Raw genomic sequence first — 57,671 nt, 5'->3', positions numbered from 1 at the left:
CCAGGCGGGCAGCGTACTGCAGGCCTTGCTTATCGGTGGCGCGGAGCGTGTAAAGGCCCGGCGCCAGGCCCAGTACCGATACCTGGGCAGCGGCCGAAACCGTGGTTTCGTGGGCTATCCGGCCCAGCGCGTCGAGCAGCTGCACGCGGGTGCCGGTGGGCAAGCCAGGCAGGCGTACCTGGTCGGTGGCGGGGTTGGGGTACATGCCCTGCGGCAAGGGACGGGCAGGCTGGGTAGGTAGGGCAGCCAACGCAGTAATTCCTATTTCGGCCATAAAGCCTACATAATCTCCCTGGATGGGGTCAAAATCCGGCCCGAACGAGAGGTAATAACAAGCTTGGCCGAACACGCGCAGGCGGCCCTGCGCCGATGCACTCACCCGCATGCCCCAGTCCTGCCCGGGGCCGCCGGCCTGCTGCACCCAGCGCAGCTGCCCCTGCGGAGAGTAGGCTGCTACCAATACATCCTTGTTGCCGGCGGAGGTAAGCGTAGCCGACCCCACGCGGGCCTGGCTGCTGAAGGCACCAGTGACGTACGAATTGCCGCCCGCATCAACGTATAAGCCATAAAGCATGTCGTCTTCGGGGCTGACGACGGTCTGCACCCACTGCTCAGTGCCCTGGGGCGAGTACTTGACCAGGAAGCCGTCGTTGTCGCCGCCGCCCGTGACGTTGGTGGAGGCAAAGTGCAGCGACTCTCTGAATGTGCCGTTAATGTACAGGTTGCCGGCCGCGTCGGTAGCAGCCTGCCCCAGGAAACTATAGTCGGCGCCGCCAAACGTGCGGGCCCATTCCAGCTGGCCAGCGGCATTGTACCTGGCCACCAGTACCTGAACGCTCTTAGGTGCTGGCAGCGACTTGCCCGTTTCGAACGACGGGGCCATCAGGTAGTTGGTGACTATATACTGGCCTCCATTGGGGGCATTCAGCAGCTGGGGGAAATAGATGACGCCGGCGCCGGTAGCGCGGTCGGAGTAAAAGACGTTCCGCAGGGTCTGCACGGCACCCGTGGCGGCGGAGAGGCGAACTGAAAACGTGACGTAGGGCGTCGTAAGATTCGAGATGGGGGCCAACTGCTGGCCCCCGAAGCTGATGCCATCAGGCGAGATGTACCCGCCGGTTACAACCACGTTGCCCTCCGCATCCAGACTCACGGATTCGCCCATACTGCCGGGCGGGCAGTTGATAGGGTACGAGGGGGGCGTGTCGCTCTGCCGGGCCCAGCTAAGGGTGCCCTGCGCGTCGTAGCGGGCCACGAAGGTTTTTTCGCCGGGGTAGGAGCCCGCGTCCAGCGTCTGGCCCTTGTCCAGCTCGATGGCGTGCTGAAAGGAGCCCGTCACGTAGACGTTGCCCGCGGCATCCACGGCCACGCCATTGGCACGGTCGGTGCCGGCCGAGCCAAACTGGTGCACCCAGGCCAGGGTGCCCGTAGGCGTATACTTGGCCAGGTAGCCATCCCAGCCACCCTTGGTGCTGAGCGTGGTGGAACTGCCCGTGGAGGAATAGCCTAAGGAAACCTGGCTGCCGAAGAGGCCGACCTCATACACATTGCCGTCGGCGTCCATTATGCGCGTGTCGGTGGCGCCCATCGGTACGCCGGTTGCGTAGGCACTGGTCCAGGCGGGCGCGGTTTGAGCCGCGGCGCCGTGGCCGGCCAACAGCCCGGTCAGCAGCCCTAGGGTGGTCCGTAAGCGAGGAGTAGCGGGTCTGGGCATAGGGTTGGCGGTTTGGGTTAGGCAGAAGAAATAGGCAGAAGAAGTTGGCTACAAGCTGTAAGCCCCGTCGGCCGTTTGCCGCACAAGGCTCAGGGCGGCCAGGGTAGCCAGCAGGGGCTGCACCTTCTCGGCTTTGAGGCGCCTGAAGCGGGCGGCTACCTGGGCCGTAGTCAGCGGCTGGCCTGCCTGCTGCAGGGTGTCGAGCAGGGCCTGCATCTGCTGGGCCAGCTCGGGGGGCCAGGATTGGGGGCGTTTCCCTCCGGTGAAGTGGCTGACCGGGCTGGGTTGGGATTGGTTGCATTTGGCAATGAAAGTTTTGTCTGCCCAATACCCGGGGCCTTGTAGGCGGGAAGGAGGTAGCGGATATGGCCGGCGGCTCTGCCAACGGACGAAGAAGTCGGGGTAAGCCATTTTTTAATTAGTAATTAGGAATGGGGGTGGAAAATAGGGGAATGGGCCGGGTGGCCGCACCCCCGGCCCCTCTCCCGTGGAGAGGGGAGCCTGACAAAACAAGACCTCGGCTTACCAGCCGAGGTCTTGTCGTATTAATGCATAGATGCACTACCATCAGTTGGTAGCGGCTTCGCAGGCGCGAGCCGAAGAAGCTGCGCAGGGCAGCGCGTCAGGCTCCCCTCTCCACGGGAGAGGGGCCGGGGGTGAGGCTACTCGCATACGTACCAAACAGCCGGTCCCAGAGGGAGGTATAGAAGCCGAAGTTGTAGGTGTCGTGCTGGTGGTGCTGGAAGTGGAAGCCGGAGGAGCCCAGGTGCTTGAGCAGGGGGTGGCGGGCCCAGGAAGCCGGAAACGGCTCGACGCCGCAGTGGCCCAGTACCCCAAACAGGACGTTCACGGTGAGGTAGGCCACAATGGCCGCAAAGCTGGCCGGGTACACGTACATCAGCAGCAGCCAGAGCCCGCCGAAGCCCACCGTTTCGATGGGGTGGAGCACAAACAGGTCGATGGGCTGGGGGCTGGTGTAGTGGTGGTGCAGGCCGTGCACCCAGCGGTAGAGCACCGAGTGGTGAATAAGGTAGTGGAACACGTACATGGCTAGGTCCATGCCCAGAAACAAAACCAGGAAATCGAGGATAAAGCGGTAGGAAACGTCCGTCCGGATCAGGATAAGGCCCTGCTGCCACAGCCAGAAGCCCGCGTAGGTGATGCAGGTGTTGAGGAGCAGGGTGCAGGCAGCCAGCCACATTTCCTGGCGGCTGACCGGGTGATAGAGCGGCCCCAACGCCTGGCCCTTGCCAAACAGCCATTGGAGCAGGTACCCGAAGCCCACGGCCAGCAGCAGCACCAGCAGGTTCTCAACCAGAAACAGGGGCAGCGCCGTCTGCCAGGACAGTGCTTTCAGGGAATCGAGCAGGGGCATAGGGTAGAGCCGGCAGTAGGTTGCGCAACGGCGAAAGATAACCGTTCTGGCGGCTTGGGGCTGAGCGCAACTGCGCTTCAGGCAAAGCCTTTGATGGCGGAGTAGTAGACCGTCATGCTGAAGACCGTCATGCTGAGCAGAGCCGAAGCAGTTCTCCCGCTTCGTTGCAGTGCAATAATTAGCCAGAGGGAGAGATGCTTCGACTTTGCTCAGCATGATGGTCTATCTGCCGATGTGCTACTACATCGGCACCCGCTGGCTATGCTTCCGCAGGCTAGGCCAGGTCGATGAAGAAGGTGGTGCCTTCCTGCTCCTTGCTTTCCAGCCAGATCTTGCCCTCGTGCAGCTCCACAATCTGCTTGGTGATGAACAACCCTAGTCCGGTGGTGGTGTCGCCGTAGAGGCCCGAGCGGGAAGCCGTGCTGAACTTGTCGAATACCCGGGCCTGCAGCTCCTCAGGAATGCCTAGGCCGGTATCCTTTACCACCAGCCGGATGCGGCCCTCGTGCTGCTGCAGGCGCACGCAGATGTTGCCGCCGGGCGGGGTAAAGTTCATGGCGTTGGTGAGCAGGTTGTCGAGGATGCGGCCAAACTTATCGGCGTGGATGTTGGCCGTCAGAGGCTTATCCGGCAGGTCCAGCTCCAGCTCAATGCCCTTGTCCTGGGCCACCACCCGAAACACCTGCAGCCGCTCGGAAAGGAAAGCGCCCAGGTCGGTTTGGTGCTTTTCCAGCTTGGTGGCTTCCAGCTGGCCCAGGTAGAGCACGTCTTTCAGCAGCACCCCTGCCTCGGTGCACGACTGCTCAATCAACGACAGGAGCTTTTGCACGTGCTGTTGCGTATCGGCGGGCTGCAGCTCCTGCAGGGCATCTTCCCGCTTGAGCAGGTCTACCAGCAGCTGGATGTTGCTGATGGGGCTTTTCAGGTCGTGGGCGGCCAGGTGCAGGATGGTTTCCTGGGCATCGTAGAGGCGTTTGTGGCTTATGGACAGCTTCTTGCGCTCCGAAATATCTTCCAGCGTGGTGTAGCCCAGCTCGCCGCCGCCGTCGGGAAACAGCACCGACGTTACCTGACACCAAAAGGAGGTTCCATCGGGCCGCACCAGGCAGGTTTCCAGCATAAAGGAAGGTTTCTTGTGGGCCCAGAGGCTTTCCTGCAGCTTGCTCCAGTCGGCCAGGTGGTCGGGGTGGGCAAAGTCGAGGATGCGCTTGCCCACCAGCTCCTCGGCCTTCCCAAAACCCAGCATATCGGCCAGGGCCTGATTGGCCTGGAGAATATTCAGGTCGGGGTCGATGATTTTCTGCCCCAGAGGCGTATTCTCGAACACCGTCCGGAAGCGCACCTGGCTTTGCTCGTAGGCCGCGTTGGGCACGGACGCAGAAGCCGCGCGCAGGCGTTCATTCTCGGCCCGCAGGCGCTGGAGTTCGGCTTCGGGAGAGTTGGCGGCGGGCGCGGGAGTAGCAGAATCGGGCATACAGGTCGGAAAGCAATAACCAACCCGCAATCTGCCGGCCGCTACTACAAGCGAGGCAGTAAGGTAGCGCTTTCTGGCTGGAAGGGCGGGCCGCGAGCAAGCGGTGCCCACCCCGCGGCCCGGTTGGCTGGGTGCCTGGGGACGCGCGGGAGCCCAGCAGCGCGGGCCGGAAGGGCAGGTGTAACAGCCCCGAGGACAAGCAAACCGCCGGTCGGCGGCAACTGGCCGGCCCTTAGTGCCGTTGAGCCTTACCTGCTACCAACCCGCTACCCGTTCATGATTATTTACGGAACCAACAGCTCGCCCGTGCGCACCCAGCTGCAGCCCGGGCTGGCTTGCCCGGCTTGCGCTAATGCTGAGAAAATGCAGCTGAGCGTGTTTAGCCGCTACGCTCACATCTACTGGGTGCCGTTGGTGCCCTTTGCCAAACCCGCCGTAGCTCAGTGCCTGCATTGCAAGGGCACCTGGGCCCTGGGCGAGCTACCCGCCGAGGCCACCGACCTGCGCCAGGCCCTCCAAGCCCTGAAAAAGCAGACGCTGGCGCCCTGGTGGCAATGGTCGGGGCTGCTGGTACTGCTGCTGCTGGCCGCCTGGGGGCTCTGGGCTAGTGGTCAGAATAAAAAGGACAATGCCGCCTACCTGGCCGCCCCGCGCGTCGGCGACGTTTACACCGTGCGCAAAAACGATTCGACCAGCGAGTACAGCCTGCTGAAAGTGGTGAGCACCCAGGGCAACACGATAGAGCTGGTAGCCAACGAGTACGCCATCGACAACGCGCATCCGCTGCGGAAGCTCAATGACCCGGCCAAGTACAGTAAGGAGCCGTTTTCGCTTTCGCGACTGGACCTGCAGGTGATGCAGCAGAAAGGGCAGCTAACGGACGTCGACCGGCCGGGGAAGTAAGGCGGCCGGCCACGGAAAACCAGGCCGCCGAAACAATGCCGTCGGCCGCTGGTCTGCATAGTCCAAGCAACCTGTTCTGCCCCTATGCTGCACCTTACCGCTGCCGATATCCACGCCGCTGAGCGAATCTACCGCCTGAATCTGGTGAATGGCCTGCCCGGGTTCAAGCCGGCCAACCTGGTGGGCACGGCGGCAGCCGATGGGGCTACGAACCTGGCCATCTTCAGCTCAGCCCTCCACCTGGGCTCCGACCCACCCCTGCTGGGCCTGGTCACGCGGCCCACCTCCGTGCCCCGGCACACCTACCAGAACCTGCGCAGCAGCGGCTGCTACACCCTCAACCACGTGCCCGAAGCCCTGGCCGCCGCTGCCCACTACACCTCCGCCGACTTTGCTTCCGGGGTATCGGAGTTTGAAGCCTGCGGATTTACCCCCGTCTACCGCGACGGGTTTGCGGCGCCCTACGTGGCCGAAAGCGCCGTTTGCATTGGGCTGCGGCTGCAGCAGGAGCTGGCCATTTCCAACGGCACGGTGCTGCTGGTAGGAGCGGTAGAGCACGTGTACCTGCGCGAGGAGTGCCTGCGCCCGGATGGCACCCTGGACCTGGCCGCTATGGGCACCGCCTGCATTTCGGGCCTCGACGGCTACCATACCGTAGCGCCGCCGGTGCGCTTTGGCTATGCCCGGGTGGGGCAGCCACCCGGGCCTCTCCGGTAACTGCCGGCACGCCTGGAGGTGGCTCACTGACAGGTTGGGAGGCGGATGGCCGGAAAGGTAGTGGTCGGCTCACGGTTCTCCTGTACCTTCGCCGCGCGAAAACAAGCACTTGCAATGAACAAAGCCGCGTGCGCAGTGGGCCTCCTGGGGGCCTTGTTGGGAGGAATCAGCCAGGCCCGGGCCCAGACGCCGGGCACCTGGGGCACCTGGTTTATTGGCACGGTGCAGCTGCCCGGCACGCCCGAGAACAAGTGGGGGGGCTACGCCGAAGTGCAGGCCCGCACCAACGGCTTGTTCAGCCAGTACTTCTACAATGAGCTGAAGGGAGGCCTGAGCTACGACCTAGACAAGAACTTCACGGTGATGCTGGCCGGGGGGCGCTACGCTACCTACAAGCCCCGGGAAGTAGGTGAGGGCCCCCTGAATACAGAGGCCCGCCTGTGGCTGCAGATTACCCTCAACCAGTACATGGAGCGTCTGCGGGTAGAACACCGCTACCGCCTGGAGCAGCGCTGGTTTAACTATAGTGGCGACAGTACCGGTACCCGCAACCGCCTGCGCTACCGCCTGAACACGTTTCTGCCCCTCAACAAAAGCGCCATCGGGCCCGGCACGGTCTTTCTTTCGGTGTACGACGAAATCTTTCTGAACCCGAAAGGGCCGGTATTTGAGCGCAACCGTGTGTACGCCGGAGCCGGCTACCAGTTCAACAAGCACCTTACTGCCCAGGCTGGCTGGGTGCATCAGGCCAACTACAACCTGCCCGCGTACAAGCAGGGGCAGTTTATTCCGCAGAATACCTCGGCCAAAAACAACGTGGTCCTGGCTTTCACCTACCGTCTGGGTCGCCGGGCTGCCACAACCGCGCCCGAGCACCTGCCCTCGCAGCAGGATTAGGCAGGGTTATCCTTTCGTAGTGAGCCGCTGCGAGGAAGTCCGGATCAGTAGATCGGGCTGCAGCACGATGCGCCGCGGGGAAAATATACTGCCGCGCTCTTCCAGCATTTCCAGAAACAGCCGCACCGCCGACTGGCCCATCTGCTCGCAGCGCTGGTCCACCGACGTGAGCATGGGCTCGGTGAGGGAGGTGAAGGTTTCGTTGCTGAACCCGGCCAGGGCAATATCCTGGGGTGAGCGGAACCCCTGCCGTTTCAACTCCTGCAGGGCACCCACCACCGAGAAGTCACTGGCAGAAAAGATGGCATCCGGAGGATGGGGCAAGGCCAGCATCTGCTGCATGCCGGCTATGCCGTCTTCTAGCGTCATGTCGCAGTAGAAAAATAGCTCTTCCTCGATGGGCATGCCGGCCTCCAGCAAAGCATCTACGTAGCCCTGGCGCCGGTTTTTGTAAATGTTCAGGTGCTGCGGACCGCCAAAGTGCGCAATGCGGCGGCAGCCCTGGGCAATCAGGTGCTTGGTGGACTGATAGCCGCCTTCCCGGTCGTCGAGCACCACGGCATTCACGTCCAGCCCGTCCAGCACCCGGTCAAAAAACACCAGCGGAATTTCCTGCTTCCGCACCTTCTCGAAGTGCTTGAAGTCCCGGGTAGTACGCGACATCGACACCAGAATTCCTTCTACTTGCGCACTGAGCAGGGTTTCGATGTTCTTGCGCTCGTGCGTCACGTCCTCGTTCGACTGGCAGATCATGATGTTGTAGCCGGCCTTGGAGGCAATGGTTTCGATGCCTTTCACGACCAGCGTAAAGAAGTGCCCGTCGATGTGGGGCACCAGCACACCCAGCAAATTGCTACGGCCCTTGCGCAAGCCGGCCGCCAGGTGGTTGGGCTGGTAGTGCAGCTCCTTGGCCAGTTTCCACACCCGCTTCTTGGTAGAGTCGCTGATGCCTGGATGGTCGCTCAGGGCCCGGGAAACCGTGGAAACCGATACACCCAGCTGTTGGGCCAGGTCGGTGATGGATGCTCTTGTACGTGCCAAAATGCTGCTGCTTACGGAGGGCGGTCTGTGCAAAGAGGCGATGCAAACCCTGTGCAACTATTTGTGCAAACGTACGCAAAGAAGCCGGCATTTGTGCGGCCGGCTCTTTACAGTGAGAAACGGTCGTTACGTGGCTTAAGGCAAAGGCCGGGGGGTATACGTTGGCCCCTGGCAGCGCGGGCCCTGGGCAGTCCAGGTCAGTGGATCAATGCAAAGCTGCCGCTCCGTCATTTCCTTGTTCCAGGCATGATACACCAGGTACTCGGTTTTGCCATCGGGGCTGAGCACGTGGGAGTGGTGGCCCGGCCCGCGCACGTGGCCCGCCACGGCCGCCAGTACCCGCGGCCCTTGCCCGCCCCCGGCCTCCGAGTAGGGCCCCATAATGGAGTCGGCCACGCAGAAGTCCACGCCGTAGCGGGGCGTGAGGAAGTTGGCGCCGCTGTAGAAGCAATAGTATTTGCCCTCATGCTTGCGCATGAAAGGCCCCTCCAGCGTGTGCCACTCGGCAAACGTCTGGCCACCATACAGCGGCATGGTGCGGTTTTTCTCGAACACTGTCCAATCGTGACGGGCCCGCATCACGGTGCGGCTTTCCCCGGCCAGGCGCGTCATGTCCAGCAGCCGGTCAACCACCAACCCGGTGCCGGGGCGGTACCCGTTTTCCGTATCGATAAAGTCGCGGGCGTAGAACAGGTACCATTGCCCGTCGGTATCCTGGAAGGCGTGGGCGTCGATGGTAAACTTGCTGGCAGGCACATCCAGCAGCGCCACCTGGGTGTAGGGTCCCTGCGGTGTTTTACTGGTGGCTACGTGCAGGCGGTGGCCCACGCTGGCGCCAATGGCTCCGCCGCCCATGGAGTAGTACATGTAAAACGTGCCGTCGTGAAACACAACTTCTGGTGCCCAGAAGTCGGCACCTTCGGCCCCAGCAGGTGGCGTAAGGGCACCGCCGGCCGGTTTCCAGTCAACCAGGTTATCGGAGGTGAGCAGGGTGAAGATACGCCCATCCGAGGTGCGGCCCTGCCCGGTGGTACCAAAGGCGTAGTAGCGACCCTCGTGGCGCAGCACGAAGGGGTCGGGGAACTGGCCGGCGTACACGGGGTTGGTGTAGGTGCGGGCCGCCGCAGAGCAGGCGGCGTTGTTCAGCAGGGCCAGAGAAGCCAGGCCAGCAGAGGCCTGTTGGAGGAAGTTGCGACGGGAAGGCATAAATCAGGGGAAGGTCGAATGAAGGAAAGCGGGGCTTAGTATAAGGAAAGCGCGGTGGGAAAGGACGGAGGCAAGATGCATATAAATGTGCAAACGTTTGCATAATTTAATCGACGGAATTAGCTTGCGGCGTCTGGTTACTGCTACTGCCCGCTTTAAGCCCCTCTGTAGTAGCATAATGCCAAGCCCGGTCTTATTTTACTTCCCTACCTATTGTCTCTTATAGCTCCAGCTAAACCAATGGCTTCCTGCTGTTTATGAAGCCCTGTATAGGTTGCTGACCAGCTGAACCCTACCAGGAAATTCTTGGGGGTAAGCTCTGCAAGACGGGCTGCGCTCCTGGTTTAGCTATTTATTTATCTGATAATCATGCTATCCTGATTGCCTGGCCTCTGGGCTGTGGTTTCGTGCGCTTCCGTTCCAGTGCTTACTTAATCCCACCACAACCATGAAACCACTTCTACTCTTTCTCGCGCTGTGCCTCGGCACGTTTGGGCTGCACCGGCCCGCCCAGGCCCAGACCAGCGGCAACCCCATTCTCCCCGGCTACCATGCCGACCCGGAAATGAACTACTTCAACGGGCGCTACTACATTTACCCAACTACCAACGAAGGCACTGGTGGCCAGGGCTTTCACGCATTTTCCTCAACCGACCTCACCAACTGGCGCGACGACGGCGTGATTTTCGACGTGGGCCCGCAGTGCACCTGGGCCGACTACAACGGGTGGGCGCCCTCAGTAGTGGCCCGCAACGGCAAGTACTACTTCTATTACTCGGCGGAAGTGAAGATTGGGGTGGCCGTAGGCAATTCCCCCACCGGGCCGTTCACCGACCTGGGCCGCCCGCTCATCGGCTCCGACCCCTACACGGTGGATATTATCGACCCGCACGTGTTCGTGGATGATAACGGGCAGGCCTACATCTACTACGGCGGCTCCAATGGCAGCCGGCTGGTGGCCCGCAAGCTCAACGCCGACATGGTGAGTTTAACGGCCGATGCCCCCGTGAACATCACGCCCCAAAACTACACGGAAGGGCCCTACGTGGTGAAGCGCAATGGCACGTACTACATGACTTACTCCAACGGCTCCTGGACCAACGCCAGCTACAACGTGCAGTACGCTACTAGTACTTCTCCGCTGGGCCCCTGGACCTACCGCGGCTCGGTCCTGTCATCGGATGCTCAGAACCAGGGCGCCGGCCACCATTCTATTACCAAAATTCCCGGCTGCGATGAGTACTATATTACTTACCACCGCTACCAGAACAACAATTTCTCCACCCGCTACGTGGCCATCGACCGGCTGTATTTCACGGGGGATGGAGCCATTCAGAAGGTGAACATGACCAACTACGGCGTGGCCCCGCGCGTGCCCGGTGGAGCGTGCCCCGTAAATAATCTGGTTTCGGGTGGCACCTACAAGCTCACGCACAAGGGCACCAACCAATGCTTGGACGTGGCCGGCAACAGCAGCGCCCCCAACACCAACGTGCAGCAGTATACCGACAATGGCAATGACGCCCAGCGCTGGATTGTGACGCTGCAGGCCGACGGGCACTACAAGCTCACGCATAAGGGTACTAATCAGTGCTTGGACGTGGACGGTAATAGCGGCGCCCCGAATGCCAACGTGCAGCAGTACACCGATAACGGCAACGATGCCCAGCGCTGGCGGATCGAAGCCATGGATGGGGGATATTACAAGCTTACCCACAAGGGCACGAATCAGTGCCTGGACGTAGCCAACAACAGCAATACCCCCAACACCAATGTAGCCCAGTACACCGATAACAGCAGCGATGCTGAGCGCTGGCAGTTCACGCTCATCAACCAGAACATTGTTTCGGGCGGCACCTACCGGCTTACGCATAAGGGCACCAACCAGTGCCTCGATGTGCCCGATAACTCGGCCACGCCGGGCCAAATTTTGCACCAGTACACCGATAACGGCAGTGATGCCCAGCGCTGGGTAATCACCCTGGAAGCCGACGGCTACTACAAAATCCGCCACCGCAACACCAACCTGTGCCTGGAGGTGGCCGGCAACAGTGTCAGCGCTGGCGCCGTGGTGCAGCAGTGGACCGACAATGGCAACAATGCCCAACGCTGGCAGATTGTACCCGCGGGCGACGGGTACGTGAAGCTCGTGCACAAGGGCACCAACCAGTGCCTCGACGTGGACAATAATCTTTCCAACCCCGGCACCGGCGTGCATCAGTACACCGACAACGGCAACGACGCCCAGCGCTGGAAGCTCGACCTGATGCCCCTGCCCCTGAACAGCGGCCGCACCGCCCTGGCCGCCCGCGACGAAGCCCCCGCGGGCAGTCTGACGGCCTACCCAAATCCGGCTAGCTCGGCCCTCACCCTGTCGTTTGTGCCCCAGCAATCGGGCGCGGCCCGCCTGGACGTGTACAGCAGCACTGGCCAGCTGGTGCGCCACCTGGCCTTGCGGGCCGCGGCGGGCGTAGCCAACACCACTTCGCTGGCAACCGAAAGCCTGCCCGCCGGCCTGTACCGGGTTCAGCTGACAGGTGCGGGCCCCAGCCAGCGCTGCTCAGTAGTCGTCGCGCACTAATGGGCGGGCAACTACCCACCGTGCTTTCCTGTCTGAAGGCGTAAATCAGCTTTGGTCTTTCTATGATGAGTCTTTGTTTCCCCCGCGTTGCGATGCCTGGCTTGCTGTTGCTGTTGGGAGCCGGCTCAAGCCCAGCGGCTTGGGCCCAACAGCAGCCGGCCACCACCTTTCGCAACCCCTTGCGGGCTGAAGGTCCGGACCCGTGGGTAGCGCGGCACGGGGACTATTACTACTACACCAACACCACGGGTGAGAACATCACGCTCTGGAAAAGCAAGACGCTGAGCGGGGTGAAGGAAGCCCCGGCGGCGGTGGTATGGACTCCCCCGGCTACCGGCCCCAATTCTACCCAGCTATGGGCACCCGAGCTGCACCTCCTAGATGGCAAGTGGTACCTCTACTACACCGCCACCGACAAAGCCAACCCCGGCGACAACAGCCGCTTTGTTTTTGTGCTGGAAAATACGGCCGCCGACCCCACCACGGGCCAATGGGTAGATAAGGGGAAAGTGAATACCCAGCATTCCGGCCTCGACGGGTCGGTGTTTGAGCTTGGCGGAAAGCGGTACTTTCTGTATTCCGCTTACGTAGGGCCCCAGAGCGTGCTGGCTATTGCGCCTATGCAAACCCCCTGGACGCTGCTGCCCGGCAAAGAAGTCATTATCGCCCGGCCTACGTTTGACTGGGAAAAAGGCGGGGGCCGCCAGATTCTGGAAGGCCCGGAGTTTCTGACCGGCCGGCAAGGGCAGCTGCTGGTGGTGTACTCGGCCAGCGCCTGCTGGGACGACAACTACTCTTTGGGCATGCTTTCGGCCCGGAAATGCGCTGACCCGCTCAAGCCTGAGTCGTGGACCAAAGCGCCGCAGCCGGTGTTCAAGCCATCGTCTGAAAATGGCGTGTGGGGCACGGGCCACAACTGCTTTACCAAGTCACCGGACGGGCGGGAGGACTGGCTGGTGTACCACGCCAAAGTCGCCGCTGATGGCAAGTGTGAGGGCCGTAGCTCCCGCATGCAGAAGTTCACCTGGAACCCCGATGGCACGCCCAACTTCGGCGCGCCCGTCTCCCTCACGCAGCCCCAGCCTAAACCCTCAGGCGAGTAATCAATGAACGTGCAACTCTAAAAACGTCATGCTGAGCTTGTCGAAGCATCTCTGCCGCTTCGTTGTAGTGCTGTTTGATTAGCCAGGAGTAGAGATGCTTCGACAAGCGGACGCCAGATGAAGCATGATGTTCCATAGGCAAGGGACTATTTCTTTCGATTTACCTTCTTCTTACCATTTCCCCTTTCATGAAAAAGCTGCTGCTCTTTCTTCTGCTGCTGACTTCCACCACCAGCACGTTTGCCCAGAAAACCAAGATCAAAACCAAAGGCGCGGCGGCTACGGCGGCCGCCATGCAGAACCAGCGCTGGTCGGCGGAGCGGGCCAATGCCTGGTACCGTCAGCATCCCTGGATGTCAGGCGCCAACTTCACGCCCAGCACGGCCATCAACCAGCTGGAAATGTGGCAAGCTGAAACCTTCGACCCCGCCACCATTGATAAGGAGCTGGGCTGGGCCGAGGGCATTGGCTTCAATACTATGCGCGTGTTCCTGCATAGCTTGGCCTGGCAGCAAGACCCCCAGGGCTTCAAAAAGCGCGTGAACGACTACCTGGCCATTGCCGACAAGCACCACATCCAGACCATTCTGGTGTTTTTCGATGACTGCTGGAACAAAGACGCGAAAGTCGGCACCCAGCCCGCGCCCAAGCCCGGTATCCACAACTCCGGCTGGGTACAGGACCCCGGCGACCCGGCCTCCCGCGACTCGGCCACGTTCGTGAAGCTGAAACCCTACGTGCAGGACGTGCTGCGCAGCTTCGCCACCGACAAGCGCGTGCTGCTCTGGGATTTGTACAACGAGCCCGGCAACAGCAACAAAGGAATTTCGTCGATGCCGCTGCTACGCAACGTCTTTGCCTGGGCCCGCGAGGTAAACCCCAGCCAGCCCCTGAGCGTGGGCCTCTGGAACTGGGGTTTCAAGGAGCTCAACACTTTTCAGGCGCTGAACTCCGACGTACTGACTTATCACAACTACGACGAAGTGCCGGCCCACGAGCGGGTGATTGAGCTGCTCAAGACCCACGGCCGCCCCATGATCTGCACCGAGTACATGGCCCGCCCCCGCAACTCGCGTTTCGTCAACATCATGCCCCTGCTGAAGAAGTACAACATTGGCGCCATCAACTGGGGCCTCGTGGACGGCAAAACCAACACCAAGTACCAGTGGGACGTGCCGGTAGCCGATGGTGGGGAGCCCGGCGAGTGGTTCCACGAGGTATTCCGCAAAGATGGCACGCCCTACCACCCGGACGAAACCGACCTCATTCGCAAAACCAACGGCAAGTAAACGGCCCGGCAAAAGTCGTTGAACGACCTCCGCACAACCTTCTGCGTCCTCTGCGGGAACCGCCGTCAGCAAGCGCGGTAACTACCGTCTGAAAAAATGCTCCTATGAAATCATCGTCCCTGCTGCTACTCCTGGGGCTACTGGCGGGCAGCTGCACCCGCGCCCCGCAGCAACCCGCTGCCACAGCCGCAACCGCAGCAGAAGCCACCTTCACCAACCCGCTGCTACCCGCCGGCGCCGACCCGTGGAGCATCTACCACAACGGCTACTACTACTACACGCACACCACCGGCCGCAACATTACCCTTTGGAAAACGCCTTCGCTGAGCCAGTTGAAAACCGCCCCCAGCAAAGTGGTGTGGACGCCGCCGTCCACCGGCCCTAACTCCCGCGAAATCTGGGCGCCGGAGCTGCACCGCCTCAACGGCAAGTGGTACCTCTACTACGCCGCCGATGCCGGCCGCAACCCCGACCACCGGCTGTTCGTGCTCGAAAACAGCGCTGCCGACCCGCTGGAAGGCACTTGGGAAGATAAAGGCCAGATAACCGACGCCACCAACAAGTGGGCCATCGACGGCTCGGTGTTCGAGCACCGCGGGCAGCTATACTTTGTGTGGTCGGGGTGGGAAGGCGACGTGAACGGCCGCCAGGACATCTACCTGGCCCGCATGAAGAACCCCTGGACCATTGAGGGCCCACGGGTGCGTGTCTCGACCCCGGAGTACTCCTGGGAGCGGAACGGCGACTTGAACAACCCCAATGACCCGCCGCACGTGGACGTGAACGAAGGCCCTGAGGTGCTCAGCCACGCGGGCAAGCTCTACCTCATCTACTCCGCCAGTGGGTGCTGGACCGATACCTACGCCCTAGGCATGCTCACCGCCTCCGCCAGCGCCGACCTACTGCAGCCCGCATCCTGGACCAAGTCGCCAACGCCGGTTTTTCAGCAGAACGCAGCCAACAAGGTGTATGCACCCGGCCACAACTCCTTCTTTAAGTCACCCGACGGCAAGGAGGATTGGATTCTGTACCACGCCAACGATGAGCCCGGCCAGGGCTGCGGCCGGTTCCGCACGCCCCGCGCTCAGCCCTTCACCTGGAACCCCGACGGCTCGCCCAACTTTGGCAACCCCGTGCCAATAGGCCAGCCGCTGGCCCGGCCTTCGGGGGAACGGTAACGACAATAAAAAGGCCCGCTGCATTGAGTAGAGGGCCTTTTTGCTTTAAAAAATTCACTTGATTAATTAGATGTGAGTAGGTGTTGCCGCTTGCTTGTAGTGCACCCCGGGTAGCTCGCGAAGGCGCTGAGCCGCGGCTTCGGGGGTGATGTCGCGCTGCGGGTCGCCGAGCATTTCGTAGCCGACCATGAACTTGCGCACCGTAGCCGAGCGCAGCAGGGGCGGATAGAAGTGCATGTGCAAATGCCACTCCGGGTGCTCCTGCCCATCGGTAGGGCGCTGGTGCAGCCCGGCCGAGTAGGGGAAGGAAATCTGAAACAGGTTGTCGTAGCGAATTGTGAGCTGCTGCAAAATGCTGGCAAAAGCGTCTTTTTCTTCGCCCGACAGCTGGGTGATGTCCGTGACGTGCCGACGCGGCAGTACCAGTGTCTCGAAGGGCCACACGGCCCAATAAGGTACCAGAGCCACCCAATGCGCGTTTTCCAGCACCACCCGCTGCTGCTCTTTCAGCTCCAGCGCCAGGTAGTCGGTGAGCAGGCTGCGGCCGTGCTCCTGGAAATAAGCGGCTTGCTGCACCGTCTCCTTAGCCGGCTCACCGGGCACGGTGCGCTGGGCCCAGATCTGCCCGTGCGGGTGCGGGTTCGAGCAGCCCATTACCTGCCCCTTGTTCTCGAAAATCTGCACATAGTTGATATTGGGACGGGAGCCCAATTCCTGAAACTGCTCCACCCATACGTCCACCACGCCCCGGATGGCGGCTACGTCCATTTCGGGCAAAGTCAGGTCGTGGCGGGGTGAAAAGCAGATGACGCGCCCTACGCCCGACTCGGCTTCGGCTCGCAACAGTCCGCCTACGTTCACCGAGCCCACGGGTGCATCGGCGGTGAGAGCGGCAAAGTCGTTGTCGAACACGAACGTGCCCGTGTAAGGCGGGTTCACGGCACCGCCGGCGCGGGTGTTGCCGGGGCAGAGGTAGCAGGTGGGGTCGTAGGCGGGGCGCTGCTCCGCCTCGGTGGTTTCCTGCTGCCCCTGCCAGGGACGCTTGGAGCGGTGCGGCGACACCAGCAGCCACTCCCCCGTGAGGGCGTTGTATCGGCGGTGGGGGTGTTCAGTAATATCAAACTCAGCCATAAAGGAAGGAGTGGTGAAACTTAGGAAACAGCAACTGGGGCCAGCATGCCTACACCGTCAACAATTGTTGTCTGGTACGTTTCCAGGGCAATACCCGTTTGCTTTTCGTAGGCCCGCTTCATGGCCGTCACAAAGCTCTCCACCGCACTGGCTTCCACCAGGTTGATGGTGCAGCCGCCGAAGCCGCCGCCCATCATGCGGGCGCCCACTACCCCGGGCAGGGGGCGGGCCAGCTCTACCAGGATATCCAGCTCCGGACAGCTCACTTCATACTGGTCGCGCAGGCCGGCGTGGGAACCATACATATCCTGGCCGAAAGCTGGCAGGTCGTGCGCCAGCAGGTGCTGGCAAGCTTGCTCTACGCGCAGGTTTTCCTCCACCACGTAGCGGCAGCGTCGGTATACTACCTCACCCAACTCCGCTTGATGCTTTTCGAGTTGTTCCAACGTGGCGTCGCGCAGGGAGGCTACCTCCGGATAATATTGCTGCAGTACGGCCACGCCTCGCTCGCACTCCTGGCGGCGCGTGTTGTACTCGGAGCTGGCCAACGAGTGCTTCACGCCGGAGTTGCAGAGCACCAGATGGTAGGCGTTGGCATCGAAGGGAAAGTAGGCATACTCCAGGGAGCGGCAGTCGAGGCGTACTACGTGACCGGCCTGGCCAAACAGGCTGGCAAACTGGTCCATGATACCGCACTGCACACCGGCATACTCGTGCTCGGCTTTCTGGCTGATGCGGGCCAGCTCCATTCGGTCGAGGCGGGTATGTAGCAGGGTATCGAGGGCAAACGCCAGCCCGCACTCCACCGCCGCCGACGACGACATGCCCGCGCCCATGGGTATGGTGCCGCCGAACACGCAGTCGAAGCCCTGCACCGGCAGCTCGCGCTTCTGGAACTGGGCCACCACGCCCAGCAGGTAGTTGGCCCACAGCGTGCTGCTCGGGGCTACGTCGGCCAGGGCCACTTCGTGGTCCTCACCCAGGTCGAAGGAATGCAGCCGGATGGTGCTGGTGCCGTTGAGGGCAACCGCAAAGTAGATTTCCTTGTCGATGGCGGCGGGCAGCACAAAGCCCGCGTTATAGTCGGTATGCTCGCCGATCAGGTTGACGCGGCCCGGCGCCCGTACCAGCAGCGGGGTGGCAGCAAACCGCTGCTGAAAAAAAGATGCTATAGCAGAAGACAGCATATGGGAGGTGGCAAAAGGCAGGAAAGGGCGGCAGGCAAAAGCACCGGCGCCGGAATACTGATACGAAGGAACTCAAAACTATATCTATGCGCAAACGTTTGCTATATTACTTTTTCCATAAGCAGCGTTTTCGCTCCCTCTGGCCGGCCGAAAACCATTTCGGTGCGTTGCCTGCTGGTAGGCTCAAAAGCACCTGTTTGTCAGCCTTTGGGAAAATAATCTAACTTTTTACTTGACATTCCTATCGGCTCTCCTTATTCTTACATCCTGAAACGAAAATTCAGACTTTTTTTAAGGTTTATTTGTCAACACCTCCCGTTAGCTCATTCTGGTGCCTAGCACAAAAAGAGTGAGTCTTTTTTTGCCACCCACGTGCAAACGTTTGCACGGCCTGCGTTTCCACGGTCCCTTCCATCAATTCCCCCTTTTATGAAAAACGCTGTACTCAGGGTACCACGGCTTACTGTTCCGGCGCTCCTGTGCTGTTTGCCTCTGGCCCTGCCCAACCCGGCTGCGGCCGCCTCTTTTGCTGCCTATAGCAGCGCTCCTGCCAGCACTTCGCCCGTGGCGGTGGCCGTGAGCGGGCGCGTGCTCGACGACAAAGGGCAGCCCCTGCCCGGGGTGACGGTGCTGGAAAAGGGCACTACCAACGGCACACAGACGGACACCGACGGCAACTACTCGCTGAGCGTGGCCGACAACGCCACGCTGATTTTCTCCTTTGTGGGCTACACCACCCAGGAAGCGGCCGTAAGCGGCCGTACCTCCGTCAACATCACGCTGGCGCAGGACACCAAGCTGCTGAACGACGTGGTAGTAGTGGGGTATCTTCGCTTGCCTGCTGAGCAGGTAACGGGCTCCGTCACGCAGGTAAGCCAGGAGCAGATCCGGCGGGCCCCCGTAGCATCCGTGACGGAAGCTTTGCAGGGCCGCGTAGCCGGCGTACAAGTAGTTAACTCCGGTGCGCCGGGACAGAACCCCGTGGTGAATATTCGCGGTATAGGCAGTATCCAGGCGGGCAGCTCGCCCCTCTATATCGTAGATGGGGTGTGGACGAATGATATCCGCGACATCAGCCCCAGCGACATTGAGTCGTCTACTATTTTGAAGGATGCGGCTTCGCTGGCTCCTTATGGCTCCCGCGGGGCCAACGGGGTTATCATCGTGAGTACCCGCCGCGGCAAGCTGGGCAAGCCCGCCTTCAACTTCAATAGCTACTACGGGGTGCAGAATATCACGCGTACCTATGAGTTGGCCGGTACTGAGCAGTGGGCTGATATCACGCGTCAGATGTACATTAATGCGGGCAAGCAGGGTGAAATATATAGCGGGGCAGCCAACCCGCCGGCCATCAATACCAACTGGCAGGATTCTCTGATTCAGCGTGGCCGGGTACAGAGCTACAACGTAGGCTTAAGCGGAGCCAGCGAATCGGCCAACTACAACGTATCGGTGGGCTATTTCGACCAGCAAGGCACCATTATCGGCCCCAAGTTTGAGCGCTACAACGTGCGGGTAAACACCGGGGCCAACCGGGGGCGCTTCCGCATTGAGCAGTCGGCGCAACTCTCGCGGGCCATGACGACACGGGTGAACGGCATTCCTTTCATCGATGTATTGCGGATGTTGCCGATCATTCCGGTACATGACCGTACCACCGTAAGCGGCTACGGTTTTGGCAACCCGAACCAAGTTACCTTCGGTACCAACCCGGTGGGCCTGCAGGATGTGTATAATAATACCAACCTGGAGAACCGCCTGATTGGCTCGCTGGCGCCGGAAATCAAGCTATTTGACTTTCTGACGTATCGCCTGAACCTGGGCATGGAGTATGTAGGATTCTTGGACCGTACAGAAAGTAAAAACGGCCAGGCAGCGGGCCTTCGCATGAATGAGCCTACGCGTCCCTCGCAACTCTTTGAAAGCCGGGGCGAGCGGGTATTTCTGCTAGCAGAAAATACGCTGAACTTTCAACGCACCTTTGGTAAGCATAATGTGAATGCCGTAGCCGGCTACACGGAACAGAAAAATACGATTCGTAATACTGTTGCTGATGCGCAGGGCTTCGGTGTGGGTCCTACCTACTATTGGGCTTTCGGGGCAGCTACTGGCGCTGCCAGCGTAGGGGGAGAAACCCGCAAGTGGGCGAAGCGCTCCTACCTGGGCCAACTGGCCTACGATTTTGATGACCGTTACTTAGTAACGGCAGCTGTGCGCCGTGATGGTTCATCGTTGGTAGACCCGGTAAACAAGTGGGGTACCTTCTCGGCTTTTTCGCTGGGCTGGCGCATCAGCAAAGAAGCTTTCTTTGAAAGCATTCCCTTGCTCAGCGACCTGAAATTGCGAGCCAGCTACGGCCAGCTAGGCAACGACAACCTGCAGGAATACTTGTACCAGCGTATTCTGAACCCGAACGTAAACTATCCGCTTGGGGGAGGTGGTACGCAGCCGGTGCAGAACGGATCTATCCAGAATCAGCTTTCCAGCAACAATCTGCGGTGGGAAAAGCGCAACACCCTCAATGTCGGTTTTGATGCGGGCTTCCTGGATAACCGCCTGACCCTCGGGGCTGACTACTACATTTCACGCACGACGGACGCCCTCGTAAACCCCGCTATTCCCCTCTACGAAGGCAACGTGGGTGGCACGCCATTCACAAACCTGGGGGAGCTGGAAAACCGCGGCTTCGAGTTTCAGGCCGGTTTCCAGAATACCACTGGCGACTTCACCTACGGCGTAAATGCCAACCTGACAACGCTGCGCAACCGCGTGACCAAACTGGCTTTCGAGGGTCAGAATTACACGTCTGGCCCGGGCGGCGTTACCCGCACTGAGGTAGGCCACAGCGTGGGCGCTTTCTACCTGCGACACATGGTGGGCATCTTCCAGACCCAGGAAGAAATTGATGCCTACGGCAAGCAGCCTGATGCCAAGCCCGGCGACGTGAAATACGAGGACCTGAACAACGACGGAATTATTTCCGACCTCGATCGGCGCTTCATCGACACGGCTTTCCCTAAAATTCAGTATGGCTTAAACCTTAATGTGGGCTACAAGGGCTTCGACCTGTCGGCACTGTTCCAGGGGGTATCAGGCAACGATATCTTCAACGTGACCCGCTTCTGGACCGACCGTATGGACGACAACGGCAACTTCCGCGCGGATATCCGTCCCTGGACGCCTACCAACCCATCTACCACTACGCCGCGTCCGCTGCTGGCCAGCCCTACTAATACTAATGCGCTGATGACCTCAGACCGCTGGCTGGAAAACGGCGCATACCTGCGTTTGAAAAACCTGCAAGTGGGCTACTCCCTGCCGAAGACTATCACCGAAAAGCTGGCGGGCGTTGGCAGCGTACGGTTTACCATTACCGCCGCCAACCTGTTCACCGTCACCGACTACACGGGCTATGACCCCGAAATTGTAGGAGCTGGTGGATTGGCGCGCGGCGTTGATGATGGCAACTACCCCAACGTGCGTACCATCACGGGCGGCCTGCAGGTTGGCTTCTAATTTCCCACCCACTTCTTGCTGATTCTCCATATGAACATCTATAAAAAACGGCTGCTGACACTCTTGTCTGGCTCCTTGCTGCTCACCACGGGCTGCGAAAAAGACCTGCTCAACCAGCCTAACCCTAACCTACCCACGGCCGAAACCTTTTGGCAAAACAGTCAGGATGCCAACAAAGGCGTCTTGGCGGCTTACAGCGGCCTGCAGCTGCTGGGTACCTACCGCCGCTGGCTGTACTTCGACTACGATCTGCGCTCCGACGAAGGCTTTTCCAGCAGCCCCTGGCCTGAGCTGCAGAGCTTTACCAAGTTTGGCCTTACCGACTACAACTTCGAGGTAAATGCCGTTACCTGGGGTAACCATTACGTGGGTATCAACCGCTGCAACCAGGTGCTGGCTTACGTGCCCAGCATCAATATGGACGCCAACCTGAAAACGCAGATGCTGGCCGAAGCCCGCTTTCTGCGGGCCCTGCATTACTTCAACCTGGTGTCGCTGTACGGGCGGCCCGTGCTGGCCACCGAGCCCTCTACGGCCGAGTACCGGCCCCCGCAGGCTGCCTCGGAGCAGGAAGTATGGGACTTTATCGTGCAGGACCTACAGGCTGCCAAGGCCGGATTGCCTGATACCTACCCTGGTAACGACCTGGGACGGGCTACGAAAGGAGCTGCTACGGCCTTGCTAGGTAAAGCTTTCATGCAACAGCTTAAGTGGGCTGAGGCCAGCACGCAGTTCGCGGAAGTAATCAGCTCGGGCAAGTACTCGTTAACCAGCGACTATCGGGACAACTTCCGCCACGACCGGGAAAACAACTCGGAATCGGTGTTTGAGGTGCAGTTTACGGCCGAATACAGCGCCGACCGCGACGACGACTACGCCGGCGCTTCGGAGGCCAGCCAACGGGCGCAGTTCTTTGGCCTGCCCGGTAAAGGCTGGACCGACGGCGAAGCCCGTGCCTGGCTGATTGATGAATTCCTGAAAGAGAAAACTACGGCCGGCAAGAAAGACCCCCGGCTGTCCGCTACACTCTTCTTCAGCCGTAACCGCGCCGGTTACCCCAACGACGCTACCGACCCGGTAGACCAGGACAACAAAGCCTACGACAACATCACGCTCGACCAGCGTTTCGCAGGCGACGCCTTCAACCGCAACCGCGTGTACTGGCGCAAGTACGAAAATGACTATTGGAAAAACGTGGAGGGTTATTATTCGCCCATCAACCACCGGGTTATCCGCTATTCGGATGTGCTGCTTTCCCAAGCTGAGTGCCTGAACGAGCAAGGCAAATCGGGCGAAGCCATTCCGCTCATCAACCAAGTTCGCCGCCGCGTTGGCTTGGCCGATCTGGGTAGCCTGGACCAAGGCACCCTGCGTACTCAGCTTATGCATGAGCGAGTGACGGAATTGGCCGGTGAAACCTGGCGCTGGCACGATCTGCGCCGTTGGGGGTTGCTCGACAACCAAGCGGGCATCGACCAGCTGAAAGGGCGTGACCCTGACTTCAACAACTTTGAGCTAGGGAAGTCCAAGTACCTGCCCATTCCACGCAACGATGTGGATATTGCCAATCTGACCCAAAACCCAGGCTGGAATTAAGCAAACAACCAGCTGCCGTAGGCGTCTACGGCAGCTGGTTGTTTGCTTACCCTTTTCCAGATGTACTCTTGTCTCATTTCTATGACTTCGTATCGACACTCATTTCTCATAACCCTGCTGGCCTCCTCGCTGGCGCTGACCGCGTGTAAGGACGACAAACCGGCACCTTACGTTCCTAACGCCCCTACTAACAGCACCACCTTCAAAAACCCGCTACTGCCGGCTGGTCCCGACCCGTGGGTGTACCGCAAGGACAACACCTACTACTACATGAGCACCACCGGCGGCGACATTACTATCCGCAAAACGGCGAAGATGTCGGAGTTGGCCTCGGGCGTGAGTACCGTGGTTTGGACGCCTCAGCAAGCAGGCATCAATCAGCGCGACCTGTGGGCGCCGGAGCTGTATTCCTTTGATGGCAAGTGGTATATCTACTACTCAGCCGACCCCTTCTGCTGCGCGGGCCACCGCGTGCACGTGCTGGAAAACGCCTCAGCCGACCCCACCACGGGCACCTGGGTGTATAAAGGCCGCATTGCCAGTCCCAACCAGGATTTATGGGCCATCGACGGTACCGTGCTGGAGCAGAATGGTAAGCGCTACCTTATCTGGTCGGGCCACGAAATTGAGGCTACCTCGGAGCAGCGCCTCTATATTTCGGAGATGAGCAACCCCTGGACGCTGGTAGGGCCCCGCGTGCAGCTTTCCAAGCCCGATTTCAGCTGGGAAACCATTGGCGACCCGGACGTGAACGAAGGCCCCGAAATCCTGAAGCACGGCGACAAAACCTTTCTGGTGTACTCGGCCAGTCATTGCAGCACCGACGACTACGCCCTGGGTATGCTGACGGCCTCCGCTACTGCCGATCCTATGCTGCCTTCTTCCTGGACGAAAACGCCTACGCCGGTTTTCACGAAAAACCCGGCCAACCAAGCCTACGGACCGGGCCACAACGGCTTCTTCCAGTCAAAAGACGGTACCGAGGACTGGATTATCTACCACGCCAACCCGCAAACCGGGCAGGGCTGCGGTAATCAGCGTAGCCCCCGCATCCAGAAGTTCACCTGGAATGCCGATGGCACGCCCAATTTTGGTACGCCCGTAGCTCTGGGCACAGAGCTGAAGAAGCCCTCCGGTGAGTAAGGCCGCGCTGTTTCAACTCTACATTATCTGCCATGGCGCAACCGACTTCTTCCTGCTTTACGCCGCGTCGTTTCGGTAGCTCACTGCTGCTCGTTCTGGGCTTGCTGGCGTCCTGCCAGCGGCCGGCCGCAACCAGCACTGGCACTGCGAGCAGTAGCGCCAGTCCGGCTGCCGTGGCCGCTACCGCTGCCCCATTGCCCAATCCGGTGCTGCCTGGCGACTTTCCCGACCCCTCCGTAACAAAGATAGGCGACACGTACTGGGCCACAGCTACCTCCTCCAACTGGGGCCCGGCATTTCCGCTGCTGAAATCGAAGAACCTCACGGACTGGGAGCTGGTAGGTCACGTATTTCCGAACCAGCTGCCTGCCTGGGCCGACTATTACTTCTGGGCCCCCGAAATCAGCCAGGAAGGAAGCAAAACCTACATCTACTACACTGCCCACCAACGGGGCGGTACCCTGGCCGTGGGCGTGGCCAGCGCCGACAACCCAGCCGGCCCGTACCGCGACCATGGCCCCCTGGTAAGTCAGCCTGCCGGCTCCATCGACGGCTTTCCGATGCGGGATGAAAACAACCAGCTCTACCTGATCTGGAAGGAAGACGGCAATAGCCGCAACGAGCCCACGCCCATCTGGGCCCAGCGCCTGAACGAGGAGCGCACGGCTTTGGTAGGGGAGAAGGTGGAGCTGTTCCGCAACTCGGCGCCCTGGGAAGGCAACCTGGTGGAGGGCGTGTCGATGGTGCTCCACGACGGCTATTACTACGCCTTCTATGCCGCCAACGGCTGCTGTGGCCCCGGCTGCACCTACGCCACCGGCGTGGCCCGCGCCCGCAAGCTCACCGGCCCCTGGGAAAAATACGACCGCAACCCGGTGCTGCTGAACAACAATACCTGGAAATGCCCCGGCCACGGCACCGTGGTAGAGCGCAACAACCGCTGGTACCTGCTGCACCACGCCTACGACGCTCAAAGTCAGCAGTACGTGGGCCGGCAGGGCGTGCTAAGCGAATTCAAGTGGACAGCCGCAGGCTGGCCCGAGTTCCAGGGCAATAGCACGCCGGTGGCGGCCACCTTGCCTGCGCCGCGCCCCGTAAACGAGGAATTTCAGGGCAGCACGCTGGCACCCGACTGGCAGTGGCCCGTGGAGCAGAAGCCTACCTTCAGCCTGCGCAGCGGCCAGCTGCAGCTCACCGGCCGCCCCGAGCCCAGTGGGGCGGTGCTGGGCCACCATACCTATGCCGCCACCTACACCGCAACCACCACGCTGCTGCAGCCAGGCCAGATACCAGCCGGCTCGGTAGCGGGCATTGCGGCCCTCGGCGACCCGCAAAATGAAATTGCACTCACGGCCGGGGGCGGACAGCTGCAGCTCTGGCAGCTGGAAAAAGGCCAGACCAAAGTATTGAGCGCCGCCCCGCTGCCCGCTGCCACCAGGCTCACGCTCCGGCTGCGGGCGCAGGCCGGTACTGCTTATCAGTTCGACTGGAGCTCCGATGGGGGCAAAACCTGGCAACTTCTACCCAACTCCGCCGCTGTAAACGGCGCTTATCTGCCACCCTGGGACCGTGGCGTAAGAGCCGGAGTTGTGGTGCGCGGGCCGGCAACGGCCGCGTTCGAAGATTTCAGACTGGTGGTAGGGGAAAAATAACCCAGTCTGAAGCCAGGCGGGAGGCCCGGCGTTTCGGCGCGGGGCCTCCATTTTCCGGCGGGCCATTCGTTGAATGGGCGCCTTCACGTGTACAACCTTTTCTACTGCTTATGCTGCCTTCTTTTTCCCGGCTCACCGCTGGCTTGCTGACGGGTGGAGTGCTGCTGACGGGCGCCGTTGGCTGCAACCGCTCCACCGACGATACCACGGCAGCCACTGCCACCGGCGCGGCCGCGGCCGATTCCACTGCTCGTATGACTCCAACCGCTACTTCTTTCGGCCACCTGCCCGATGGCACCGAGGCCAAGCTCTACACGCTCACCAACGCCCACGGCCTGAAAGCCACTATCACCAACTACGGCGGCACGCTTACCAGCCTGCTGGTGCCCGACAAGGACGGCAAGCTCGGCGACGTGGTGCTGGGTTTCGATAACGTAGGTGGCTACACCAGTGCCCAGTACCTGCAGGAAGGTCCGTACTTCGGGGCGCTGATTGGGCGCTACGGCAACCGCATCAAAGCCGGCAAGTTCACCCTTGATGGCAAAGAGTACACGCTGGCGCTGAACAACGCGCCCAACACCCTGCACGGCGGTAAGCGCGGGTTTGATAAGGTCGTTTGGGAAGCTGAGCCCGGTTCTTCGGCCGAGGGGCAGACGCTCAAGCTCACGTATCTGAGCAAGGACGGCGAGGAAGGCTACCCCGGCAACCTGCAGGTGACGGTCGTTTACACGCTCACGAACGATGACGCGCTGAAAATCGACTACTCGGCCACGACCGACAAGGCCACGCCCATCAACCTCACCAACCACGCCTACTTCAACCTCAACCACGGTCAGGCGAAAAATGCTTTGGACCACGAGCTGACGCTGAACGCAGACCGCTACACGGTGGTAGATGGCACCCTGATTCCGACCGGGGAGCTGCGGCAGGTGCAGGGCACCCCCATGGACTTCCGCCAGGCCCACACCATCGGGGAGCGAATCAAGCAGGTGACTGGCCCCGGCCCCGGCGGCTACGACCACAACTGGGTGCTGGCCGATGCGCCCCGCGCCACGCCTCAGCCGGCCGCTACGGTGTACGAGCCCACCACGGGCCGCACCATGACGGTGACGACCACTGAGCCCGGCATTCAGTTCTACTCCGGCAACTTCCTGAAGGGCAACCTCACGGGCAAAGGCAACACGGCTTACGTGCAGAACTACGGCTTCTGCCTGGAAACCCAGCACTTCCCCGACTCGCCCAACCAGCCCAAATTCCCGAGCACCATCCTGAAGCCCGGCCAGACGCTGAAGTCTTCTACCAGCTACCAGTTTGGCGTGCGCAAGTAGCACCGCTTTTTCCCGCTTCCCCTTACCCGATTTCCTTCCCGTTTCATGGGCAAAAGTTTCAATATTCTGGATCTGAGCGTGTTTCTGCTGTATATCGTGGGCGTATCGGCCTACGGGTACTACGTGTACCGCAGCAAGCAAAAGGCTCAGATGGACACCAAGGATTATTTCCTGGCCGAAGGCTCGCTGACGTGGTGGGCCATTGGGGCTTCCATGATTGCCTCCAACATTTCGGCCGAGCAGTTTATTGGCATGTCGGGCTCCGGCTTTTCGCTGGGCGTGGCCATTGCCGCCTACGAGTGGGTGGCCGCTATTGTGCTCATTCTGGTGGCCGTGTTCTTCATGCCGATTTACCTGAAGCAGAAGATTTACACGATGCCCCAGTTTCTGGAGCAGCGCTACAACTCCACGCTCAGCTTGATCATGAGCATTTTCTGGCTGTTTCTGTACGTGCTGGTTAACCTGACGGCCATTCTGTACCTGGGGGCGCTGGCCATCAACAACCTTACCGGCGGCGAGCATTTTCACCTGATTCTGGTGGGGCTGGCGGCCTTCGCGCTCATCCTGACCCTGGGCGGCATGAAGGTGGTAGGCTACACCGACGTGGTGCAGGTGCTGGTGCTGGTGATTGGCGGCCTCGCCACGTCTTACATTGCTCTGAGTCTGGTAAGTGAGCGGTTCGGGCTGGGTAACAACATCCTGGCCGGCTTCCAGGCCATGATGCACGATGCCGACGACCACTTCCACATGATCTTCCCCAAGCCCGGGCCCGATTCTTCGCAGGCTTACATCAGCAAGTACCTGGCCTTGCCCGGCCTTGCTATGTATGCCGCCGGCCAGTGGGTAGCCAACCTCAACTACTGGGGCTGTAACCAGTACATTACCCAGCGCGCACTGGGCGCCGACCTGCACACGGCCCGCACCGGCATCCTGTTCGCCGGCCTCATCAAAATCATCATGCCGGTGATTGTGATGTTGCCCGGCATTGCCGCCTACGTGCTCTACAAGAACGGCGGGCTGCAAGCTGAAATGAGCTCCGGCGGGCACTTCAACCCCGACAACGCGTATTCTGCTATTCTCAACTTTCTGCCCAACGGACTGAAAGGCTTGAGTATGGCCGCGCTGACCGCCGCTATTGTGGCCTCCCTGGCGGGCAAAGCCAACTCCATTTCCACCATCTTCACCCTCGACATCTACAAGCGCTACCTCAACAAGGAAGCCACCGAGCAGAAACAGGTGTGGATAGGCCGCGTGACGGTGCTGGCGGCTATGGTGCTGGCCGTACTCCTGACCTGGGAAGACCTGCTGGGCATCGGCGGCGAAGGTGGGTTCATCTTTATCCAGAAGTACACGGGCTTTATTTCACCCGGCATTGTGGCGGTGTTCCTGCTGGGCATGTTCTGGAAGCGCACCACCGGCACGGCTGCCGTAGCCGGTATGCTGGCCGGCTTCCTGCTGTCGGTGTTCTTCAACAACTTCGCGCCCTCGGTGCTGGGCCCCGAAACCCTGCTCTATACGGCTTTCCCCAACGGCCAGGGCGGCTACGAAATTCCGTTCCTGATTGGGATGGGCTGGTCGTTCTTTTTCACGGTAGTGCTGATGGTGGGCCTGAGCCTGGCTGGCCCGGCTATCAACCCGCGGGCGCTGCACCTGGAGCCCGGCATGTTCCGCGTTAGTAACCAGACGCTCACGCTCATCATCATCACCCTGCTGCTTATCACGGCCCTGTACGTGAAGTTCTGGTAAGCCAGCGGCCTCTACGCCAACCGACAAACCATGCTTCCGCGCTGCTGACAGGCGGGGCGGAAGCGGTGGATTTCGGGACAGTTTCCTGGTAAGGCACCTACTGCTTTTCGTTTTTATTTTTCCCTTTCACTTAACCTTCCTTTTCCATGAAAAACACTTTACGCATCTCGCAGGTAGCGGCCTTGTTGCTCCTGCTTCTGCTGGCTCCGGCTGCCTGGGCCCAGACGGCCAACGGCATTGTCTCCGGCGGCGTGTACAAATTCATCCACAAAGGCGTGGACCCCGCCGTCTGCCTCGACGTGGACCTCAACCTGGCTACGCCCGGCACCCGCATTCATCAGTGGCTCGATAACGGCAATGATGCGCAGCGCTTTGTGGTGACGATGCAAACGGACGGCTCCTACAAGCTGATGCACCTGAACACCGACCAGTATGTGCAGCCCGTAGGCGGCGCTGTAGAACACGGCACCCGCATCGAGCAAAACAACAGCACCGACGCCGACTACCAGCGCTGGCTGCTACAGGACATGGGTGAAGGTTACTACAAAGTAACCCTGAAGGGCACCACCCAGTGCCTGGAAGTAGCCGGCAACAGCCCCACGCCCGGCGCCGATGTGCAGCTGTGGGATGACAACGGCAACGACGCTCAGCGCTGGCTGCTGGTACGCACCGACGTATCGACCGGCAACAAGCGCGCGGCCGGTGCGACCTTCAGCCTCTCGGCCTATCCCAACCCTTTCACTCAGAGCCTGCGGGTTGAGCTGCAGGGCCTCAGCAACGGCCCGGGCCGGGTTGCTTTGTGCGACTTGCTGGGCCGCACCGTATACAGCCAGCAGGTAGACCTGAAGCGCGGTATGAACACGGTGCAGATAAACACCCGCACCGCGTTACGCTCCGGCCTGTATGTGCTGCGCGTGCAGCAAGGCAATTCCGTACAGCAACTGCAGGTAGTCCAGCGCTAATAATTCATTGTTTATCAAAAAAGGCCGTTGCTGTCAAGCAACGGCCTTTTTTCGTTTTGCGGCGGGTGGTTTGGCGCTTATCTGGAAGCTTTTGGCCTGTGGCATTTACTTCCTTGCAGTTTTCCCGGGCTGAGGTGGCTTGCCGGCGCTGTGGCCGCAACCCGGCGGTGGGAGGCTGCGAATAGGGTGCTACCTTTACCGCTTTCTGAATTTCTCCCGGGCCGTGCTGCATGTCCAATAAGCTACTGGTGTTTCTGGCGGGGCTGCTGCTGCTTTCCGCGCTCGGCTCCTACGTGTACTACCGCCGCGCCGTGGCAAGTGTGCCCGTGGATGCCTGGGCGCTGGTGCCCGACGATGCCGTGCTGGTGCTGGCCTCGCGCGACCATCCTACGCTGGTGCGCCACCTCAAGGAAACCCAGCTTTGGGACAACCTGGCGGCGCTGCCCTACTTTCAGCAGGTGCAGGAAAACGGGCGCCTGCTCGATTCGCTGACCAACAGCCGCAACAACCTGCTGCGCTTTCTGGGCCGCAAAACGGTGCTGGCCTCCGTGCACATCACCGGCCCCGGCTCCTTCGACGTGCTGTACCAGGTTCCGCTGAACACCGTGCGCGAGTTCCGGCAGGTTCGGGCCGCCGCCGAGGCCCTGGGCCGCCATCCGCGCTTTCAGGTAAACTCCCGCACTTACCACGGCCACGTACTCACCGACGTGCGGGAGCGGGGTACGGGCAACGGCGTTACCTACTTCAACTACCGCAACCACCTGATCCTAAGCAGTGGCGCGGGCCTCGTCGAGAAAGTAATTGCCCGCCTGGAGCACACCGGCCAGCCCTCCGTGGCTGCCGACTTCCGCAACACCGACTTCCTGCAGCTGCGCGACGTGGACGCCACCCTGCTGATAAACTACCGCCAGCTGCCGCCGTTTCTGGACTTGTTTTTCCGGCCCGAGCTGCGCCCCAGTGCCCAGGTACTCACCGGCCTCGGCCGCAACGGCCTGCTGGAGCTGCAGCTGGCTGGCAACAAAGTGCTGCTCAACGGCTTCACCAACCCTGAAACCTCCCGCGACGCTCTGCACCAGCGTCTGCTCCGGGAGCCCGCCCAGCGCCTGGGTATGGCCGAGGTACTTTCCCTGCGCACGGCCATCCTCCTGCACCTGGGCGTGGCCCGGCCCACCGCCCTGCGCACCACTCGCACGCTGCCCGCCCCCGACACAGCTACCGCTACTGCCCTGGATAGTGTAGCCCGTCAGCTGACCGATGAGGCCGCACTGTGCTACCTGGCGGCGCCTTCGGCCCGGCAGGCCCCGGCCCGGCTGGTGCTGGTGCGCTGCGCCAATCCAGCGCAAGTGGCCCTGGCCCTGGGCCAGCTGCGCCGCGCCCGCGGAACCAGCCCGGCCTTCGAGCGGGTGGGCAGCTACCAGATTCATAGCCTGGGACTACCCGAAGTGCCCGCCCGCCTGCTGGGGCCGCTGTTTGCGGGCTTCACGGGAGCTGGTGCGGTAGCCCAGGCCGGCAACTACGTGGCCTTTGCCGACGATGCTACGGCGCTGCGCGGGTGGTTGCAGGATGTGGCCGCCGGCCACGTCTGGGCCCGCTCGCCCACGCAGGTTGCTTTTCTGGAAGAAACTCAGCCCCTGGCCCGGTTCAGTATTTTTCTCGACACCCAGAACAGCTGGAACGTGCTGCTGCGGAGCCTGCGGGAAGAGCGCCGGGCGGGCCTGCTGCGCAACGAAACTTTGTTTAAGCGCTTTCCGCAGCTGGCGTTTCAACTGGTGCCCGCCGCCCCGGAAGAAGGCGCCGCCGGGCAGTATTTCACCCAGCTGCTGCTACGGCGGCCGGCGGCTACCGTCACCCAAACCGGCTCGCTCACCCAGGAGCGCGGCGGCCTGCGCTTTCTGCGCCGCCTGATCAGTCCGCCCACGCTGGTGAGCGTGGCCAACGCGCGTACGCCGGGCGTGCTGGTGCAGGACAGTGCCCGGGTGCTGCACTACCTAACCCCGGAAAGTGTAGTGGCCTGGTCGGATACGCTGAGCGGGCCGCTGGTGGGGCCGATCCGCCGGCTGGCCCTGGGCGGCGCACCGGGGTTCGTACTGGCTACCCCCGGCAAGCTCTACTTCTACGATGCCCAAGGCAAGCCGGCCCCGCATTTCCCCCTCAACCTGCCCGATTCGGTGCAGGCCACTTCCCTGACCGTGGCGCCGGGGGCCGGAACTCAGCCGGCCCGGCTACTGGTAGGTGGGGGCGGGGGCAACTTCTTTTTGTTTGATACCAACGGCAACGCCCTGCCCGGCTGGCAGCCCAAGCGTCTGGACTTTGCTCCGGCCGCGCCTCCGCACTACCTCACGGTGGGCGGTTCCGACGTGATTGTGGTGCTGCTGGAAAACGGCTACATCTTCGCCTTTGACCGAAGCGGAGGCACGTACCCGGGCTTCCCCATCAGCGTGGGCGGGCGCCTGCACACGGCGGCCTTCGTGGAGCCCGGGCCTACGCTGCGCCGCACCCGCCTCACGGTGGTTACGCAGCGCGGCGAGCGGGTGCAGTTCAACCTGAGCGGCAACATCCTTAGCCGGGGCCGCCTGAGTACCTGGAGCCAGGGCGCCACCTTCCGCATCATCCCCGACCAGCTGCAGCGTGGCTGGGTGGTGGCCCGGCAGGAAGCCAACGGCCTGCTCACCGTATTCGACGCGGCCGGCCGCCGCCTGCTGGAGCGCCGCTTCCTGACTTCCGACGAAAAGCCCGTGCAGTTCTTCGACTATGGCCCCGGCCGGCGCATCGTGGCCCTCACCGACCTGGGCCCGCAGCAGGTCTTCCTCTACGACGCCAAAGGCGAGCAGCTCACCGGCCAGCCTTTCCCGAGCACTGCCGCTGCCGTGGAGCTAACCTACGATGTGGCCGCCAGCGCCTGGCAGCTCTACCATGTGCAGGGCCGCCAGCTCCGCCGCACAGCGGTGAAGTAATGTGTTTTTTGATGTGCTAATGTGCTAAGGTGCTAATGCCTAGGCTGTCATTGCAAGCGAAGCGAAGTAATCGGTCTTGGACACCGCATAAAACCCCAGCCCAGGACGTGAAAAGCCCCTGACGCCAGCATGGACGTCAGGGGCTTTCTGGTAGAAAGAAGGGACTTGTAGTGTACAGGACGGATGGCTTCGCTCGCCATGACAATTGAAGCATTAACACATCAGCACATTCCCCACATCAGCACATTAACTAAGCCAGCCCTTCCGGTAGAAGTAGATGAGCTGGCCGCAAACAACGACGAGTAGCACGCCCAGCAGCACGGGGTAGCCCAGCGGGTGATAAAGCTCTGGCATGTTGAGTGGGTTTATGCCGCCGTGCGGGTTTTCGCGCTGGAAGTTCATGCCATAAAGGCCTACCACAAAGCTCAGCGGGATGAAGATGGAGCTGATGATGGTCAGCACTTTCATCACCTCGTTCATGCGGTTGCTTTGGTCGGAAAGGTAGAGCTCCACCAGGCTGTTGACGGATTCCTTGTAGCTCTCGGCCAGGTCCAAGGTCTGGATGGCGTGGTCGTAACAGTCCCGGAAGTACGTTTTCATTTCCTCGGACACCACATCCTCGGGCATGCGCAGAATTTCCGTGATTTTGTCGCGCTCCGGATACACCAGCCTACGGAAGCGCACAATGTCTTTCTTGATCTGCAGGATGCGGCCCAGCAGGCGACGGTCGGCGCGCTTGGAGCGGAAAATTAGCTCCTCCAGGTGCTCGATGTAGTCGCCGATGGCGGCCATGGTGGGGAAGTAGTGGTCGAGCACTACATCGGTGAGGGTGTAAGCCAGGTACAGGGGCGGGCGTCGCATGATCTGGCTGCGGCCCGAGCGGATGCGGTGGCGCACGGCGTCGAGGCAGTCGTCGTAATCGTCCTGAAACGACAGTACATAGTTGGGGCCGGTAAACAAGCTCAGCTGGTCGTCTTCCACTTCCAGTTGGGAAGTGAAGTCCGTCATGCGCGATACCAGGAACAGGCGGCCGTTGTCCAGCTCCTCTACTTTGGCCCGCTGGTAGTCGCCCAGCACGTCCTCCATCTGCAGGGCTGGCAGGTTGAAATCCTGCATCAGGCGCTCCATGAGGCCCAGGTCGTTGTAGCCCCGCACGTCAATCCAGTGGCGCAGCTGCGGGTTATGCTGAAAGAAAGCCAGCAGCTCATCGTAGCTGTCGTACTCGCGCTCCACGAACTCGTCGGTATCGTAGGAAATCATGAACAGGCGCGGGGCCAGGGCTCCGGGATGAACTACGAGGGAGCCCGGGCGCTGGCCCACCACCTGCTCGCGGGCCTGCTGGGTGGCCTGCCGGTCGGAAACGTGGCTGCGCGGGGCGGTTTCGGATAAGTCGTCGGGCTCGGCGGCCACGGAAGAGGGCATCTGCGGGTCCATGCAGGCAAAAGGAAGAGAAGCTGGGCGTATGCTACGCAAATACGGCGGAAAAGTCGGGATGCTTTCGGCAGCCCGCAGCGGGTAGCCCGGGTTTGCCGTACTTTCGCGTGTTCTTGCCCTTGCTGCCCGTGTCCGATTTCTCTGCCCAGGATTTGCTGTTGCCCCTGCCCGGCCTCGCGGGCCGCTACCAGGTGCGGGTGCGGGCCGGGGCGCCGGCGGGGTCAGTGTTGCCGCTGGCGTTTGATATATACCTGTTCGGCCAGCCCGCACACCTGGCTTTGCAGCGCGGCGTGAAAAGCTGGCAGCTGTTTTACCTCGAAGACCAGCGTCGGCAGCGTACGGTGGCGCAGCTGCCCGTGGCAGAGGCAGGAGAGGAGCAGGCGTATAGTACGTATCAGGCACCTTTTGGCGGTGTGCAGATGGCCCCGGAGGTTTCGGCCCGCGTGCTGCTGGCGTTTCTGACGGCTGTGCACGCCCACCTGGCCACGCTCGGACTCGACAATATCCAGCTCAAATCCTTTCCCTTCGCCTACGACTCCGCTGCCAGCGCCCTGCAAACCCAGGCGCTGCTGCAGCTGGGCTACCGCATCCAGCAGTCCGAAATCAGCAGCCACTTGCCCCTGCACCGCGAGTTTGCAGCGGGCCTCTACCACGCCGAGTTGCTGCGGCTGCGCAAGTGCGAGCGGGCGGGCTTCGTGGTGGAGCAGGAGCCGCCCTGGCTGCTGTCGGCGGCGTACGACTTCTGGGAAAGCTGCCGCCGGGAAAAAGGCCACGCGCCGCTGTTGCCGCTGGAGCGCCTGCAGGAACTGTTTGTCCACTTCCCGGCGCGCCATTTCCTGTTTTCGGTGCGCGACGCTGAAGGCCAGTGGGCTGCCCTCATTCTGGCAGTTCAGGTCAGTGCCGATATACTCTACACGTTTTATTCCGGCAGTCGCAAAGCCTACGCCGACTACAGCCCCACGGTGCTGCTGCACCAGGGCCTGCACGAGTTCGGGCGCAACCAGGGCTACCGTATGCTGGATCTGGGCACCGCGTCGCTGGCCGATGGGCTGAACTTTCCGTTGCTGCAGTTCAAGCAGCACCTGGGAGCCGAGGCCAGTCTGAAACTGACATTTACGCGGTGAGGAAGCTACTATTCCGGCCGGTTGCCACCCACCCCGCCGTTTCTCTGGCATCCTGCCGCCTCTGCCTGCCATGACGCGCGCTTCTGTCTTCAGTCCTAAGACTTCAAAAGCCCGGTCTGGTGGGGCCGGCCACTTTCTGCGCGGCTCCCTGGGCGCGGGATTGGCTATTGGGGCCCGCACGGCGGGGGCGCTGCTGCTGGGCAAGCTGCTGGCCGTGTACGGCGGGCCGGGTGGCCTTACGCTGCTGGCCCACTTCCAGAACCTGATGGCCCTATTCACTACTCTGCCCAACGACGGAGTGCACGTAGGCTTCACCAAGTACGCCGCGCCGCTGCGGCCGGGCTCGGGGCGGTACCAAAGCTGGCTGGGCGCGGCTGTGGTACTGAACGGGGCCGCCCTGTTGGCCGGTGCCTTGGTGCTGGCCCTGGGCCTGGCGCCGCTGGTGGGCATGTTCCGGCCATCGGTGGCGTGGCTGGCGGGGTTTGGACTGGGCCTGGCCGGGCTGGTAGCCAACACCCTGCTCACGGCGGCGCTATTGGCCGCCGGCCGTCTGCGAGCCTACGTGGGGCTGACGGTGCTGCTGAGCGCCCTGAGCGTGGGGTCTGTGGCCCTGGCCCTTTACGCGCAGTGGCCGGTGGAAAACGTGCTGCTGACTTACCTGCTGGCGCAGGCGCTGGTGGTAGCGCCCACCGCCCTGGCGGCTCGGCGCGTGGGCATTCACTTGCCGGGGTGGGGGCGTGTCAGTAGGCCGGCACTGGCCGCAATGAGCCGCTTTCTGCTGATGGCCCTCAGCACGCTGGTGTTCGGCAAGGCAGTAGACTTTGCCCTGCGCGCCGTGCTGGTGCGGGAGTTTGGCCTAACCCAGACTGACCTGTGGCAGGCCGTTGTCAAGCTTTCCGATAACTACACTATGGTTTTCGCGGCCCTCATGAGCAGCGTCTACTACCCCCGGCTGGCGGCCTTCAGTGCCCAGCCTCAGGCCCAGGGCGCGTATGTGCGCTCTATTCTGCTCTTGCTGATGCCGGTGCTGGCGGCCGGGCTGGGGTTGCTGTACCTGGTGCGCAGCTGGCTGCTGCCGCTGCTTTTTGAGGAGCAGTTTGCCGCCGCCGGGTTTCTGCTGCCCCCGCAGCTGCTCGCCGACTGGGCCAGGTTCCTTACCTGGGTGCTGCTGTATCTGCTGGTAGCTCAGGCCCGGGTTGGGCGCTACGTGGCTGTACAAGCAGGCTCGGCGGTGCTGTACGCCGGGCTGCTGCTGGTTTGTTTGCCGCGCTACGGGCTGCTGGGGGCCCCCATTGCGCAGGCCGTGCGCTACGGCGTGCTGCTCCTGGCCTGCAGCCTGTATTTTCGTCGTACGCTTACTGCTTCTGTGCATGACTAACGACGCACCTTCGGTTCTGTCGGCTGTCCCGGAGTTGCCGCTGGTTACGGTCGTGGCTTTGTGCTATAACCACGCCCGCTTTCTGCGCCCGGCCCTGGATTCCATCCTCGTCCAGACGTATCCGCGCCTGGAGGTTATCCTGGTAGATGACGCCAGTACCGACGACAGCGCCACCATTCTGCGCGAGTATGCCAACGCTCACCCCAGCTGGCAACTGCTGCTTCTGCCGCGCAACGAAGGCAACTGTGCTGCTTTCAACCACGCCTTCCGCCGCAGCCAGGGCGAGTTCCTCATCGACTTCGCTACCGACGACGTGCTGCTGCCGGAGCGCATAGCCCGGCAGGTGGCCGTTTTTCAGCAGCTGCCGCCCAGCTACGGCCTCGTGTACTCCGATGCCGAGCACGTCGATGAGCAGGGGCACCATGTGGGCTACCACTACAAGCGCCCGCGGCCCGGGGTGCTGCTGCCCCGGCCGGCCGAGGGCTGGGTGTTTGCCGAGGTGCTGCGGCGCTACTTCATCAGTTCGCCCACGGTGCTGGTGCGCCGGGCCGTGCTGGCGGAGCTGGGCGGCTACGACGAAACCCTGACCTACGAGGACTTCGATTTCTGGGTGCGGGCGGCCCGCAACTGGCAGTTTCATTTTCAGGATGAAAAGACCACGCAAAAGCGCCTGCACCCCCAGGCCATGTCCCGGCGTGGCTACCGGCCCCATGATCCGTACCTGGCCTCCACTATCCGCATCTGTCGCAAAGCCCGGGCTTTGTGCCGCACCCCCGATGAGCAGGATGCCCTGGCGGTACGGGTGCGCTGGGAGCTGCGCCAGGCCGTGCGCTGGCGCAACTTTTCGGAGGCGCGCGAGCTATACGGCTTGCTGCGCGAGCTGCAGGCCGTGCGCCCCCTCGACTGGCTGCTAAGCCAGGCCGCCGGTATTGGCGCTTTGCTTTCTTCCTGATTCCCGATTCTTCGTTTGATCTTCGCCGCCATGTTTGCGCGCTGGCCCCGTTTCGTTCATTGTCTGGTGTTGCCGGCAGGGCTGCTGCTGGCCTCCGGCTGGGGGCTGGGTACTTACTTTGAAACCAGCGACGACCTGGCCATCATTCAGCTGGTGCGGGGCATCACGGCGGCAGTTCCGGTCAGCAACCTGCATTTTTATTTCCACGGTCTGGCAGCGGTGCTGGCTGTGCTCTGCCAGCAGTGGCCAGCCGTGCCCTGGTATGCCACGCTGCTTTTCGTCCTGCTGTACGGAGCCACCGCCCTGGCCTTTGCCGTCATCGATAAATTGCTGCGCGGGCGCGTACCTGCCTGGCAGATTACGCTGCTGCTGCTGCTGTTCTACAGCACGCTCTGGCTGGAGCATGCTATGTGGTTTCATTTTGGGCGGGTGGCAGTTTTGCTGGCGGGCAGCGGCCTGCTGTTTGCCGCGCAGCGCCCCACGCAGCGGTGGGCGCAAACGCTGGGGCTTTCGGCCTTCGGGCTAGCCTGGCTGATCTGGCCCGGCGCGGCCGATGTGGCCTTGCTGGCAGTGCTGCCGGGCCTATGGTGGCTGACCGGCCGCCGCGCCGCGCCCTTGATAGTTGCTGCCATTGCCTGGGCCGTTGTGGCCGGGCTGGCTCTGCACTTGTTGCGTCCCGCTTCCAGCCAAGCCTACCGCCAACTACACCAGCAGGCAACGGCCCTCAACGACTATCGACTCTACCGGCTGGCGCCAGCAAGCGCCACCGACAGCCTGGGCCTGCGCCTTGCCGCCAGCGGGATGTTGGGCGACTCGACGCTGGTAAATGAAGCCCTGTTCCGGCGTGCAGCCCATTTCGAGCCCACCTACTTTGGCCAGCACGTGGCTCCGGCCAAGCTGCAGGCCACGGTGTTCGGGCTGATTCGGGAGTATTTTCCGGCGCTGCTGGTGCTGGCTACGCTGGCGGCCTGGGTGCTGGCCCACGCCGATATGCGCGGCCGCCCGGGCTTCTGGCTGGCGTTGCTGGCCTGGGCTGGCCTGCTGCTGGGCCTGGGCACGCTTCTGCGGCTGCCGCCCCACCTGGCCCTGCCACTGCTCGACCTTCTCGTGCTCAGCGCGGTGGTGTTCGTGCTGCGCGACGAAATGGAGTCGGAGCGGCGGGCGGTGCGGGCCCTGCTGCTGGTGCTGGGCATTGCCGCGCTACCCTACACCGTGAAAACCCTGCGCCGCCACCAGCAGCTGCGCGCCGAGCAGCACCGGGGCCTGCAACAGCTTCGCCAGATGCGTCGCCATACCTACCCGGCCGCTGTGGTAGTGACAGATGTACTGGACGAGGCCTACAAGTCGCAGAGTCCGTGGGGGCGCCCCCGCCTGGGCGAAGGCGTAGGTTTTCTGTCGGTTACAGGATGGTATACGGCTGATCCTTCGCAGGCGCAACTGCGTAGGTACCTGACGGGCACCACGGATATGGTGCCGGCTTTGCGGCAGCTGGCCCGGCGCCGGGCGGCTGTGAAGTGGTATCTGACGCCCGCAACGGCCCGCCTGCTCAATCAACAGCTGGCACGGGATGGGCAGTCGGGTCAACAACCCTGGCAATTGGTAGCGCGGGAACGCACGGGGGCGGGAAGCTCCACAGTACCCCGGCTGTATTTCCCGACTGATAAACCCGTAGAATAGCGGTAAAAGCCAAAATTATGTAGGCGGGATTGCGCAGCTTTCCGCGTATGTGCTGAGATTGAATCAATACATTTGGCGTTCCATTGGCGTACGTCCTATTTTCCTCACACCCATGATTGCATCGCTCACTTCCCGTGGAGAGGTGCTGCAGTATCTCGAACCCTTCCTCAGGCAGAACCTTGGTTCTTTTCTGAAGAGCGTGGAGGATAGCTGGCAGCCCTCCGATTTCCTGCCTGACTCTCGCCTGGATACCTTTTTCGATGAGGTGAAACAGTTGCGCGAACGGGCCAAAGACCTGAGCTATGATTTGCTGGCAGTACTCATCGGCGACACCATCACCGAAGAAGCGCTGCCCAACTACGAAGCCTGGTTTCATCAGCTCGACGACCTGGGGCGTGACCCCAACAACGGCTGGGCCCAGTGGATCCGCGGCTGGACGGCCGAGGAAAACCGCCACGGCGACTTGCTCAACCGCTACCTCTACCTTTCCGGCCGCGTGAACATGCGCGAGTTCGAAATCAGCACGCAGTACCTCATTGCTGATGGCTTCGACCTGGGCACAGCCCACGACCCGTATCGGGCCTTCGTGTACACGAGTTACCAGGAAACCGCTACCAACCTCTCGCACCGCCGGGTGGGCACGCTGGCCCGTAAAGTAGGGGAGGACCAGCTCAGCAAAATCTGCGGCATGATTGCCGGCGACGAAACCCGCCACGCCCGCGTCTACAAAACCTTTGTGGAGAAAATCTTTGAAGTGGACCCCAGCGAGATGATGCTGGCTTTTGAGGATATGATGCGCAAGAAAATTGTGATGCCGGCTCACTACATGCGCGAACTGGGCGTGGATATGGGCAAAACCTTCGGCCACTTCACCGATGCTGCCCAGCGCCTGGGCGTGTACACCAGCCAGGACTACACCGACATCCTCGAAACCCTCATCAAGGACTGGAAAATCGACCAGATTTCGAACCTGAACGGCGCGGCCGAAAAAGCCCGCGAGTACATCATGGCCCTGCCCAACCGCCTGCGCCGCGTAGCCGACCGTATGCCGGTGCCCAAGCTGGAGTACAAGTTCAAGTGGATTGAGTAGCTTCCCGGGCACTTATCACCAAAAAGCCCCCGCAACAGTGTGTTGCGGGGGCTTTTCTTGTTTGCAGTAGACCGGAGTACTACTGTTAGGGGTTCATTGTCCACTTGCCGTCGGCTCCCAGCTTGTAGGTAACCGTGCGCGTGCTGCCCGCGGCCGACGTGCCGGCTGCGTCGGTGCCTGTGGTCGTGGAAGTGGTAGCAGTACCGGAGGTAGCGCCCGTTACTGGAAAAGTGCGGGTGAGCGTGCCGTTGCTGAGCGTGTAAGTGTCGCTACCAGCGTAGCCGGTGGCGGCAGCACCGGTAATCTGGCCGGGCGAGCTGATGGGCGTATAGCCCCGGTCGCCAAACTCGTAGCCGTAGAAGCCGCCGTTGGCAGAGGTAGCGTCGGTGAAGATGTAGACTTCCGGCTTGCCGTTCCCGTTCAGGTCGCCCGATACAGCGTCGCGCACGGTGCCTTTAATAGGAACCCGCACGGGGTCGGTAGTGAGGCCGGCGCCCCGGTAGGAGCGGATGGTTACTTGCTGCTGGTCGCCCTCGCCGGTGGCGCGGATATCAAAGCGTGCATCGCCCTGGGTTACCTCGCGGCTGAAGCCCACGACATCAGAACCAGTGCTTTCGACCGTGGCGGCGGCGGAGTTGTTGCTCTCTCCCACGGTGCGCGACGAGTCGCAGGACGTGGCAGCCAGTAGCGAAACGCCCAATAAGGTTAAAACAGGTGTTTTCATGGATCTTAGGGAGAAATGTAGTGTTGAAAGCAGGGTGAGTTTGCAGAAATGAAACCGCAGTTACGGGCAGCTCAGTTGTAGAAAGTGCCCATACTGCGCACAAAAAGCCGAGGCTTCTGAGGTCTATGACCTTCGAGGCGGCCGACAAACTGTGCATGCCATACGGGATAGGCAAATAATAGTTTCTATATAGCTTTTTCTGCAGGTTAGCGTGCGGCTGTGCTGAAGGCCACTTGGCGAAAGGTGGCAATGCCTTCCAGCAGCTGATAGCGGATAGTGCGCTTGCCGCTGCTCGGGCAGCAATTGGCATCGGCCTCCGAGTAGACCGGAAAGGTGCGCAGCAGCTCCTGACCTTCCACCCGAAAATCGTCGTGGCCCTGGTAGCCGGCAGCAGCGGCACCGGCCAGCGCCGGCAGTGTTATGGCCCGGCGGCCCTGATTCATGAACTCGTAGCCTACCAACTGTCCGTAGGAGCCGGTGCCGGCATCACTCACAAACACCAGTAGTTCGGGGTACTTGTCGTCGTTGAGGTTGGTGACCACGGCGTCGGCCACGCTGCCATCGAGTATTTGCGTGGTGGTGGTCAGCTCCCGGCCGCCTTTCTCTGCCCGCACGCTGAGCTGACGGCTGGAGCCCTCGCCAGTGGTCTGCACCAGGAAGCGCAGGTCGTCGGCGGCCAGCTCCTTGCGAAAGGAAACGGGCGTGGCAGGGGCGGCGGCCGGACTGCTCTGGCTGATTTCGGGCGTGCTTTCGATGGTGGAACGCTGCGAGTCGCAGCCGGCCAGCAAGGCCAGCAGCAGGCCGGCCGGCGCGAGGCGGAAAGAAAAGAGCATAAAGGCGGAGGTAGAGCGGAACATACCTCGTCTACCGTGCCGCTTGCGCCGGGGTTGCGTTAGGCCACAATCTGCACGCCTTTCCAGAACGCCACCCGCCCTTTTATCTGCTGGGCAGCCTCCTTGGGCTCGGCATAATACCAGGCCGCGTCTTTGTTTAGCTCCCCATTCACGCGCAGGGAGTAGTAGCTGGCGCGGCCTTTCCAGGGGCAGGTAGTGCCGGCAATGCTGTCCTCAAAATATTCGCGCTTGATGGCATCGGCCGGGAAATAGTGGTTGTTTTCTACCACTACGGTATCGTTGCTTTCTGCTACTACAGTATTGTTCCAGATGGCTTTCATGGGTAGTTGGTGATGGAGGTAGTGGTGAATGGAGGCATAGCCAGCCATATGCTCACAAGGAGAGCTTTTACCTCATCACAACTAAAAGCCGCCCCGGGTTGTTCTAAGGGCTCATTCCCCAGATTATGTCCGTAGGCTTTCGTTTCCGGGATTTCACGCCCGAGGAGTCGCCCGAGAAAGGCTTCGACTCCCTCTTCAAACTATTCATGCAGCTCGTCACCATCACCAGTGGCGACGTGGCCGAGTCCTTGTCGTGGCTGAATGAGCTGGACAAGCAGTACGGCCTCACCGACAACGAGTACGGCATGGGCGACTTCATCGAAGACCTGAAAAAGAAGGGCTATATCGATGAGAACCCGCAGGAGCCGGGGGCGTTCAACATCACGGCCAAGAGTGAGCAGAACATCCGTCGCTCGGCCCTGGAGGAAATCTTTGGCAAGCTCAAGAAATCGGGCACGGGCAACCACCGCACGCCCCACACCGGCCAGGGCGACGAGCAAAGCACCGACATGCGCGAGTTTCGCTTTGGCGACTCGCTCGACCAGATTTCCATGACCGAGAGCATCCGCAACGCCCAGCTCAATCACGGCCTGGGCTCGGGTGAGTTCATGCTCACGGAAGGCGACCTGCAGGTGCGCGAGAACGAGCACAAGTCGCAGACCAGCACGGTGCTCATGATTGACATTTCGCACTCCATGATCTTGTACGGGGAGGACCGCATCACGCCGGCCAAAAAGGTGGCTATGGCCCTAGCCGAGCTGGTGAAACAGAAGTACCCCAAGGATTTTCTCGACGTCATCGTGTTCGGCAACGACGCCTGGCAGATTGAGGTGAAGGACTTGCCCTACCTGCAGGTGGGGCCTTACCATACCAACACCGTGGCCGGCCTGGAGCTGGCCCTAGACCTGCTGCGCAAGCGCAAAACGGCCAACAAGCAGATCTTCATGATTACCGACGGCAAGCCCACCTGCCTGAAGGAGCCCACCGGCTACTATAAAAACTCATTTGGGCTGGACCGCAAAGTGGTGAACAAAACCCTGAACCTGGCCGCCGCCGCCCGCCGCCTCAAGGTGCCCATCACCACCTTCATGATTGCCGACGACCCGTACCTGCGCCGCTTTGTGGAGGAATTCACGGAGGTAAACCAGGGCAAGGCCTATTATTCCTCGCTGAAGGGCCTGGGGCACATGATTTTTGAGGACTACAAGCGCAACCGCCGCAAGTCGTTGTAGACGCCGGCAATATGCGTAACTACCGCTGTAGGGTGCGGGGCTTGTCCCGCCCGTCGTTGCTGGTCATTCAACGGCGGGCGGGGGACAAGCCCCGCACCCTACTTTCTGATGTCTCCTATCTGCTTTGCATAGAAAAGATTAGCTGAAAAGCCGCCGAAGGTTCGTTACTTCGGCGGCTTTTTGTGTCTCCTGCACTTATGAAACGTTTATACTATCTGCTCTTACTGGTGTGCGGTTGCACAACCGTACGCCCCGCCGCCGTTACCACCGCCCCAGAACCTGCGCTGCCTACCACGGCCATTGTGCGCGGCACTATTCGCAACGCTGTGCCCAACGATACGGTGCGGCTCTGGCGCAAAGTGGCCGACCAGCCCCAACGCACGCAGTTGAAGTTTCCGGTGGCTGCCGATGGCTCGTTTGAAATGCGCCTGACGGGCCTCAATGAGGCGCTAGACGCGCAGCTGGCCGTTGGCAATGGCCTCACGGTGTACATCAGCCCCGGCGACTCGCTCACGCTTACTGCCGACCGGAAGGACCTGCTGGAAACCCTGCGCTTCCAGGGGCGCGGTGCCCACGTCAACAACTACCTCACCCAGGCCCAGCGCCACTTCGACTATGACTTCGGGAACCTGCCCGAAAACCAGCACGGTGCGGCTACCCCCACAGAGTTTGTGCAGTTTGCCGATGCTTACCGTCAGCGCCAGCTAGATACGCTGGCGGCCTGGCAGGCCAAAGCGCCGCTACCCGCCGAGTTTGTGGCGTTGCGCCGGCAGCTGCTCGACCTGCAGCGGGGCTTATCCATCCTGCGCTACGCCGGCAACCAGAAGGGGCAGAAGCAGCAGGAACCCGAGCTGCCGGCCGGCTATTTCGATTTCCTGAAAACCATACCGCTGCCGGCCGAAGGTATGTGGGCTGTTCGGCCAGTTTTTATGCAGACATTGGCCTTTTTCCACGGAGCCTACAGCTATATGTTTTTGCTGCCGCCTTCGGGCCAACTGGCCGCGGCGCCGGGCCTCGCGGATAAGCTGTACGCACGGGCCACGGCCGACCTGGGCGAAACCGTTCTGCGCGACCAGGTGATAGGGGAGTTGCTGATGGGCCAGCTCTACGACCATCCAACCACTACTCGGGAGGCCGTGGGCGCCGTGCTGCCCACCTACTTTGCCCGAGCCCAGGATTCGATGTACGTGCGGAGTGTGCGCCAAGCCTGGCAGGCTACGGCGGGCCTGCAAACCGGCCAGCCCGCCCCCGCGTTCAGCCTGCGCAACACCCAGGGAAAGACCGTAAATCTGGCCGAATTCAAAGGCAAGGTTATCTACCTTGATTTCTGGTACAGCAGTTGCCGCCCTTGTCTGGCCGAAGCTCCTGCGGCTGAGAAGCTCAAGAAACAGTTCCTGGGCCGCGACGTGGTGTTTCTCTACATTTCCGTGGACCGCAAGGCCGAGGAGTGGCAGCAAACCATCCGCAAGTTTGCCCTGGCCAGTTCCAACAGCGTGCACCTGCTCGACCCCGGTGCGGCCAAAGCTGCCTCGGCCTACGGCGTAAGCAGTTTCCCCAGCTATTGGGTAATCGGCCGCGACGGGCGTATCTGGCGCGGGGCTGCTCCCCGGCCTTCGTCTGGCCCGGAAGTGGTGGCCGTGCTGGAAAAGGCGCTGGCTGTTAAAAGGTGACACGTAACAGGTGACACGTCGTCATTGCGAGCATGTGGCGTATCAAGCCAGTGTCGAAGCAATCCGCCCTGTACACGACTAGGCCCGTTTTGCAGCCAGAAAGCTCTTACTCGATGTGCACGGGTAAAGGCTTTTCACTTCTCAGGGCTTTGTGCCTTGTTCAGGACGGATTATTTCGTCGTGCCTCTTCACAATGACTACGTTCTACCTGTTACTTGTCACCTGTTACTTGTCACACGTCACCCCAACAGAAAACGGCGGCCCCCTCTTCCACCAGAAGGGCCGCCGTTTCTGTATCCGTGACGTGTGGTTTTTCCCTAACGCGTAGCCACGGAGGCTGTTGCCCCGAAGGGGGGAATGTTGTGTTTGATGGCTGGTACTGTCTGCAGATATGCGTAAATAGCCTTGGCCTCATTTTCCTCCATCAGGGAGAACTTAGGCATGGGGGCATTCAATGGACCGTGGGGCGAGAGGCCGAACCGCACCGCCCGAACAAATTGGGCTTCCGTCCAGTCGCCGATACCGGTTTCCGGATCGGGGGTGATATTCCGACTAAGGATGGGTTGGCCCTTGGGCGTGGTTAGCTCGTTGCCGCCACCCATGTAGCCTTCCGACTTTTCGGGCTCAAAGTCGTTGTTGGTTTTAAAGTCTTTGCTGTGGCAGTCGTAGCATTTGTAGCGGCCCACCACCAGGTAGCGCCCGTAGGCTATGGCATCGGTGGTAGGGGGAGCTATTACCGGCGCAGTAGGCAGGGGCGTGGGCTTCATCACCGTGTTGGTCAGGGCCTTCAGCAGAAGGGAGGGCTCCTGCTCATGCGAAGGCGCAGGATTGGCCTGCACCTGGGCATCGGAGGAGTGGAGGTAGGCAATGACGCTGTACACATCCTCATCCGACATATGCACGAAGTTGGGCATTAGCCGGTGGCGCCCGTCGCGGCCGATGCTGGTGCGCAGCATGCCCACCAGCTCCGCGTCGGTCCAGGCGCCGATGCCGTGGGCCTTATCCTGGGTGATGTTGGCCGAGTACACCTTCCCGAAGGCCACCGGCATATCATCCAGGGGCTTACCCGTCAGGGCGCCGGTAGCCTGGTTCCGGTGACAGTCGGCGCACATGGAGTTTACGATTTTCTGGCCCTGGGCCACCCGCACCGGCGTGTAGTCAATTTTGGCCACCAAGGGCTTCGGTGGGTCGTAGGAAGGAACGCCGCGCACGCTCACGAAAGCCGCCGCGCAGGCCACCAGAAACAGCACCCCGGCTACCGTGAAGCCCAGAATGCGAAAGATTTTTTTCATAGCTCGAAAAGAGGAAGGAGGGCGGAGGTAACAGAAGCAAAAGTAGCGGCAGCCGGTATGCGAGTCACTCGCATAATGATGTGAGCAGCAGTGCTAGCTGCCAACGAACTGCCCCGCATCAGCGGCAGTAGCGGCCAGCAGCAGGACCGGCTTGCGCGGGGCCACTGGCTGCCGCGACTTGAAGAAAGCCGGCTCCACCAGCCGATGCGGCTGGGGGCGGTAGGCGGCCGGCTCAACGGGCGCTACCGGCTGGGCCCGCATGCGGGGAAACTGATAGCGCGGCATCCCACGCAGGCTGGCAAACATAGCGGCGTAGGCCGCCAGAAACAGCGCGGCGGCTAACCCATAGCCAACCAGTAAGCAAAACGTTTTCATAGCAGTGGAGAGTAGAGGCGTGAAGTGCTGCAAAGGTAGCCGGCTGCTACACGCGTGTCACTCGCATAAGCATGTGATGGGCAGCTCCTAACGCCACGCGGGCACCCCCGAAACCGAGGGTGCCCGCGTAAGTGAATGCTACTGTGAGGTGTGCCCGGCGCGCTGCTTTAGAGCGGTTTCGTAGTCAGAATACGGCCAGCCTGAGTAGGGGTGGGGCTTGTCCCCGCCCGTCGTTGGACGATGCCCGCCCAGGCGGCGCAACAGGCGGCCGGAGACAAGCCCCACCCCTACATCCACCACTATTCAGCCACTCCGAATCTGCTTTAGAACGTCCTGTGTCGACAATCGGACGCCGGATGAAGCATGACGGCTGTCATAACCCGTGCACCGCAAATGGACTTTACCGGGCGGCTATGGTGCCTTTATCCTCGGGCGTGGCGTTCCGGAGCTTGGGTACCGACTGCAGGTAAGCGAAAAGGGCCTTCACTTCCTCGTCCGTCAGCTGGGAGTACTTGGGCATGGGGTAGTTCAGCGGACCGTGGGGCGACATCCCGAACTTGATAGCTTGCGCGAATTGGGCCTCTGTCCAGTCGCCCAGGCCGGTTTCGGCGTCTGAGGTGAGGTTGCGCGATACTACTTCCTGCCCCTGCAGGTTCAGCAGCTTGTTGCCCCCGCCCAGGTAGCCTTCCGATTTTTCGGGCTCCAGGGGGTTGTTGCTCTTGAAATCCTTGCTATGGCACTCGTAGCACTTGTAGCGGCCCACTACCAGGTAGCGGCCATAGCCCAGCGCATCAGTGGGAGCGGGGGCTACCACGGCGGCCGTGGGCAGGGGCGTGGGCTTCATCACGGTATTGGAAAGGGCCTTTAGCAGAAAAGACGGCTCCTGCCCGTGCGAGGGCGTGGGGTTGGGCTGGGTCAGGGCATTGTCGGAGCGCAGGAAAGCAATAACGCTCTGCACGTCCTCATCCGACATGAGCGCGAAGCTGGGCATAATCACCCGGTAGCGCCCGTCGCGGCCGATGCCGGTGCGCAGTAGCGTGGTCAGCTCGGCGTCAGTCCAGGCCCCAATGCCGTGCTGCGGGTCGCGGGTGATATTAGCCGAGTACACCGCGCCGAAGTCCGGCGTCAGGTCACGCAGCTTCTGACCCGAGAGGGTGTTGGTTTCAGGGTTGCGGTGGCAGTCGGCGCAGGTAGCCAGCACGATTTTTTCGCCCAGGGCCACGCGTTCCGGGGTAGCAGCCAGGGTCGGGGCCGCCGGGGCTTTCGGCAGCTCGTACGAAGGAATGCCCCGCGCCTGCACAAACATTGCAAACCCGGCCACGGCCAACACCACCACGGCCACCAGCGCGCCGAGAAATTTGAATAGTTTTTTCATAAAAACGGAAAAGGAAGAGTATTAGCAAGTATAGATATTTTGTTGGTGTATAGTCAAGCTTCTATACAGCACTTCAATCGGGATACTACTGAAAACGAAATTTTTACAGTGGTTGACCGATGACTGTAGCCGCATCATTCCACGCCCGGACAAAAAGCCGGAGCACAAACGGTCAAGGAAAAGGGCAACCCGTGAGTTGCCCTTTTCCTTGACCTCTGGCCTAGTGGGGCCTTACGAGTGCTTGCGCAGTACTTTGAATTCCGGATGGCCCTTTACGCCCGCGTTTTTCGCCGTTTCCACAAACTCTGGGTCGGAGCTAAACTGCTGCAGGGCTTCGGCACTGGGAGCTTCCCCGTGGATGGTCACCATGTTGGGATTATCGTGGGCCTGGTATACCCCGTGAATTTTCAAGCCGTGCTTTTCGCGGTGCGGTGCGGCAGCATCGAAGCCCTGCTTCCAGGTCGCGAAATCCTCCACCTCGTGCGAGGCAAGGGTGTGGATGGAGTCATTGTTTGCCATAGGGAATTTGGGAGATGAGGTAAGAAAGGTTGAGAAAACGATGAGCAGGAATATAGCCTTATTTCTTTGAGAGTAAGGTAAGTTGCCTGACCAAACAAGTGGGTTTTTCTTCCTGGCTTGGTATGTCGCATCTTCTGTAAAGGCATAGTGATACTTGAGGCATAATGCTTTCTTGCACAATGGATAGCGTGTATAGGAGAGCCACCTGCTTGCGTCTTGTTGCCTGCCTCGCCTGCTGTTCAACACCGAAACACAAGTGAGCATCTTTAAACCGTTCGTGATATGGCTATAGCATGCAGCGTTTGTCTTACCGTTGCAAACCAGCCCTTGCACGGCCCTTCTGAACCTCCGGGTACCTTTCCCGGTTATCTAACCCAGGAAGCTCCTTTCCCTTACCTATCTCGATGAACCACGACACTATCCGCACCCTGGGTGCCCTGAAGCAGTCCGGCTACCAGCCCCGTAGCGTGAAGCAGGAACTGCGCGACAACCTTATTCACAAACTCCGCTCGAAAGAAGACGTGTTTCCCGGCATCTTCGGCTACGAAGAAACCGTGATACCGGAGCTGCAGCGCGCCATCCTGGCCGGGCACCACATCAACCTGCTGGGCCTGCGCGGGCAGGCCAAAACCCGCATTGCCCGCCTGCTGGTGGGCTTGCTCGATGAGTACGTACCCGTCGTAGAAGGCTCCGAGCTCAACGACGACCCCCTGCAGCCGCTGTCGGTGTTTGCCAAGAACCTAATTGAGGAGCGCGGCGACGATACGCCCATCAGCTGGCTGCACCGCGACGACCGGTACACCGAGAAGCTGGCCACGCCCGACGTATCGGTGGCCGACCTTATCGGCGACGCCGACCCCATCAAAGCGGCCACGCTCAAGCTGCCGTACTCCGATGAGCGGGTAATTCACTTCGGTTTGATTCCGCGGGCCCACCGGGGCATTTTCGTCATCAACGAGCTGCCCGACCTGCAGGCCCGCATTCAGGTGTCCCTGTTCAATATTCTGCAGGAAGGCGACATCCAGATCCGGGGCTTCAAGGTGCGGCTGCCGCTGGATATCCAGTTCGTGTTCACGGCCAACCCCGAGGACTACACCAACCGCGGCTCCATCGTGACCCCGCTCAAGGACCGCATCGACGCCCAGATCATCACCCACTACCCCAAGACGCTCGAAATCGGTAAGCGCATCACCAAGCAGGAGGCCCGCATCCGCGAGGAGCAGCGCGGCCTGGTGACCACCAACGAAGTGGTGCACGACCTGGTGGAGCAGATTGCCATTGAGGCCCGCTCCTCGGAGTACGTGGACGCCAAGTCGGGCGTGTCGGCCCGCCTCACCATCTCGGCCTACGAGCAGGTCATTGCCGGGGCCGAGCGCCGCGCCCTCATCAACGGCGAAACCAAAACCTACGTGCGTGTGGGTGACTTTATCTCAGCCGTGCCGGCCGTTACAGGCAAGGTGGAGCTGGTGTACGAGGGCGAGCAGGAAGGCGCGGGCATCGTAGCCGAGAAGCTCATGGGCAAGGCCATCCGCACCCAGTTCCTGCAGTACTTCCCCGACCCCGAGAAAGCCAAAAAGCAAAAGGACAAGCCCAACCCCTACAAGCCCGTGCAGGACTGGTTTGGCTCCCGCACCATCGACCTGCTGCACGACGCTTCCGACGAGGACTACCAGAAAGTGCTGGGCGTGGTACCTGGCCTGCGCGAGCTGGTGCAGCAAAGCGTGCCCGCCGAGCTAACCCAGGAAAACACCGCCTTCTGGATGGAGTTTGCCCTCCACGGCATGGCCGAAATGAGCCTCATTTCGCGCAACCGCCTCGCCGCCGGCGCCCAGTTCAAGGATTTGCTCAGCAGCATGTTCACCATGCCCAACTTCGGCGGCGACGATGACGACGATGACGAGGACTACCAGTCCTCGAAAAAGCGCAAGCGGAAGTAGCCCAATTCCACGCCTCTCGCTTCGAAAAGAAGAGAGAGAGAGTCATACAGCTTACCCAAAAAGCCCCGCGTACCAGCTGGTACGCGGGGCTTTTTGGGTAAGCTGTGTACCTTCGCTCAACTAGCAAGCCAGCAGATCATGATAAGCCGCCAAGAGTTTCCTTACCTCCAGCAACTCGTCATCAATGACGCCTATGCAGTGAAGAATTTGAGTATACCGGTGTTCGAACAGGGTAAGGATTTTAAGCATCTTATTCTGACAGGTAAAAACGGGTCGGGTAAGACGACGGTGTTATTAGGTATAAAAGCTCAAATCGAAGCGTCGAAAATTGAGCGTACAACATCACAGAATCTTATGAATAGATATAAAAGTTGGATTAAAAGTCATCCACAGGACAGTCGTGTAAATGGAGAATGGGCAGAAGGAATAAGGAAGCTGAGTATTGTATCTACTAAATATTATTCTATTAGTAAAGAAGCAACTAATGATATACCAACAGAATTAACGGAATATTTATTTGCGTTTTATCATGCATCTCGTCAAACAAGGGTCACATCTGTTACTTCTGTTACTCGAGAAGATGCTATTGAAAAGCAAATAACAGATTTAAGTAATAAGCAAAATTCAGAATCACTTTTCAAGCAATACTTAGTCAATAAAAAAGTCTTCCAAGTCTTCGATGTGATGGAGGGGAAAAGTGAAGAGGCCAAGCAGCAGGAGCGCTTCTTTGCAGTATTCGAGAAAACCCTCGCCAACATATTCGAAGACCCCGGCACCAAGCTGGAATTCGTGAGGGAAAACTTCGAGTTCTACATCAACCTCTCCGATGGCCGGCGCTTCACCTTTAACCAGCTTTCGGCCGGATTCTCCGCGTTCCTGAGCATCCTGACGGAGCTGCTCATGCGCACCGACCTGCTGCGAAAACAGGCCAACGATTACACCTACGACCCCTGTGGCTTCGTGCTTATAGATGAGCCCGAAACCCACCTGCACCTGGAAATGCAGTATCAGATTCTGCCGCTGCTCACCAGTCTGTTTCCCAATCTGCAGTTCATTGTCGCTACCCACTCGCCGGCCGTGGCCTCCAGCATTACGGGGGCTACCGTGTTCGACTTAAGTAGTGGAGAAGTGCTGGGCGATACGGCCGCTGGCAGCAGCTTTTCGGATTTGATGCAAACTCACTTTGGGGTTGAAAATGAATATTCCAACGTGGCGGATGACATAATTAAAGATATTAAGCGCATTGTGAAACTACCTGATAAGGTACATGCCCGGCAGGAGCTATTGAAATTATTAGAGGCAAAAGGCAAATACATGTCGGCCGGGCTTCGACTGGAAATTGAAACGCAGCTGATCGGATTAGAATAGAGTAATAATATGATACGCATTGACCGGCCGTCTACTGTTCCAACTTCACTTTCTACGCCTGCTGTTCGGCAATACATCCAAGATATAATTGCTTATAAAGCAGACTCGTCACTTCCTGAGCCGAAAAAGCCCGGTAGTTATCGAACGGCCGATTTGTTGGAGGCATTCGATACCTATTTCTACCGCAAATGCTATCTGACGGAAGAACGCTTTGAAAGCTCGTACGAAATGGATGTAGACCACTTCGAGCCAGCCAACCAGAACCCGGCTCGGGTGTATGACTGGAACAACTTATACCCAGCCGCCCACAAGGCGAACATGATGCGCCCCCGCCGCTTGCCGCCGGGTGGGTTGCTCGATCCTTGCACGGACGATGTGGAAACCGATATCATTTACTCGCTAGAAGCAATGGGAGAGGAGCCTGGGTTCAAAGCCCGGGATGCTGCCAATCAACGGGCTGTCAACACCGCGCAGTTGCTGAATGAATTGCACAACGGCAAACCGGGCAATTCTGAGTCGAATAATAACACCCGCGAACTGCGCCGCGCCATTGAGCGCAAATACAAAATGGTTCAGGAAGCCTGGGCACGTTATCGAGACGCGGAAGCCGACAATGACCTGCAGGATATAGCCAGCGCTGAAACCGCCCTGCGGGCTTTGCTTTCCCGTCGCGCCTCCTTTACCATGCTCATGCGCTCGTTGCCGTTCGTGCGCAAACGAATACCCGCACATCTGCTGGATTAGCCGCTGGAGCTACTGCTGCTGCGTCAGGGCTACATCTTCTGGCTGATACCTTACTGAGTAGTGTAGGAAAAGCGGGAGAAATATTTTTGATTCCTACAAAATTTGTAGGAATCAAAAATATTTCTCCCGCTTTTCCTACACCTTGCGTTATGCCCCGCTCGCCCAAATACACCAATTCCCTCCTGTCGCAAATTCGTGCCTACTACGGCCTGTCTCAGCACGCGCTGGCTGAATACTTGGGCATAGCCTTGTCGCAGGTGAGCCACCTCGAAGCCGGGCGGCGGCAACCCTCCCTGGCCGTCCTCGACGCCTTGGCCCCGCTCACCCAGCACATGACGGCCCCGCAAGCCCCGCCCGACCCCGACGCCACCCCGCCCGCCGGCCCCCTGGACGCGGCCCCGCTGGAAGCCCGCCGCCGCCACTGCCGCTGGCGGGCCGCCAACCTGCGCCGGGAGCTGGAGCCCCTGGCCGCCCAGGCCACCGTGGCGGCGCGCTGGGCCGGCGCCCTGCCCGGTTTGCTGGCCGGCCTGCCGCCCGCCGACCCGCTCACCCCGCCCGCGCCCGATGCCTCCCCGGCCGGGCGGGCCGCGTACCAGCAGTGGTTTCGGCGGGTGTGGCTGGAAGCTCAGGCCCCCGCGCTAAGCCCCGAGGCGCTGGCCCACTAGCACCTGCTGCGCCTGCGCCTGGCTTCCCTGGAAGCCGAGGCCGCTGCCCTAGATGCCCTGCTGGCCCCCGCCGAAAAAAAATAGCCTCCGCAGGGTTGCGCCTATATACCCGTATTTTTATATTGACCGTGCTATTCCCCAGGACCGGCCCCCGCGCAATCCGTCGCTGAGGCCGCGCCCGGCAAAGACACCGCTGCCGGGTTGCTCCAGGTTACTTATCCGCTCTATTCTATCACCCTCACCAGCCGTAAAGCTGGTGCCGGCCTTCCGGAAGTAGCGTGTCTCATTTTTTACCTTTTTTCAATTTCTACTTATGGCTGCTAACACTGCCGATACCCTCAAAACCCAGGCCGACTGCGACGCTGCAACGGCCAGCCTGACCCTGGAGCTGCGTACCTACCAGCACCGTGACTACAACCTGAACTACGCCGACGAAAACGCCGCGACGCAGGCCACCACCAACGCCGCCCGTCTGGCCAAGGCTACTGCCGACGTAGCGCGGTATACCGAGGACCTGGCCCGCCCGGGCCAAACGCCCGCCGAGAAAACCCGCACCCAGCTGGCTCTCATCACCGCCACGGCCCAGCGCGACCGGTACGCTCTCACCAGTGAGGCCCTCACCGGCGCATCCGCCTACCTCTCCGACGTAGACGCCGACCAGATTGACGCGCAGGTAGCCGTGCTCACCGCTGCCAAAGCCGCCGTAGCCGCTCACCGCGCTACGCTCTCGGCATAGCGCCCGCACAGGCACAACACCCAAACGGCCTCCCCGCACCACGCCGGGAGGCCGTTTTATTTGGGGCAGTAGGGGCGGGGCTTGCCCCCGCCCGTCGTATGAGTGGGCATTGCCCGGGTATGGTCGAACGGCAGGTAGGGGCGGGGCTTGTCCCCGCCCGCCGGATAGGTGGCATTGCCCGGGTATGCTCGAACGGCGCGGGTGGCGGGCGGGCGCAAGCCCCGCCCCTACGGGTGACGGTTTGTACCCAAAATGTAGCTTGTCCGCACGGCGCGGATGGCGGGCGGGGGCCAGCCCCGCCCCTACGTATTGTTCCAGCGACTGGGGTTTTCGAGGAGGTAGCGGCGCTGGGCATCCAGCTCGGCGGGGTTGCGGATGATTCGCTCGTAGTAATTGCGCTGCCAGCACGAAGGCGGCGCCGGCTGGCCCGCGGCAAGCCGGGCTGCGCGCCAGCGCCCGTAGCAGCGCGACTTGAAGGCGCCCACGGCCTGGTTTAAGCCTACAGCCCGGTTGCGGGTAAGTACCAGAATCAGGTGCAGATGATTGGGCATCAGTACCCAGGCATCCAGGCGGATGGTGGGGTGGTGCCGGGGTATAGCTTCTACCTCGGCTACTACCAGCTCACCCAGCTCGGATAGCTGCAACGGCTCATCGGGGAGCAGACTGCCGAACAGATGGGCTTTGTCACGGGCACAAATCGTAAGCGCATAATACCCCGCCATCCGATAATCGTAGCCGTCGTAGCGAATGCTGCGGCGTTCGGGCAGTGGGTCCATAGGGGGCAGTATTGTTGGGGCAGGGCCTGGCTATCCGAAGATACTCATTTGTGGATGGCGGGGCCTGCCCCTGCCCGTCGTATGGGTGGGCGTTGCCTGGGTATGGTCGGACGGCGCGGATGGCGGGCGGGGGCAAGCCCCGCCCCTACTTTGAACGGTGCATCGGCATCCGCGCCGTGGCTCAGTGCATGTTCCGCTGCTCGATGCGCTGGTGGAAGGCTTCGGTATAGGCGTCGCCGACGGGAATGACGGCCTCGCCCAGGTAGATGCGGTTGGTGCGGATGGAGTCTATCCAGCCCAGGGCCACGATGAAAGAGCGGTGCACGCGCACAAACTCCTGGGACGGCAGCCGCTCCTCGAAAGCCCGCAGGGAGTTGAGCGTGAGCAGGGGCTTGGAGGCCCCGGCCAGGTGAATCTTCACGTAGTCCTTGAGGCCTTCGAGGTAGCGGATGTCGCGCAGGTTGATGCGCTGGGTGTGGTAGTCGGCCTTCACGAAGATAAAGTCATCGGCGGGCCGGACCAGGGCCGGCGCGGGCGGCGGGGCTGCTTCTACCGCCGCAGCGGGGGCCAGGCGCTCCTGCACTTTCTGGGCGGCTTTCAGAAACCGGTCGAAGGCAATGGGTTTTACGAGGTAGTCCACGGCATCGAGGTCGAAGCCTTCCACGGCGTACTGCTCGTAGGCCGTGGTGAAGACCACCAGCGCGTTGGGCCGCAGGGTGCGCACAAACTCCACACCCGTGAGGTCGGGCATCTGCACATCCAGAAACAGCACGTCCACCGGCTCGCGCTGGAGTACTTCCAGGGCTTCGAGGGCGCTGCGGCAGGAACCCACCAGCTGCATAAACGGCACGCGCTCCACGTAGCTGGCCAGCAGGCGCAGGGCCAGGGGTTCATCGTCAACTAAGAGGCAGCGGAGCATGGGGCAGGATCAGGGTAAGGGTGATGGTAAAGTCGTCGGCGGTGGGCTCGATGCGCAGCTCGTGACGGCCGGGGTACAGCAAAGCCAGGCGCTGCTCCACGTTGTGCAGGCCCACGCCCGAGTCGCGGGGCTGGTCGGGGCGGGGCGCCTGCGGAAAGCGACGGTTGTGCACCCGGAAGCGCAGCTCCGTATCCGATACGTGCAGTTCCATGCGGATGGCCGAGGGGTGGCGGTAGCTCACCCCGTGCTTGAAGGCGTTTTCCACAAACGGAATCAGCAGCATGGGCTCGATGTGGCGCCCGGCCAGTTGGCCCTCCTGGTGGAAGCTGATGAGCACGTCCTCATCCAGGCGCAGGCGCTGCAGGTCCACGTAGTTCTGCACGTACTCCACCTCCTTGGCCAGGGCCACGCGGGGCGTGTCGGCCTCGTAGAGCATGTAGCGCATCAGGTGGGAAAGTTTGAGAATGGCCTCGGGTGCGTCGTCGGACTTGAGCTGGGCCAGGGAGTAGATGTTGTTGAGCGTGTTGAACAGAAAGTGCGGGCTCACCTGCGACTTCAGGAAGGCCAGCTCGGCTTCCAGCTTGTCGCTCTGCATCTGGCGCCGCTGCCGCTCGTTCTCAAACCACTCACCCGTGATGCGCAGCCCGCTGCTCACCAGCCACACCAGCACGTTCACCAGCAGAATAACGGCCCGGAAACGGTGCTGGTCGGCCACGGTGAGGCCGGGGCGTGGGGGCGGGGTGCTGCCAATACCCACCCAGTGCGCCGACATAGGCAGGGTGCAAATGAACAGCAGCCCCACCACGGCCGCGAAGTAGGGCGCAAACCGCCGCCGCGCCAGCAGCTTCGGAATGAGTACCCAGTAGTTTACGTAGAACAGCAACGCCATTTTGGCGGCCGGCCACAGCGTACGCCCCAGGTTGAAGTGCGGGGTGGGGCCGGAGGAAGAGGCCAGCAGCATCCAGGGCAGAAACAGCAGCCCCGCCCACACCCCCACGTGGATGAGCAGGTGCGTGAGGTGCTGCTTGGTGATAAGCCGGGCCATAGCGCAGAGCGGAAATGAAACAGTGAAACCGGGCGCCCTCCGGCGCCCAGCCTGGGGCAGGATACGAAAATAGCTCCGAAAGCTGCGTCCGGTGGCCGACACTCTGCCATCGGCCCGGTTTCGTCGGCCAACCTACCGGGTTTACCGGCCGCGCCGCCGGGCCGGAAACGCAAGGCATCCAGGAATGAGAAACTCTGCATTGGGGCGCCGCGGCGGCTAGCGGTGGTCGTTGCGTTGCTGGGCTTTGCGGCTTACTTTTTTGCGAAACATCCTGCCCGCCATTGTCTTCTCCGAACGCAAAAAGGCCCGAACCAGCAGCGGTTCGGGCCTTTTCTACTGCCGGCAAGCCAGCCTACGACTCGCTTACCACGATTTTCTGAATCTCGTCGTTGGCTTTGATCTGGTCAATTACGTCCAGGCCTTCCACCACTTTGCCGAAGCAGGTGTGGTTGCGGTCGAGGTGGGCCGTGTTGTCGCGCGAATGCACGATGAAGAACTGGGAGCCCCCGGTGTTGCGGCCGGCGTGGGCCATGCTCAGCACGCCGCGGTCGTGGTACTGGTTGCCGCCTTTCAGCTCGCAGTCGATTTTGTAGCCGGGGCCGCCGGTGCCGGGCGTGCCGGAGGCGCCATCACGGGAGTTGGGGCAGCCGCCCTGAATCACGAAGTTGGGAATTACGCGGTGGAACTTCAGGCCGTCGTAGAAACCCTTCTGGGCCAGGTCGGTAAAGTTTTTCACAGTGTTGGGGGCGTCCTGCTCGTAGAACTCAACTTT

General features: G+C 61.1%; 47 protein-coding genes (2 of these 47 running past the window's edge). 27 read left to right on the top strand and 20 right to left on the bottom strand.

The features are described 5' to 3' along the window. The 4 genes from I5L79_RS08970 to I5L79_RS08955 all read right to left on the bottom strand — a co-directional run. Nucleotides 1-1,714, bottom strand: the 5' portion of a protein-coding gene (locus I5L79_RS08970) for a T9SS type A sorting domain-containing protein (protein WP_196954699.1). 11 nt of this gene lie to the left of the window's left edge; the window shows 1,714 of its 1,725 coding nt (coding positions 1-1,714); the start codon lies at nt 1,712-1,714; its stop codon lies beyond the left edge, outside the window. 48 nt (nt 1,715-1,762) lie between these two features. Beyond that, the gene (locus tag I5L79_RS08965; RefSeq protein WP_196954698.1) at nt 1,763-2,125 is read right to left on the bottom strand and encodes a hypothetical protein; all 363 of its coding nucleotides are present in this window, start codon (nt 2,123-2,125) and stop codon (nt 1,763-1,765) included. A 211-nt stretch (nt 2,126-2,336) separates the two neighbouring features. After that, nucleotides 2,337-3,089: a sterol desaturase family protein gene (locus I5L79_RS08960; protein WP_196954697.1), complete on the bottom strand. Its 753-nt coding sequence runs from the start codon at nt 3,087-3,089 to the stop codon at nt 2,337-2,339. 274 nt (nt 3,090-3,363) lie between these two features. After that, on the bottom strand, nt 3,364-4,563 hold the full coding sequence (locus I5L79_RS08955) for a PAS domain-containing sensor histidine kinase (RefSeq protein ID WP_196954696.1): 1,200 nt from the start codon (nt 4,561-4,563) through the stop codon (nt 3,364-3,366). Nucleotides 4,564-4,839: 276 nt separating this feature from the next. Between I5L79_RS08955 and I5L79_RS08950 the strand changes: the two genes are divergently transcribed. The 3 genes from I5L79_RS08950 (at nt 4,840) to I5L79_RS08940 (ending at nt 7,080) form a co-directional block, all read left to right on the top strand. Continuing rightward, nucleotides 4,840-5,466: a hypothetical protein gene (locus tag I5L79_RS08950; RefSeq protein ID WP_196954695.1), complete on the top strand. Its 627-nt coding sequence runs from the start codon at nt 4,840-4,842 to the stop codon at nt 5,464-5,466. Between the two features lie 84 nt (nt 5,467-5,550). Beyond that, entirely contained in the window at nt 5,551-6,183 is a 633-nt protein-coding gene (locus I5L79_RS08945; protein WP_196954694.1) for a flavin reductase family protein, read from the top strand. 114 nt (nt 6,184-6,297) lie between these two features. After that, a complete protein-coding gene (locus I5L79_RS08940; protein WP_196954693.1) occupies nt 6,298-7,080 on the top strand; it encodes a DUF2490 domain-containing protein in 783 nt (260 codons plus the stop codon). A 6-nt stretch (nt 7,081-7,086) separates the two neighbouring features. On the opposite strand, the gene I5L79_RS08935 is transcribed toward I5L79_RS08940, so the two are convergent. Further along, complete coding sequence (locus I5L79_RS08935; RefSeq protein WP_196954692.1) at nt 7,087-8,121, bottom strand: LacI family DNA-binding transcriptional regulator; 1,035 nt, start codon at nt 8,119-8,121, stop codon at nt 7,087-7,089. A 135-nt stretch (nt 8,122-8,256) separates the two neighbouring features. After that, a complete protein-coding gene (locus I5L79_RS08930; RefSeq protein ID WP_196954691.1) occupies nt 8,257-9,327 on the bottom strand; it encodes a glycoside hydrolase family 43 protein in 1,071 nt (356 codons plus the stop codon). A 448-nt stretch (nt 9,328-9,775) separates the two neighbouring features. Here I5L79_RS08930 and I5L79_RS08925 point away from each other — a divergent pair, with 448 nt between their 5' ends. The 4 genes from I5L79_RS08925 to I5L79_RS08910 all read left to right on the top strand — a co-directional run bounded on the left by I5L79_RS08925 (nt 9,776) and on the right by I5L79_RS08910 (nt 15,478). Continuing rightward, nucleotides 9,776-11,908 (top strand): RICIN domain-containing protein, encoded by a 2,133-nt coding sequence (locus tag I5L79_RS08925; protein WP_196954690.1) that lies wholly within the window; start codon nt 9,776-9,778, stop codon nt 11,906-11,908. A 92-nt stretch (nt 11,909-12,000) separates the two neighbouring features. After that, nucleotides 12,001-13,011: a glycoside hydrolase family 43 protein gene (locus tag I5L79_RS08920; RefSeq protein ID WP_196954689.1), complete on the top strand. Its 1,011-nt coding sequence runs from the start codon at nt 12,001-12,003 to the stop codon at nt 13,009-13,011. 188 nt (nt 13,012-13,199) lie between these two features. Beyond that, nucleotides 13,200-14,300, top strand: a complete 1,101-nt coding sequence (locus I5L79_RS08915; protein ID WP_196954688.1) for a glycoside hydrolase 5 family protein — start codon at nt 13,200-13,202, stop codon at nt 14,298-14,300. A gap of 104 nt (nt 14,301-14,404) precedes the next feature. Continuing rightward, nucleotides 14,405-15,478 (top strand): glycoside hydrolase family 43 protein, encoded by a 1,074-nt coding sequence (locus tag I5L79_RS08910; protein ID WP_196954687.1) that lies wholly within the window; start codon nt 14,405-14,407, stop codon nt 15,476-15,478. Nucleotides 15,479-15,544: 66 nt separating this feature from the next. Here I5L79_RS08910 and I5L79_RS08905 read toward each other — a convergent pair whose 3' ends face one another. Both I5L79_RS08905 and galK read right to left on the bottom strand, forming a co-directional pair. Continuing rightward, nucleotides 15,545-16,609, bottom strand: a complete 1,065-nt coding sequence (locus tag I5L79_RS08905; RefSeq protein ID WP_196954686.1) for a UDP-glucose--hexose-1-phosphate uridylyltransferase — start codon at nt 16,607-16,609, stop codon at nt 15,545-15,547. A gap of 20 nt (nt 16,610-16,629) precedes the next feature. After that, nucleotides 16,630-17,796, bottom strand: a complete 1,167-nt coding sequence (galK, locus tag I5L79_RS08900; protein WP_196954685.1) for a galactokinase — start codon at nt 17,794-17,796, stop codon at nt 16,630-16,632. Nucleotides 17,797-18,282: 486 nt separating this feature from the next. Here galK and I5L79_RS08895 point away from each other — a divergent pair, with 486 nt between their 5' ends. From I5L79_RS08895 to I5L79_RS08860, 8 genes are all read left to right on the top strand, one after another. Continuing rightward, nucleotides 18,283-21,312 carry a SusC/RagA family TonB-linked outer membrane protein gene (locus I5L79_RS08895; protein WP_196954684.1) on the top strand — a complete coding sequence of 1,010 codons (3,030 nt, stop codon included), beginning with the start codon at nt 18,283-18,285 and terminating at the stop codon, nt 21,310-21,312. Nucleotides 21,313-21,342: 30 nt separating this feature from the next. Next, a complete protein-coding gene (locus I5L79_RS08890) occupies nt 21,343-22,908 on the top strand; it encodes a RagB/SusD family nutrient uptake outer membrane protein (RefSeq protein WP_196954683.1) in 1,566 nt (521 codons plus the stop codon). An 81-nt stretch (nt 22,909-22,989) separates the two neighbouring features. Continuing rightward, nucleotides 22,990-24,051, top strand: a complete 1,062-nt coding sequence (locus tag I5L79_RS08885; protein ID WP_196954682.1) for a glycoside hydrolase family 43 protein — start codon at nt 22,990-22,992, stop codon at nt 24,049-24,051. 32 nt (nt 24,052-24,083) lie between these two features. Continuing rightward, entirely contained in the window at nt 24,084-25,703 is a 1,620-nt protein-coding gene (locus I5L79_RS08880; RefSeq protein ID WP_231402997.1) for a family 43 glycosylhydrolase, read from the top strand. A 110-nt stretch (nt 25,704-25,813) separates the two neighbouring features. Then, a complete protein-coding gene (locus tag I5L79_RS08875) occupies nt 25,814-27,031 on the top strand; it encodes an aldose epimerase family protein (RefSeq protein ID WP_231402996.1) in 1,218 nt (405 codons plus the stop codon). Nucleotides 27,032-27,076: 45 nt separating this feature from the next. Beyond that, entirely contained in the window at nt 27,077-28,777 is a 1,701-nt protein-coding gene (locus I5L79_RS08870) for a sodium:solute symporter family transporter (protein WP_196954681.1), read from the top strand. Nucleotides 28,778-28,923: 146 nt separating this feature from the next. Beyond that, on the top strand, nt 28,924-29,739 hold the full coding sequence (locus I5L79_RS08865; protein ID WP_196954680.1) for an RICIN domain-containing protein: 816 nt from the start codon (nt 28,924-28,926) through the stop codon (nt 29,737-29,739). Nucleotides 29,740-29,969: 230 nt separating this feature from the next. Then, nucleotides 29,970-32,693: a hypothetical protein gene (locus I5L79_RS08860; protein WP_196954679.1), complete on the top strand. Its 2,724-nt coding sequence runs from the start codon at nt 29,970-29,972 to the stop codon at nt 32,691-32,693. Nucleotides 32,694-32,939: 246 nt separating this feature from the next. Here I5L79_RS08860 and corA read toward each other — a convergent pair whose 3' ends face one another. After that, complete coding sequence (gene corA / locus I5L79_RS08855) at nt 32,940-34,127, bottom strand: magnesium/cobalt transporter CorA (RefSeq protein WP_196954678.1); 1,188 nt, start codon at nt 34,125-34,127, stop codon at nt 32,940-32,942. A 128-nt stretch (nt 34,128-34,255) separates the two neighbouring features. On the opposite strand from corA, the gene I5L79_RS08850 reads away from it, so the two are divergent. The 5 genes from I5L79_RS08850 (at nt 34,256) to I5L79_RS08830 (ending at nt 40,348) form a co-directional block, all read left to right on the top strand. After that, nucleotides 34,256-35,251 carry a GNAT family N-acetyltransferase gene (locus I5L79_RS08850; RefSeq protein WP_196954677.1) on the top strand — a complete coding sequence of 332 codons (996 nt, stop codon included), beginning with the start codon at nt 34,256-34,258 and terminating at the stop codon, nt 35,249-35,251. A 70-nt stretch (nt 35,252-35,321) separates the two neighbouring features. After that, on the top strand, nt 35,322-36,629 hold the full coding sequence (locus tag I5L79_RS08845) for an MATE family efflux transporter (RefSeq protein WP_196954676.1): 1,308 nt from the start codon (nt 35,322-35,324) through the stop codon (nt 36,627-36,629). Further along, the gene (locus I5L79_RS08840; RefSeq protein ID WP_196954675.1) at nt 36,622-37,581 is read left to right on the top strand and encodes a glycosyltransferase family 2 protein; all 960 of its coding nucleotides are present in this window, start codon (nt 36,622-36,624) and stop codon (nt 37,579-37,581) included. Before I5L79_RS08845 ends, I5L79_RS08840 begins: the two co-directional genes overlap by 8 nt. A gap of 30 nt (nt 37,582-37,611) precedes the next feature. Next, nucleotides 37,612-39,258 (top strand): hypothetical protein, encoded by a 1,647-nt coding sequence (locus tag I5L79_RS08835; protein WP_196954674.1) that lies wholly within the window; start codon nt 37,612-37,614, stop codon nt 39,256-39,258. A gap of 112 nt (nt 39,259-39,370) precedes the next feature. Continuing rightward, on the top strand, nt 39,371-40,348 hold the full coding sequence (locus tag I5L79_RS08830; RefSeq protein WP_196954673.1) for an acyl-ACP desaturase: 978 nt from the start codon (nt 39,371-39,373) through the stop codon (nt 40,346-40,348). A gap of 85 nt (nt 40,349-40,433) precedes the next feature. Here the strand turns inward: I5L79_RS08830 and I5L79_RS08825 are convergent, their stop codons facing one another. The 3 genes from I5L79_RS08825 to I5L79_RS08815 form a co-directional block, all read right to left on the bottom strand. Then, nucleotides 40,434-41,072, bottom strand: a complete 639-nt coding sequence (locus I5L79_RS08825) for a hypothetical protein (protein ID WP_196954672.1) — start codon at nt 41,070-41,072, stop codon at nt 40,434-40,436. Between the two features lie 206 nt (nt 41,073-41,278). Continuing rightward, nucleotides 41,279-41,905: a hypothetical protein gene (locus I5L79_RS08820; protein WP_196954671.1), complete on the bottom strand. Its 627-nt coding sequence runs from the start codon at nt 41,903-41,905 to the stop codon at nt 41,279-41,281. Nucleotides 41,906-41,964: 59 nt separating this feature from the next. Then, nucleotides 41,965-42,246, bottom strand: a complete 282-nt coding sequence (locus tag I5L79_RS08815; RefSeq protein WP_196954670.1) for a DUF427 domain-containing protein — start codon at nt 42,244-42,246, stop codon at nt 41,965-41,967. Nucleotides 42,247-42,371: 125 nt separating this feature from the next. Here I5L79_RS08815 and I5L79_RS08810 point away from each other — a divergent pair, with 125 nt between their 5' ends. Together I5L79_RS08810 and I5L79_RS08805 are read left to right on the top strand one after the other, a co-directional pair. Further along, a complete protein-coding gene (locus I5L79_RS08810) occupies nt 42,372-43,478 on the top strand; it encodes a vWA domain-containing protein (protein ID WP_196954669.1) in 1,107 nt (368 codons plus the stop codon). Between the two features lie 197 nt (nt 43,479-43,675). Further along, the gene (locus tag I5L79_RS08805) at nt 43,676-45,148 is read left to right on the top strand and encodes a TlpA family protein disulfide reductase (protein WP_196954668.1); all 1,473 of its coding nucleotides are present in this window, start codon (nt 43,676-43,678) and stop codon (nt 45,146-45,148) included. 317 nt (nt 45,149-45,465) lie between these two features. Here I5L79_RS08805 and I5L79_RS08800 read toward each other — a convergent pair whose 3' ends face one another. The 4 genes from I5L79_RS08800 to I5L79_RS08785 all read right to left on the bottom strand — a co-directional run bounded on the left by I5L79_RS08800 (nt 45,466) and on the right by I5L79_RS08785 (nt 48,709). Next, nucleotides 45,466-46,440, bottom strand: a complete 975-nt coding sequence (locus I5L79_RS08800) for a c-type cytochrome (protein WP_196954667.1) — start codon at nt 46,438-46,440, stop codon at nt 45,466-45,468. Nucleotides 46,441-46,533: 93 nt separating this feature from the next. Next, entirely contained in the window at nt 46,534-46,815 is a 282-nt protein-coding gene (locus tag I5L79_RS08795; protein ID WP_196954666.1) for a hypothetical protein, read from the bottom strand. Between the two features lie 400 nt (nt 46,816-47,215). Next, nucleotides 47,216-48,190 (bottom strand): c-type cytochrome, encoded by a 975-nt coding sequence (locus tag I5L79_RS08790; protein WP_196954665.1) that lies wholly within the window; start codon nt 48,188-48,190, stop codon nt 47,216-47,218. 231 nt (nt 48,191-48,421) lie between these two features. Beyond that, a complete protein-coding gene (locus I5L79_RS08785) occupies nt 48,422-48,709 on the bottom strand; it encodes a hypothetical protein (protein WP_196954664.1) in 288 nt (95 codons plus the stop codon). Between the two features lie 404 nt (nt 48,710-49,113). On the opposite strand from I5L79_RS08785, the gene I5L79_RS08780 reads away from it, so the two are divergent. The 5 genes from I5L79_RS08780 to I5L79_RS08760 all read left to right on the top strand — a co-directional run bounded on the left by I5L79_RS08780 (nt 49,114) and on the right by I5L79_RS08760 (nt 54,159). Next, the gene (locus I5L79_RS08780) at nt 49,114-50,646 is read left to right on the top strand and encodes a sigma 54-interacting transcriptional regulator (RefSeq protein ID WP_196954663.1); all 1,533 of its coding nucleotides are present in this window, start codon (nt 49,114-49,116) and stop codon (nt 50,644-50,646) included. A gap of 138 nt (nt 50,647-50,784) precedes the next feature. Then, nucleotides 50,785-52,014 (top strand): AAA family ATPase, encoded by a 1,230-nt coding sequence (locus tag I5L79_RS08775; protein ID WP_196954662.1) that lies wholly within the window; start codon nt 50,785-50,787, stop codon nt 52,012-52,014. Nucleotides 52,015-52,023: 9 nt separating this feature from the next. Then, a complete protein-coding gene (locus I5L79_RS08770; protein ID WP_196954661.1) occupies nt 52,024-52,758 on the top strand; it encodes an HNH endonuclease family protein in 735 nt (244 codons plus the stop codon). A gap of 149 nt (nt 52,759-52,907) precedes the next feature. Beyond that, nucleotides 52,908-53,423: a helix-turn-helix domain-containing protein gene (locus I5L79_RS08765; RefSeq protein ID WP_196954660.1), complete on the top strand. Its 516-nt coding sequence runs from the start codon at nt 52,908-52,910 to the stop codon at nt 53,421-53,423. 313 nt (nt 53,424-53,736) lie between these two features. Further along, nucleotides 53,737-54,159, top strand: a complete 423-nt coding sequence (locus I5L79_RS08760) for a hypothetical protein (RefSeq protein ID WP_196954659.1) — start codon at nt 53,737-53,739, stop codon at nt 54,157-54,159. A 302-nt stretch (nt 54,160-54,461) separates the two neighbouring features. Here I5L79_RS08760 and I5L79_RS08750 read toward each other — a convergent pair whose 3' ends face one another. The 4 genes from I5L79_RS08750 to I5L79_RS08735 all read right to left on the bottom strand — a co-directional run. Next, nucleotides 54,462-54,935 carry a transposase gene (locus I5L79_RS08750; RefSeq protein ID WP_196954657.1) on the bottom strand — a complete coding sequence of 158 codons (474 nt, stop codon included), beginning with the start codon at nt 54,933-54,935 and terminating at the stop codon, nt 54,462-54,464. Nucleotides 54,936-55,116: 181 nt separating this feature from the next. Next, nucleotides 55,117-55,854, bottom strand: a complete 738-nt coding sequence (locus I5L79_RS08745) for a LytR/AlgR family response regulator transcription factor (RefSeq protein WP_196954656.1) — start codon at nt 55,852-55,854, stop codon at nt 55,117-55,119. Continuing rightward, on the bottom strand, nt 55,832-56,899 hold the full coding sequence (locus I5L79_RS08740; protein WP_196954655.1) for a sensor histidine kinase: 1,068 nt from the start codon (nt 56,897-56,899) through the stop codon (nt 55,832-55,834). Before I5L79_RS08740 ends, I5L79_RS08745 begins: the two co-directional genes overlap by 23 nt. Before the next feature lie 352 nt (nt 56,900-57,251). Next, a protein-coding gene (locus I5L79_RS08735) for a peptidylprolyl isomerase (protein WP_196954654.1) crosses the window boundary here: on the bottom strand, nt 57,252-57,671 show its 3' portion. 39 nt of this gene lie beyond the right edge of the window; only the last 420 of its 459 coding nucleotides appear in the window; the start codon falls outside the window, past its right edge — the gene reads right to left on this strand; it ends in the stop codon at nt 57,252-57,254.

Source organism: Hymenobacter guriensis, assembly GCF_015773195.1.
GTDB classification, from domain to species: domain Bacteria; phylum Bacteroidota; class Bacteroidia; order Cytophagales; family Hymenobacteraceae; genus Hymenobacter; species Hymenobacter guriensis.
This window is presented reverse-complemented; position numbering and strand designations above follow the sequence as displayed.

What these genes read in the sequence shown, in the direction of transcription:
- I5L79_RS08965 (WP_196954698.1), bottom strand. Translation starts at nt 2,125, where the DNA reads ATGGCTTACCCCGACTTCTTCGTCCGTTGGCAGAGCCGCCGGCCATAT.
- I5L79_RS08960 (WP_196954697.1), bottom strand. Translation starts at nt 3,089, where the DNA reads ATGCCCCTGCTCGATTCCCTGAAAGCACTGTCCTGGCAGACGGCGCTG.
- I5L79_RS08955 (WP_196954696.1), bottom strand. Translation starts at nt 4,563, where the DNA reads ATGCCCGATTCTGCTACTCCCGCGCCCGCCGCCAACTCTCCCGAAGCC.
- I5L79_RS08950 (WP_196954695.1), top strand. Translation starts at nt 4,840, where the DNA reads ATGATTATTTACGGAACCAACAGCTCGCCCGTGCGCACCCAGCTGCAG.
- I5L79_RS08945 (WP_196954694.1), top strand. Translation starts at nt 5,551, where the DNA reads ATGCTGCACCTTACCGCTGCCGATATCCACGCCGCTGAGCGAATCTAC.
- I5L79_RS08940 (WP_196954693.1), top strand. Translation starts at nt 6,298, where the DNA reads ATGAACAAAGCCGCGTGCGCAGTGGGCCTCCTGGGGGCCTTGTTGGGA.
- I5L79_RS08930 (WP_196954691.1), bottom strand. Translation starts at nt 9,327, where the DNA reads ATGCCTTCCCGTCGCAACTTCCTCCAACAGGCCTCTGCTGGCCTGGCT.
- I5L79_RS08925 (WP_196954690.1), top strand. Translation starts at nt 9,776, where the DNA reads ATGAAACCACTTCTACTCTTTCTCGCGCTGTGCCTCGGCACGTTTGGG.
- I5L79_RS08920 (WP_196954689.1), top strand. Translation starts at nt 12,001, where the DNA reads ATGCCTGGCTTGCTGTTGCTGTTGGGAGCCGGCTCAAGCCCAGCGGCT.
- I5L79_RS08915 (WP_196954688.1), top strand. Translation starts at nt 13,200, where the DNA reads ATGAAAAAGCTGCTGCTCTTTCTTCTGCTGCTGACTTCCACCACCAGC.
- I5L79_RS08910 (WP_196954687.1), top strand. Translation starts at nt 14,405, where the DNA reads ATGAAATCATCGTCCCTGCTGCTACTCCTGGGGCTACTGGCGGGCAGC.
- I5L79_RS08905 (WP_196954686.1), bottom strand. Translation starts at nt 16,609, where the DNA reads ATGGCTGAGTTTGATATTACTGAACACCCCCACCGCCGATACAACGCC.
- galK (WP_196954685.1), bottom strand. Translation starts at nt 17,796, where the DNA reads ATGCTGTCTTCTGCTATAGCATCTTTTTTTCAGCAGCGGTTTGCTGCC.
- I5L79_RS08890 (WP_196954683.1), top strand. Translation starts at nt 21,343, where the DNA reads ATGAACATCTATAAAAAACGGCTGCTGACACTCTTGTCTGGCTCCTTG.
- I5L79_RS08885 (WP_196954682.1), top strand. Translation starts at nt 22,990, where the DNA reads ATGACTTCGTATCGACACTCATTTCTCATAACCCTGCTGGCCTCCTCG.
- I5L79_RS08880 (WP_231402997.1), top strand. Translation starts at nt 24,084, where the DNA reads ATGGCGCAACCGACTTCTTCCTGCTTTACGCCGCGTCGTTTCGGTAGC.
- I5L79_RS08875 (WP_231402996.1), top strand. Translation starts at nt 25,814, where the DNA reads ATGCTGCCTTCTTTTTCCCGGCTCACCGCTGGCTTGCTGACGGGTGGA.
- I5L79_RS08870 (WP_196954681.1), top strand. Translation starts at nt 27,077, where the DNA reads ATGGGCAAAAGTTTCAATATTCTGGATCTGAGCGTGTTTCTGCTGTAT.
- I5L79_RS08865 (WP_196954680.1), top strand. Translation starts at nt 28,924, where the DNA reads ATGAAAAACACTTTACGCATCTCGCAGGTAGCGGCCTTGTTGCTCCTG.
- I5L79_RS08860 (WP_196954679.1), top strand. Translation starts at nt 29,970, where the DNA reads ATGTCCAATAAGCTACTGGTGTTTCTGGCGGGGCTGCTGCTGCTTTCC.
- corA (WP_196954678.1), bottom strand. Translation starts at nt 34,127, where the DNA reads ATGGACCCGCAGATGCCCTCTTCCGTGGCCGCCGAGCCCGACGACTTA.
- I5L79_RS08845 (WP_196954676.1), top strand. Translation starts at nt 35,322, where the DNA reads ATGACGCGCGCTTCTGTCTTCAGTCCTAAGACTTCAAAAGCCCGGTCT.
- I5L79_RS08840 (WP_196954675.1), top strand. Translation starts at nt 36,622, where the DNA reads ATGACTAACGACGCACCTTCGGTTCTGTCGGCTGTCCCGGAGTTGCCG.
- I5L79_RS08835 (WP_196954674.1), top strand. Translation starts at nt 37,612, where the DNA reads ATGTTTGCGCGCTGGCCCCGTTTCGTTCATTGTCTGGTGTTGCCGGCA.
- I5L79_RS08830 (WP_196954673.1), top strand. Translation starts at nt 39,371, where the DNA reads ATGATTGCATCGCTCACTTCCCGTGGAGAGGTGCTGCAGTATCTCGAA.
- I5L79_RS08825 (WP_196954672.1), bottom strand. Translation starts at nt 41,072, where the DNA reads ATGAAAACACCTGTTTTAACCTTATTGGGCGTTTCGCTACTGGCTGCC.
- I5L79_RS08820 (WP_196954671.1), bottom strand. Translation starts at nt 41,905, where the DNA reads ATGCTCTTTTCTTTCCGCCTCGCGCCGGCCGGCCTGCTGCTGGCCTTG.
- I5L79_RS08815 (WP_196954670.1), bottom strand. Translation starts at nt 42,246, where the DNA reads ATGAAAGCCATCTGGAACAATACTGTAGTAGCAGAAAGCAACGATACC.
- I5L79_RS08810 (WP_196954669.1), top strand. Translation starts at nt 42,372, where the DNA reads ATGTCCGTAGGCTTTCGTTTCCGGGATTTCACGCCCGAGGAGTCGCCC.
- I5L79_RS08805 (WP_196954668.1), top strand. Translation starts at nt 43,676, where the DNA reads ATGAAACGTTTATACTATCTGCTCTTACTGGTGTGCGGTTGCACAACC.
- I5L79_RS08800 (WP_196954667.1), bottom strand. Translation starts at nt 46,440, where the DNA reads ATGAAAAAAATCTTTCGCATTCTGGGCTTCACGGTAGCCGGGGTGCTG.
- I5L79_RS08795 (WP_196954666.1), bottom strand. Translation starts at nt 46,815, where the DNA reads ATGAAAACGTTTTGCTTACTGGTTGGCTATGGGTTAGCCGCCGCGCTG.
- I5L79_RS08790 (WP_196954665.1), bottom strand. Translation starts at nt 48,190, where the DNA reads ATGAAAAAACTATTCAAATTTCTCGGCGCGCTGGTGGCCGTGGTGGTG.
- I5L79_RS08785 (WP_196954664.1), bottom strand. Translation starts at nt 48,709, where the DNA reads ATGGCAAACAATGACTCCATCCACACCCTTGCCTCGCACGAGGTGGAG.
- I5L79_RS08780 (WP_196954663.1), top strand. Translation starts at nt 49,114, where the DNA reads ATGAACCACGACACTATCCGCACCCTGGGTGCCCTGAAGCAGTCCGGC.
- I5L79_RS08775 (WP_196954662.1), top strand. Translation starts at nt 50,785, where the DNA reads ATGATAAGCCGCCAAGAGTTTCCTTACCTCCAGCAACTCGTCATCAAT.
- I5L79_RS08770 (WP_196954661.1), top strand. Translation starts at nt 52,024, where the DNA reads ATGATACGCATTGACCGGCCGTCTACTGTTCCAACTTCACTTTCTACG.
- I5L79_RS08765 (WP_196954660.1), top strand. Translation starts at nt 52,908, where the DNA reads ATGCCCCGCTCGCCCAAATACACCAATTCCCTCCTGTCGCAAATTCGT.
- I5L79_RS08760 (WP_196954659.1), top strand. Translation starts at nt 53,737, where the DNA reads ATGGCTGCTAACACTGCCGATACCCTCAAAACCCAGGCCGACTGCGAC.
- I5L79_RS08750 (WP_196954657.1), bottom strand. Translation starts at nt 54,935, where the DNA reads ATGGACCCACTGCCCGAACGCCGCAGCATTCGCTACGACGGCTACGAT.
- I5L79_RS08745 (WP_196954656.1), bottom strand. Translation starts at nt 55,854, where the DNA reads ATGCTCCGCTGCCTCTTAGTTGACGATGAACCCCTGGCCCTGCGCCTG.
- I5L79_RS08740 (WP_196954655.1), bottom strand. Translation starts at nt 56,899, where the DNA reads ATGGCCCGGCTTATCACCAAGCAGCACCTCACGCACCTGCTCATCCAC.